Consider the following 57,671-nt stretch of genomic DNA (forward strand, 5'->3'; position numbering starts at 1 on the left):
CCGCTCCTCGTGTTCAGCTAACGACTAGCAGCTGGACTTGTAGACCGCGTCCGCACCGTCACCGTCGATGTTGTCCTTGGTGAGGATGGTGAAGCCGGTCTGGATCTCCGCCTCGGTGGAGTCGCCCTTCAGCGCGGCGATGGCCTGCTCGACGCCGTCCTGGCCGATGGTGGCGGGCTCCTGGGCGACGAGCGCCTGAACCGTGCCGGCCTTCAGCTGCTTGACCTGGGCGGGGCCCGCGTCGAAGCCGACGATGGTCACCGAGTCCTGCTTGCCGGCCTGCTGCACACCGGTGGCGGTGCCCTCGGCGGCGAACAGGTTGGCGGCGAAGATACCCACGATGTCGGGGTCCTTCTGCAGAGCGGCGGTGACGATCTCAGCCGCGGTGGCCGGCTCGTTGTGGCTGTACTGCACGCCCAGGTACTCGAACTTGCTGTCCGCCTCGGCCGCGTTCTGGAAGCCCTCGACGCGGGCGTCGGTGGTCGAGATGCCGGGGTCGACCGAGACCACGAGCACCTTGCCGCCGTCGGGGTGGGCATCCTGGATCGCCTTGAAGGCGGCCTCTCCGCCACCGACGTTGTCGGAGGCGATGGCCGAGACGGCGAACGACGGGTCCTCCACCGTGGTGTCGACGAGGACGACCTTGATTCCGGCGTCCGCCGCTGCCTTCAGGGGGGCCTGCATGGCGGTGACGTCGGTCGGGGCGATGAGCAGAGCATCCGGCTTGGAGGCGATGATCGAGTCGACGAGCGGCTTCTGCAGGGTGGGGTCGAACTTCTCCGGGCCCTGGGTGGTCACCGTGGCGCCGGCGTCCTTGGCCGCGGCCTCGATGCCGCACTGCATGGAGATGTAGAACTCGTCTCCGGCGACGCCCTGCACGAAGGCGATCTTGTAGCCGTCGCTGCTCGCGCCGTCGGTGCTCGTCGCCGAGCCGCCTCCGCTCGAGCAGCCGACGAGGGCGAATCCGGCGGTCGCAGCGATGGCGGCGACTCCCAGAACCTTCTTGTTCCACTTCATTGTGATACCTGTCCTTCTTGCGTATGTGCGTTGTGTGATCGGGGTAGGGATGCTGGTGGTGCTAGGTGTTCTTCCGTCTGAAGAAGTGACTCCAGAGGCTTGTGGAGGCTCCACGGGCCGCGGAGGCCCGGCGGAGCTGGTCGACGTACACCGCGGCGATCAGCACGGCGCCGACCGCGACCTGCTGCCAGAAGGGCTGCACGCCGGTGATGACGAAGCCGTTCTGCAGAACGGCCGGGATGAAGAGGCCGACGACGGTGCCGAAGATCGTGCCGTAGCCGCCGAACAGCGAGGTTCCGCCGATGACGACCGCCGCGATGACGTTCAGGTTGGTCTGCGACTGGCCCGCGATCGCGGTGGTGGAGAACTGCGACAGCGACAGGATGCCGGCGAGACCGGCGAGGGCGCCCGACATCGCGTACACCCGGATGAGGTGCCGGTCGACCTTCACGCCGACCCGGCGGGCGGCCTCCTCGCTCGAGCCCACCGCGTAGGTGTAGAGGCCGAACTTGGTCTTGTGCAGCACGAACGCGCCGATCAGGATGACGACGAGCGCGATCACCGAGATGATCGGGACGCTGCCCAGGATGTTGCCGTAGCCGATCGTGGTGGTGAGCACGGAGGGCACGTCGCGGATGTCGACACCGCCGGTGAGGATCTGGGCCAGACCGAGCGCCATGCCGAGCGAACCCAGGGTCACGATCAGGGGCGGCACCTTGGCCTTGGAGATCAGGATGCCGTTGAACGTTCCCCAGACCAGACCCGAGAGGATCGCGACCGCGAAGCCGACGAGCGCGGTTCCCCAGTCGTCGCCGCCCATGGCCCTCATCACCATCGCCGAGACGACGCCGGAGAACACCAGCACCGAGCCGACCGAGAGGTCGATGCCCGAGGTGATGATGATGAAGGTCATGCCGACGCCGAGCACACCGAGGATGGAGGCGTTCTGCACCACCAGCCGCAGGTTGGAGAACTGCGCGAAGGTGTCGGGCGCCAGGATGCTGAAGATGATCACGATGACGATCAGCACGAGGAAGATCTGGAAGGCCTGCGCCTTGAAGACCTTGGGAACGCGGCTCTTGCTCTCCCGGTCGACCGCCATGTTGATGGAGGTGGTCTCGGGGCCGGCCTCGGGACCGAACTCGGCCTTCTTGATGTCGGTGTCCCGGATGTCGTCGCTCATGCTGCACCCCTCGTGCTCGCGCCGGTCATCAGACCGACGAGTTCTTCCATGCTCGTGTCCTTCGTCTCGATCGACGCGGCGCGGTGGCCCAGGCGCAGAACCTGCACCCGATCGGAGACCTCGATCACGTGCGGCATCGAGTGGCTGATGAAGACGACGGCGATGCCCTTGTCGCGCACGCGCCGGATGGTCTCCAGCACGTTCTTGGTCTGCCGCACGCCGAGAGCCGCGGTGGGCTCGTCGAGGAAGACGACCTTGTTGGCCCAGTGCACGGCGCGGGCGATCGCGATCGCCTGGCGCTGACCGCCCGACATCGAGCCGACCGGCGAGGTGAGCGAGCGCACCGTGGCGCCCAGCTCGTCGAACGCCCGGCGCGACTCCTTGGCCATGGCCTTGGTGTTCATGGTTCCGAAGAAGCCGGCGATACCGGTGTTCATGATCTCGCGGCCGAGGTACACGTTCTGCACCGGGTCCAGGTGCGGGGCGAGGGCGAGGTCCTGGTGGACCGTCTCGATGCCGAGCGCGCTGGCCTGCTGCGGGTTGGTGAGCTGGATCGGCTGACCCTCGAACTTGATGGTGCCCTCGTCCACGGCGAGGTTGCCGGAGAGCGCCTTCACGAGGGTGGACTTGCCGGCGCCGTTGTCGCCGATCAGGGCGGTCACCTCGCCGGGGTAGACCTCGAAGTCCACGTCGTCGAGTGCTCGGACGTGTCCGAACGAGCGGGAGAGGCCTCGGGCCTCCAATACGGGGGTGCTCATGTCAGTTCACTCTCTTCCGGCCTGTGGGGGCCTGCGGGTGGTTCCGGATGCGGTCATCATCTGCTCCTGGTTCGTCGGGTTCGAAGGGGGGCGTCACACGATTCCCCCTTCGGCGAGGGTGCGGGGCCAGCCGACCCCGGGGGTGGCGACGAGCACACTGCCCGTGCCGCGCACCTCCCAGGGTCCGAACCCGGCGGGGACCGCGAAGACCTGGCCTGCGCGGTAGTCGATCTGCTCGGAGCCGGTGCCGGTTCCGTCGCCCGCGCCGGCCAGCACGCCTTCACCCTCGAGCACGAGGGCCACGGCGAAGCCGGCGCCCACGGCGACACCGGATGCCCCGGCCGCGGCCTCGGTCGACGCCGGAGCGGCGTGCAGCACGCGGAAGTACGGGTCGGCCGCCTCGGGGAGCGCACTCACCGCGCGGTCGTCGCGCGCCGCGAGGTCGATCCGGCTGATCAGCTTCTCGAGCTCGGCGGCGGGGAGCGCCTCGGCCGACACGGCCGGCATCACGGTCTCGAAGCCGAGGCCGAGGTGCGACTCCTCGCGGGTGGAGGTGGTCACCGACCACTCCAGCACGATCGAGAAGTCGGTCGGCTCCTGAACCTCGGCGAGGAAGATGCCCTCGTCGATGGCGTGCACCTGTCCCGCCGGAACGAGCACGCCCATGCCGCGCGACACCTCGATGCGGTTCATCCGCGAGAGCATCCATTCGGAGTCCTGCGCGTCGCGGCGGCGGTCGAGCTCGTCGCGGTCGACGTCTTCTTTCCAGCCGACGTGCACGGCCGAACCGGGCTCGGCGTCGAGGATGAACCAGGCCTCGGTCTTGCCGTACGGGCAGTCGAGGTGGCTGGCGGCGAAGGCGCGCGAGGGGTGCACGTGCACGGGGAGGCGCTGACGGGCATCCAGCAGCTTGACCAGGATGCCGGTGTCGCTCGCGCTCGCTGCGGAGGCGAAGTCGGGGCCCACCCACGCGGCGGGGTCGGCGACCACGAGGTCGCGCAGGATGTCGCCGGCCTCGGTGCGGGCCAGGCCGATGTCGCCCTGGTCGGCGCGCGAGACGGTGGCGGCGAGCCACTCCTCGGGCTGACGCTCGGAGGTCTGCTCGATGCCGCGCAGCGCCGCGATGCGGTCGCCGCCACGGTAGAAGTGGTCGATCAGATTGGGGGCCAGTGCGGCGGGGATCATGCGAGCTGTCCTTGCGTGGTGGAGACGGTGTCGGATGCGCGGGAGAGGCCGCCGGCACCGGGTGCGGCGGAGCCGGGTGCGGCGGAGTTGGGAGCGGCGATGCCGGGTGCGGCGGAGTTGGGAGCGGCGATGCCGGGTGCGGCGATCTCGCCCGAACCGCGCAGCAGCAGCGCGGTGGGCACGATCCACTCGCGGGGGTCGTTGCCCGGCTCCTCGCGGAGGGCGAGCAGGCGCTCGATGGCCGCGTTGCCGATCAGGAACGGGTCCTGGTCGATGCAGCTCACCCCGGGGCGCAGCACGTCGGCGAACGCGAAGTCGCCGAACGCGATCATCGCCGTGTCCTGGCGGTGGATGCGGTGCAGGGCCGTGGTGAGGCCGATCGCGGCCTTCGCGTTCGAAGCGAAGAAGGCGGTGGCGGGCCGGTCGAGGCCGAGCAGCCGCTGCGCCTCGCCGAGGTAGTCGAGGCTGCCGTCGACGGTCGAGGAGACGAGCTCGGAGTCGTAGGGCAGGCCCGCGTCGCGCAGCACGTCGAGGTAGCCGTCGAGGCGGCGGTGGATGGTGGAGAAGCGCTCGTCGCGGTCGAAGAAGGCGATGCGCTCGTGGCCGAGCTCGACGAGCTGCTGCACGGCCAGGGCGGTGGCCCCGCGGTCGTCGACGACGACGCAGTCGAAGCCGGCCCGCGAGCGGTCGACGGCCACCACGGGCGTGGTGGTGCGGTAGGGCTCGAGGTAGGGGTGCTCGTCGGCGACCGGGGCGAAGATCACTCCGGCGACCTGGTGGCCCGCCACGAGGCTGAGCAGCTGCTCGCGCTCCTGGTCGACGTCGAGGTTCGAGGAGGCCACCAGCACGCTGAGGCCCTCCGCGAGGGCGCGGGTCTCGATCGCACTGACCAGGGCGGCGAAGAACGGGTCGGCCAGCGAGTCGATGACGATGCCGATGGATCCGTTGGTGCCCGACTTGAGCGAGCGGGCGGCGGTGTTCGGAACGTAGCCGAGGGTCTGGATGGCCTGGATGACGCGAGCGCGGGTCTCCGGGTGCACGGCCTCTTCGGCGTTCACGACGCGCGAGACGGTCTTGATGCTGACGCCGGCGCGGGCAGCGACGTCTTTGATGCCGGGGCGGCGGTTGGGGTTCGTGCCGGCCATCTTCGCCACCTCCTTTGACAGCGTTGTCATCCTTGGGTGAGGCCGGAATCCCGAACCTCTTCGTTCTCGTGTCGCCTATACTGAACCCGCGACGACAACGTTGTCAAGTCGTTGCGATGTCTCGATTCGATAACCCTCGGGAGCAGCATGATCATCGTGGTCGCCGGAGCCGCCGGAAGCGGCAAGAGCACGCTCAGCCTCGAGCTCGCGCGGGCCGTCGATGCGGCACTGCTCGATCTCGACACTCTGACCAACCCCTTGCTCGAGGGCCTCGGCGACGCGCTCGCCGAGGGCGCGCACTGGAACGATCCGGCCCTGCGGCCGATCGTGCGGCCGGCCCGCTACGCGGTCTTGCGGGCCGCGCTGGCCGACCAGGTGAGCGCCGGCCGCCCGGTGGTGCTGGTCGCTCCGTTCACCGCCGAGCTGCAGGGCGGCGAGGAGTGGCGACTGCTCGTCGAGGCCGCAGGCGAGGCCCCGCACGTCGTCTGGCTGCGCGCATCCGCCGCCCTCCTGGCCGAGCGCCGACTCCGGCGCGGCGCCGACCGCGATGTGCACGTGGTCGACCCTCCCGCTTCAGCGGTGCCGGCGGTGCCCCATCTCGAGGTGGACGCCTCGCAGTCCACTCCGCAGCAGGTCGCCTCGGTGCGCCGGCGCTTGGGCGGGGGCCGCGAACTGCCGGCCGACTCCCCCGTCTTCGGCCGCACCTTCGACGCCGCGCTGTTCGACCTCGACGGAACCCTGATCGACTCGACGCCCTCGGTGATCCGGTCCTGGGCCCGGATGGCGCGGGAGTACGGCCTCGAGGGCGACCCGCTGGCGGGCGGCCACGGACGGCCCGCCGCGCAGGTGATCGCCTCGCTCTTCCCCGAGCACCGGGCCGCCGAAGCGCTGGCCCGGGTCACCGCCTTGGAGGTCGCCGATCTCGACGACGTGATCGCGCTCGACGGCGCGGCGGCACTGCTCGACTCCCTCCCCGACTCGGAGCGCGCCATCGTCACCAGCGGCACGCACGTGATCGCGACGAGCCGCCTCGCTGCCGCGGGGCTCACCGAGCCGGCCGTGCTGGTGACGTTCGACGACGTCACGCACGGCAAGCCGCATCCGGAGCCCTTCCTGCTCGCTGCCGAGCGCCTCGGCGTCGACCCGGCGCGCTGCGTGGTCTTCGAAGACGCCCCCGCGGGCCTCGCCGCCGCCAAGGCGGCCGGCTGCGCCACCGTCGCGATCGCCGGCACGCACGCCTCCCACGAGCTCGACGCCGACCTCACGGTCGACGGCCTCTTCCAGCTCCGTGTCGAGCCCGCCCCCGGCGGCGGCTTCCGGCTCGTGCCGACGGCGCGCGCGTGACAAGGCCTGCAGCACTCAGTCAGTTCAGTCGGTCGTTCCTCAGCGCGGCTGCCAGGGTCGCCTCCGATGGAAGCGCGGCTCGGACTCCGGGCGGGAGCGTGTCGTAGCTGGCCACCCCGATCGGCGTCTGCTGAGCCCCGAGCGAGTAGCGGACGACGGCGTCGTTCTTGTTCGTCACCAGGAGCAGGCCCACGGTCTCCGCGTGTTGCGGGCGGCGAAGCCTGTCGTCGACGAGAGCGACGTAGAAGCCGAGCTGGCCGAGGTGTTCGGGCTTGAACTTCCCTGTCTTGAGCTCGATCACGATGTACCGGAGCTGATCGACATGGAAGAACAGCAGGTCGACGAAGAACTCCTCGCCGTCGACGTCGAAGCGCACCTGCTTGCCGACGAAAGCGAAGCCCTCGCCGAGTTCACGGAGCGTGTCGATGATCCGATCCACGAGAGCCTGCTCGAGCTCGCGCTCCTGCACCCCGGCGTCGAGGGCGAGGAAGTCCAGGACGTACGGATCCTTGAGGATCTGCCGGGCGAGACCAGATCCGGCCCGGTCCAGGACCCGGTCGAAGTTCGACGGGGCCGCCTCGGATCGCGAGCGTGCGTTCGTCTTGATGTGGTGCTCGAGGACGCCCCGGGACCACCCGTACAGCCGTGCTTGATCGCAATACCAGACACGCGATGGTTGGTCGCTGAGGCGATCCAGCAAGACGGTCACGTGACCCCACGGCAATTGCGCAACAGTCTGTTGCGCAATTGCGAGGTCCGGCCACGCCGCCGCAAAGGTTCGCATGTAGGTGAGGTTCCTCGGCGAGAACCCCCTCATCTCCGGGAATGCCGCGCGGAGGTCGTTCGCCAGCCGCGCGACGACCTTCGAACCCCACCCCTCGGATGTCTGCCGCTCCGCGATCGTGGACCCGATTCGCCAGTACAGCGTGACGAGCTCGGTGTTCGCACGCCTCTGAGCGGTGAAGCGCGCGGCGAGCACCTGCTCCTTGAGTGCCACGAGAGTCGCTTCGTACGATTGCGGTGCAGGCGCGTTGTCGGTTGGCACGCCCCAGTGTCCCTTGCCGGACGCGCCGCCTCGGGGTTATCCACAGCCCCCATCGGTGCTACTAGTCGGCAGCCAGGGACTCCAGGGTGGCTCGGGCGCCGTCCGCGGCGAGGCGGGCGCGGGCCTCGATGAAGGCGGTGCGGAGGCGGGCGTCGGCGCCGAGGTCGCCGAAGACGGGGGCGTAGTCGAGGAACGAGCCCGGAGCATCCGCTTCACCGGCGACGGCCGCGCGCAGCTCGTCGAGGCGCTTGTCGACCGGATGCAGCGCACCGCCGTCATCGGCGACACCCTCGAGGAAGCGGCTCCAGGCCGCGAGCACGAGCACCGAGCGCTCGATCTCGCCGCCCGTGCGCAGCTGCTCGCGCAGCACGGGGAGCAGGAACTTCGGGATGCGCTCCGAGCCGTCGACGATCTGGCGCATCAGCGTGTCCTTGATGGCCTCGCTGCCGAAGCGGCGCATCAGCTCGGCGCTGTACTCGTCGAGGTCGACACCCGGGACGGGGGCGAGCGTCGGCCGCGCCTCCTCGGTCATGTAGCCGAGCAGGAAGTCCGCGAACAGCCGGTCGCGGCAGACCTCGTGCACGTACTCCGCGCCGGAGAGCAGACCCAGGTAGCTCATCGCCTGGTGCGAGGCGTTCAGCAGGCGCAGCTTCATCAGCTCGTAGGGCTCGACGTCGGCGACCAGCTGCACGCCCACCTCCTCGAAAGCAGGGCGGCCGGCCGTGAAGTCGTCCTCCAGCACCCACTGCACGAACGACTCCGAGAGCACCGGCCAGCGGTCGTCGACGCCGAACTCGCGCGACACCCGCTCCCGCGACTCGTCGGTGGTGACCGGCGTGATGCGGTCGACCATCGAGTTCGGAAAACTGACCGAGGCCTCGATCCACTCCGCCAGCGCGGGGTCGATGCGGCCCGCGAAAGCCAGCACCGCGGCGCGCGCCACGTGGCCGTTGCCCTGGATGTTGTCGCACGACATCACCGTGAACGGCACCTGACCGGCGTCGCGGCGCTCGCGCAGACCGACGGTCACGAAGCCGAGAGCGCTCGAGGGAGCCGCACCGGCGGGCAGGCCCTCGAGGTCGGCGAGCGTGGCCGGGTCACGCGGTTCGAAGGCGCCCGTGGCGTCGTTGATGCCGTAACCGCCCTCGGTGATGGTGAGCGAGACGATGCGGGTGGCGGGATCGCGCAGGGCGGCGAGCACGGCATCCGGATGCCCCGGAGCGAAGAGGTAGTCGACGATCGAGCCGATCACCCGGGCCTCGACCTCGCCGTCGGGGGCGGTGGTGACCAGGGTGTAGAGCCCGTCCTGCGCGCCGAGGGCGTCGCGCATGGCGGCGTCGCCGTCGAGGGTGCCGACACCCGCGATGCCCCAGTCGGAGGCGCCGGCCGCGAGCAGCCGGTCGACGAACATGGCCTCGTGCGAGCGGTGGAACGCACCCACCCCGAAGTGCACGATGCCGGGGCGCACGGCCGAGCGGTCGTAGGCGGGGACGGCCACGGCGGGGGCGAGTTCGCCGAGGGTGCCGGCGTTCAGTTCAGTCATCGGTTCGGGTCTCCAGGTCTCACAGCACCGTGGTGAGGTGCATCAGCAGGTCGGCGTTCGTGCGGGCGGTCTCGACGATCTCGGCGTTCTTCTCGTCGACCTCGCGCACCCAGTCGGCGGAGTCGCCGGCCGAATGACCGTAGGAGACGCGGCGGCGCACGAGACGTTCGTGGCGCACATCCGGCGCCACGTCGATGAACCACGACTCGTGCAGGTGCTCGCGCACCCGGTGCCAGCCGTGGTCGTCGTTCAGCAGGTAGTTGCCCTCGGTGATCACGAGGGGAACGGATGCGGGCACGGGCACCGCGCTGCCGATCGACTCCTCGAGAGCGCGATCGAAGATCGGGGCGTAGATGGGCGGAGCATCCGTAGCCGTCGGGCTCGCGAGCCGGCCGAGGAGGGCCACGTAGCCGTCGACGTCGAAGGTGTCGGGGGCGCCTTTGCGGCCGCGGCGGCCCAGGCGCTCGAGCTCTTGGTTGGCGAAGTGGAAGCCGTCCTGCCCCACCAGCACGGCATCCGGGCCCAGCTCGGCGATCAGGGCGGAGGAGAGCGTCGACTTGCCGGCGCCGGGCGTGCCGGCGATGCCGAGGATGCGGCGCTCGCCCGTGGCGATGAGGGCGCGGCAGCGGGCGAGGAGTTCGTCGAGCGTGACCGGGCGGGCCTCGACGGGGGCGGGTGCGGTGGGTGAGGCGGGTGCGGCGGCAGCCGGGGCGGCAGCCGGGGCGGCGGGGGCGGGTGCGGCTGTCGTGTCGTCGCTCACTCGGTCCTCCTGGTCGTCGTCGACGGGCGCAGGGAGTCGTCGGCCGACGCTCCGCCGGGCCTACGGTACGCATCGCGGGGGCGGACTGTCAACCTCGATGACACCGGTGTCACCAAATTCCATGACACGGGTGTCATCCGCGCGATTCCGTGGCTATGATGGTGCCCGCCCGGCAGAGCCCGGGCCACACCCTCACTCGATCGGAACAACCATGACTGACTTCACCGGCCGCACCGTCCTCGTCACCGGGGCCAGCGGCGGAATCGGCGGCGCGACGGTGCGCCACCTCGTGGCCGCGAACGCCACCGTGCTGGCCGCGGGCCGCAACGTCGAGCAGCTCGAGGCCATCGCGGCCGAGACCGGCGCCACGCCCCTGCCCTTCGACCTCACCGAGGAGGAGAGCATCCGCGAGGCCATCGAGGGCCGCGACATCTGGGGCGTCGTGAACTCGGGCGGCTGGGGCGGCGAGATCGCCAGCCCGCAGGAGACCGACATCGACGTGTTCGACAAGGTGATGCGCATCAACGCCCGTGGCTCGCTGCTGGTCACCAAGTACGCCTCGCGCGAGATGATCCGCCAGGGCAACGGCGGCGCCATCGTGAACGTCTCCAGCCAGGCCTCGCTCGTGGCCCTCGGCGGCCACATCTCCTACGGCTCGTCCAAGGCGGCGCTCGACAACATCACCCGCGTCTCGGCGCTCGAGCTCGGCGGCTTCGGCATCCGCGTGAACGCCGTGAACCCCACCGTCGTGATGACGCCGATGTCGGCCTGGTACTGGGGCCGCCCCGAGATCGAGGGGCCCTTCCTCGAGGCCATGCCGCTCGGCAAATGGGCCACCGAAGACGACATCGCGGGCCCGATCGTGTTCCTGCTGAGCGACGCCGCCGGCATGATCTCGGGCGTCTCGCTCCCCATCGACGGCGGCTACACCGCCCGCTGACCACGGGGCACGGATGCTCGCCCCGCCTCGTGCGGGCGGGCATCCGGCCGCCCGGAGTCGCGCCGCATCTTCATCCACCGCCCGAGGAGGGCCCATGGCCACCATGCGCGAGGTCGCGGCGCACGCCGGCGTGAGCCCGAAGACGGTGTCGCGCGTGCTGAACGACGACCCGCACGTGCTGCCGGCCACCCGGGCGCACGTCGAGCGATCGATGCGCGAGCTCGACTACGTTCCGAACGCGATGGCCACCACGTTCCGTTCGGGGCGGTCGCCGGTGGTGGGGGTCGCGGTGCCCGACCTCGTCGACCCCTTCTTCGCCGCGATCGTGAACGCGGTGGAGGAGCGGGCGCTGGCCGAAGACCTCTCCACCCTGGTGACGAGCCTCGGCCACGACCCCGCCCGTGAGCAGCCGGTGCTCGAGTCGATGCTGCGGCGCCAGCTCAGCGGACTCGTCGTGGCGCCCACCACGAACGACCACGCCTACCTCGAGGCCTGGGCCGCGCGCATCCCGATCGCCTTCGTCGACCGCGCGCCCGGGAACCTCACCGCCGACGCGTTCACCCAGGACGACCGCGGCGGCGCCCGCGAGGCCACCGCGCACCTGATCGGGCACGGACACCGGCGGATCGGGTTCCTCGGCGACGCGCTCTCCGCCCCCACCATCGCCGAGCGCCTCGAGGGCTACCGCGAGGCGCTGGCCGCGGCGGGGCTGCCGTACGACCCGGCGCTGGTGGCGCTCGGCGCGGCCACGCGACCGGGTGCGGCCTCGGCACTCGCCCGCCTGCGCGCGCCGGCGGCAGGATCGGAAGCACTCGCGGATGCGAGACCAGGTGACGGACCGGGAGCAGGTGCCACCGCCGTGTTCTCCTCGGATGCTCGCTGCACGATGGCCGTGGCGCCCGCCGTCACGGCGCATCCGATCGCCCTGACGGCCTTCGGCGACTTCCCGCTCGCCGACACCCTCACGCCCTCGATCACGGTGATGGCCCAGGATCCGGCAGCCCTCGGCCGCCTGGCCGCGGCCCGCCTCTTCGAGCGCGCCGCGCATCCGCACCGCCGCCTCCCCCGCCGCACGGTGCTCCCGGTCACCCTCGTCGAGCGCGACTCCTGCCGCATCCCCGCCCCGCACCCCGCCTGACCCCCACAGCCGACCGCCGCACTCGCGGCATCCGCTGCAGTCGCCGCACCCCGCGGCACCCGCGGCACCCTCCCCGTCCCACGCGCCCACTCCCATCGAGCGCCATTGCACGGAACGGATGGAGAAAACGCGTTTCCGCAGCCAACGACGGAGTCTCAGCCCGTATCGCGGCGCCGACCCCGTCGTTGCGCACGGGCAGGCGGCAGGCTGCACCCCCCACCCTCACGTGCCGACGCGCGATGACGCCCGCGGCGAATGAATGGAGGAACCTCGCATCTGAGCGCAACGACGGAGTCTCAGCCCGTATCGCGGCGCCGACCCCGTCGTTGCGCACGGGCAGGCGGCAGGCTGCACCCCCCACCCCCACGTGCCGACGCGCGATGACGCCCGCGCCGAATGGATGGAGGAACCTCGCATCTGAGCGCAACGACGGAGTCTCAGCCCGTATCGCGGCGCAGACTCCGTCGTTGCGCACGGGCAGGCGGCAGGCTGCACCCCCCACCCTCACGTGCCGACGCGCGATGACGCCCGCGCCGAATGGATGGAGGAACCTCGCGTCTGAGCGCAACGACGGAGTCTCAGCCCGTATCGCGGCGCGAACTCCGTCGTTGCGCACGGGCAGGCGGCAGGCCGCACCCCCCACCCCCCCCCACGTGCCGACGTCCGAGGACGCCCGTGGCCAACGGATGGAGGGACCTCGCGTCTGAGCGCAACGACGGAGGATGCGCCGGTCCGAAGGCAACGACGGAGCCTCAGCCCGGAGGTGGGCCGAGACTCCGTCGGTGGTGCCGGGCGGGGGTGGTGCCGGACGCCGGGCGTGCGTACGGGCGTGGGCTACAGGGTGACCGCGCGGGCCTCCGCGTGGGAGACCGCGGCCGCGCGGTAGATCGCGTGGGTGAGCGCCGCCTCCTCGGGGCGGGCCGCACCGAAGCGGTCGCCGAGCGAGCCGTGGCGCTCGGCCAGGAACGCCGCCCACATCTGCAGGATCGAGTCGGAGAAGCCCGACTCGAAGATGCCGCCGGTGACCGTCGGCCACACCGACTGGCTGCCCACGTCGATCTGCTGCCAGACCTGCTCGCGGGAGCCCCCGGGCACATCCACCACCGAGAACACCTGCACCGACTTCGGGTTCTTCGTGCTGAAGCGCACCCCGCCGTCGAGCCCGATGGCCTCGAACTCCCAGGTGTTCTTCTGCCCGGGATCGATGCGCTTCGTCTCGGTCGTGAGCGGGAAGCGCACCCCCTCGTGCCGCGACCAGCTGTGCAGGGTCGCGTTGTCCCAGGTGTCGCACGGCACCGGCGTGCCATCCGGCCCCGGCCGCGTCGGAACGATGTCCTGCAGCACCGCGTACACCGACTCCGGCGCCCAGCCGAGCCGCAGCGGCACGTGCCAGGTGTGCATGCCGAGGTCGTTCATCACGCCGGCCTCGCCGCAGAACTGCGTCTGCCGCTTCCAGTTGATCGGCTTGGTCACGTCGAGGTCGCTGGAGTGCAGGAAGCTGTTGCGCGCCGAGATGATGGTGCCGAGCGCGCCGGAGCGAACGTAGTCGATCGCCAGCTGCGCCCCCGGGAAGAACGGCATCTCACTCGAGCAGCGCACGAAGCTCTCCGGATGCTCCGCCATCACCGCGAGCACGGCCTGCGCCGCCGCCCCGTCGATACCGAAGGGCTTCTCGGCCAGCAGGCTCTTGCCGCTCGCGATCACGTCGCTGTAGATCTTCTCGTGCAGGTCGTGCCGCACGGCCACGTACACCACGTCGATGCTGTCGTCGGCGAGGATGTCGGCGTAGTCGGTGGTCTTGGTGACCACGGTGTCGATCTCGTCGAACCACTCCAGCGCCGCCGGGTTGATGTCGCACACGGCGGTCAGCCGCGGGCGCACGGGATGGTCGATCAGCGCGGGCCAGCGCTGGATGGCGGCCGCGATCTCGCGCCCCATCAGGCCGCCGCCGACGATGGCCACGTTCACGCGCTGGGCGGTCATGCGGTCACCTCGCCCGAGGCGGTGCGGGCGGCGGAGCCGGTTCCGGATGCGGCGCGCGCGGCATCCGACTCGGCCAGGATGGCGAGCCCCTGCTCCACGTCCGCTCCGTCGTGCAGCACGGCGAGCAGTGCCGCCGTGATGCCGGCCGGGTTCTCGTGCTGCACGATGTTGCGCCCGTACACGATGCCCTGGGCACCGGCCTCGAGAACGGCCACCGTGCGCTCGAGGAGCGTGCGGTCATCCACTCGCCCGCCGCCGCGCACGAGCACCGGGATGTCGCCGGCGACCTCGATCACGCGGCCGTACTGGCTGATGTCGTCGCTCGGGTCGGCCTTGATCAGATCGGCGCCGAGCTCGACGCCCTGGCGCACCAGGGTGACGATCTTCTCGATGTCGCCGTCGACCATGTAGCCGCCGGCCTTCGAGTTGTCCTGCATCACGAGCGGCTCCACCATCAGGGGCATGCCGTAGCGGGTGGCCTCGCGGCGCAGCGCCATGATCGAGTCGATGTTCTTCTCGCGCACCTCCGGGTGCCCGGGCAGCTCCATCAGGTTCACGCAGACGGCCACGGCATCCAGCCGCACGGCCTCTTCGATGGCGTTCGGAACGTGCTTGCTGTAGAGCACCGAGTCGAGCGGGTTGCCGTAGACGTTCGCGATGTCGGTGCGCAGCACCAGGCCCGGCTTGTTCTTGCCCGGGTAGCTCTGCAGGCGGCGCGCCTGGCCGATGGTGAGCTGCACGGCGTCGGGGCCGGCGTCGACCAGGGTGCGCACCACGGCATCCATGTTCTCGATGCCGGTGATGAACGAGCGCTCGCCGAAGAAGCCGTGGTCGACCGCGACGTCGAGGGCGCGGCCCGAGCGCGGATTGAAGAGGCGGTTGAGGCGATACAGCGTCATTGCGGTGCTCCTGATCGTGAGGGAGGTCGTGGGGTTCATCGAGCGGGGCTTTCGCACAGCCCCTCGATGTGTCAGAGTAGTGCCGTGAGACAACGTTGTCTAGCCGGAATGTCCGGCCCCGTCTTCCATCCCATCTCGACGCTGAGAGGAGCGCTGTGAGTTCTATCGTTGTGGCCGGCCACATCTGCCTCGACCTCACCCCGGAGCTCGGCGCGAGCGCGCGACTCGATCCGGGCCGCCTGATCGACGTCGGCGCCCTGCGCATGGGCCTCGGCGGCTGCGTGGCCAACACGGGACTCGCGCTCGCCGACCTCGGGGCCGAGGTCTCGCTGCACTCCACCGTGGGCGACGACGAACTCGGCCGCCTCGTCGCCGACACCATCGCCCGCCGCCCCGGCCTGCACGCCGACCTGCAGGTGGTGACCACGCACGCCACCTCGTACAGCCTCGTGCTCGAGCCCGCGGGGCACGACCGCACCTTCTGGCACCACACCGGGGCGAACGCGGTGTTCACCGGGTCGGAGCTCGATGTCGGGCAGGCCCGCCTGCTGCACCTCGGCTATCCCCCGCTCTTGCCGGCGTTGCTGACGGATGGCGGCGCGCCGCTCGAGGCCGTGCTCCGCCGCGCCCGGTCGCGGGGAGCCACCACCTCGCTCGACCTCGCGGTCGTCGACCCGGCGTCGTCGGTGGGGGCGGTCGACTGGGCCGGCATCCTGAAGCGGGCGGTAGCGGTGACGGATGTGCTGACACCGAGCCTGGACGACCTCACCTCGGCACTCGGGCCGGCCCTCGGCATCCCCTCGCAACCGCCGGCCGTGGCGGCGGCCGCGTACGCCGAGCTGCTGCTCGACTGGGGCGCCGCGGTCGTGGCGATCTCGGCGGGCGCCGACGGACTGCTGCTGCGCACGGCGGATGCGGCGCGGCTCACGCGCGGCGGGGCTCTGCTGGCGCCGCTCGCCGCACGGTGGGCGGACGTGTCGCTGCGGGTGCGGCCGATCACGGTCGACCGCGTCGTCACCACGAACGGGGCCGGCGACGCCTCGACGGCGGGCCTGCTCTTCGCGCTCAACCGGGGGGCGTCGCCCACGCTCGCGGCGCACCTCGCGACCGCCACGGCCGCCGCGATCATCGCCGGCGCCCGCCCCACGCCCGAGGTCGTGACGGCGCTGCTGCCCGCCGCCCGTGCGCTCTTCGACGCCGACTCGTCTCCCGCCTCGGACTCTCCCCGCACCACGAGCTCGCCATCCACGGCGAGCTCGCCAGCCGAAACGAGCTCGCCGGCCGAAACGACGGCGGTGCCGGCCGTTGCCGCGCGCGCCGGAGCCGCTCCGGTCGAAGTCGTGCCCGCGGGAGCCGCGCCGGCCGGAGGCGCGCCCGCGGGAGCTGCGCACCCGCCAGAATGAATGCCATGCCCAAGCCGCCCACCATGAACGACGTCGCGGCGGCCGCGGGCGTGAGCCTGAAGACCGTGTCACGCCACGTCAACGGGGCCACCAACATCGACCCCGAGCTGGCGGCCCGCATCGCCGCGGCGATCGTCACGCTCGGCTACCGGCACAACCTGGCGGCGGCGAGCATCCGGCCCGGTCGCTCGGCGAAGGTGATCGGCCTGGTCATCAGCGACCTCGCCAACCCCTACTGGGCGATGCTCGCGCGCGCGGTGGAACGCGAGCTCAGCGCCAGCGGCTACCTCCTGATGACCGTCAGCTCGGAGGAGGACGCCGAACGGCACCGCCTTCTGGTCGACCGCCTGGTGGCCCAGCGCGTCGACGGCCTCATCGTCTCCCCACCCCGCCACGACACCACCGGCTGGGCCGCCGCCGCCGGCCTGGTGCCGCTGGTGGCGATCGACCGCCCGCTCGCGGAGGGCTCCGCGACCTCCTCCGGGGCCGAAACGGACTCCGGCACCACCGGCACCGACGCCCCGCAAACCGACCCCAGCGGAGCGGCCGCCACCGGAACGACGCTCGCCGGAACGGCGCTCGCCGGGACCGTGCTCGCCGGGACCGTGCTCGCCGACAACCGCGGCGGCGCGGAGGCCGCCACCCGCGAACTGCTGCGGCACGGCGCCCGCCGCGTGCTCTTCCTCGGCGATTCGCTCGAGCTGCACACCATGCGCGAGCGCCTCGACGGCTACCGCCTGGCACTCGAGTCCGCCGCATCCGGAGCCGGCCCCGACGCCCCCACACCCGCCATCGGCGACGAGCTCGTCGTCACGTCGGCGCACTCCGCCGCGGAGGCCTCCGAGATCGTCGACGACCTCCTCGGCACCGGCCGCGTCGACGCGGTGTTCGCGGCGAACAACCGTTCCTCGATCGGCGCCCTGGACGCCTTCACGCGCTCCGGCTCCCGGCTGCCGCTGATCGGCTTCGACGACTTCGAGTCGGCCACGCTCATGCGCCCGGGCGTCTCGGTGGTGGCGCAAGACGTCGCCTTGATGGGCGAGACCGCCGCCCGCGCGCTGCTCGCCCGGCTCGAGAACCCCGGCGCCGGCGCGACCCCCTCCGCCCCCACGGTGCTGCCGACCCGGCTGATCCTCCGCGGCTCCGAGCGCCCCTGAGCGCTCCCGAGCGCCCCTGAGCGCTCCCGAGCGCCGCTGAGAACCCCTCGGAGCCCCCGAGCAGAGCCGGGGCACCCGCCCACCGCTCCACGGCATCGATCGCCCGCGGCGCCGCAGCTCAGCCGAGCGACCTCACGAACGCGGCCACCGCATCCGCCGCCGCAGCCAGGTGCTGCTCGTGCGTGTGCCCCGAGATCGTCACCCGCGGCTTGAACTCGTGCTCCCCGTCGTCGAGCAAGAGCACGCGGATGCCCGGCGCGAGCGGGTAGGCCGCAACCTCGCTCACCGTGCCGAACGGGTCACGCGTGCCCTGCACGATCAGCGCCGGGGTCTGCAGCCCCTCGAGGTGCGCCGTGCGCAGCTTCCCGGGCGACCCCGGCGGATGGAACGGGTACCCGAGGCACACCAGAGCACTCACCTCGCCCGCGGCGTGCAGCTCGTCGGCCACCATGCTGGCCACCCGGCCGCCCATCGACTTTCCCCCGATCGCCACCGGCGCACCCGTCTCGGCCACGACCTGCGCCACCACCGCGCGGTACTCGTCGAGCACCTTCTCGGCTCGGGGCGGCGGCTTGCGCGAGCCCGGGCCGTCGGTCGTCGGCCGTCTGGCCGCCATGTACGCGAACTCGAAGCGGGCCGTGCGGATGCCGCGCTCGGCCAGCAGCGTCGCCATCCGATTCATCCACGCCGAGTCCATGGCCGCGCCCGCTCCGTGTGCGAGCACGAGCACCGGCCCCTCGGCGGGCCCGTCCCACAGCAGTTCGGCGGCCATGCCCCCACGCTACCGTCGCAGTACATCCGCCCGCGGCCCCGCACCCGTCAGGCGTGACCCAAGCGGCCAGACCCGCGCGTCAGTTGTTGCCGACGGAGCAGGTGTAGTCGGCGGCCGTCTGGCCCTTCACGTTCGAGGGCAGCACGGTGGAACCGTCGGCGTTCACCGAGCCGGGCTCGGGCTCGGTCGTCGCCGGCGCCTCGGGGTCGACCGGCGCCTCGGGGTCCACAGGCGCATCCGGGTCCACAGGAACCGCCGGATCGACCGGCACCGCCGTCGCCGCCGGATCCGACGTCACCGGAGCGTTCGGGTCGAGCTCCGAGGCGATGCCGCCCGGCGTCGCCACGGCCACCGACTGGTCGGCCTGGATCGCCGCGAACAGGATGTCGGCCGCATCCGTGTCGGGCGCCACCTTGCCCACCGGCACCCAGTCCGCCGAGAAGCTCGGGTAGGCCACGAAGGTCACCTTCGAGAGGTCCATGTCCTTCAGCGAGAGCGCGATCGACACCATCGTGTCGGGCGAGGCGAGCCGCTGTGAGAGCGTCATGTTGCTCGCCGCCGCCTTCGCGAGACCGTACAGCTTGCCGAAGTCGGTGAGGGTCGAGTCGCTCTTGATGGTGCGCACGAGCGACGACAGGAACACCTGCTGCGACGAGATCCGCCCCAGGTCGCTGCCGTCGCCGACGCCGTGCCGGGTGCGCAGGAAGCCGAGCGCATCCGCCCCGCTCAGGTTCGAGGTGCCGGGCTCGAGGTAGACGCCGGTGTACGGATCGTCGATCAGTTCGGCCACGCACACGGGCACGCCGCCCACCGCGTTCGACATCTCGATCACGCCGTTGAACTGGATCTCGGCGGCGAACGGGATGCTGAGCCCCGACAGGCTCTCCACCGTCAGCACCGTGCAGGCCAGGCCGCCCTGCGAGAGCGACTCGTTGATCGGCGCGGTGTAGCCGCCGCCCTCGGGGCACTCCGGGATGTCGACCACGAGGTCGCGCGGGAAGCTCACCACCGTGGCGTTGGTGTGGTCTTGCGAGATGTGCATCAGCATCGTCACGTCGTTGAGCTCGGCGCCCTCGTCGTCGCCGTAGGCGTCGCCCTGGCCGGTACGGCTGTCGCTGCCCACCAGCAGCAGGTTGACGCCGCCGTCGATCGCCGAGATCTCGGGCGGGGCTGCGGCGCCGGGCTCGGCGGCGGCCTCGTCGGAGAGCAGGGTGACGGTGGTGATGGAGCTCGTCACGTCCCAGGCGGCGTAGGCCGCGAGGGAGGCGCCGCTCACGAGGGCGACGGCGAGCGAGGCGGTGAGCACGGTGACGATCGCACGCACCGGATGCGGCGACGTCTGCCGGCCGTGGCGTGCCACCGGCACCTGCTTCGTACGTGCGCTAATAGTCGTTCCCCTTCGAGCAGGTGTACTCCGCTGCCGTCTGCCCCGTGATCGATTGTGGCAGGGCGGTGGCCGCGGCGGCGGCATTCGCGCCGTCGGCCGTGTCGGCGGCCGCATCCGGTGCCGTGCTGGTGGGCTGCGACCCGTCGGTCGCGGCGCCGCTCGCCGCCGGCTCGCCCGCCGCGGCATCCGTCGCCGCGTTCGGGTCGACCACGGCCCCCACGCCGGTGTTCGCCGGATCGGCCGTCACCACGGCCCGGTCTTCGGCGATCGCCTGGAACAGCACCTCGGCGTCGTCGTAGAGCGGCTCGACCTTGCCGGCGTAGACGCCAGCGCCGTCGGTGCTGCCGGGATACGCCACGAAGGTCACCTTCTCGAGCGGGATGTCCTTCAACGCCAGCCCGATCGACACCATCGTGTCGGCCGAGGCGAGGCTCTGCGAGAGCATCATGTTGCCGGATGCGGCCCGCGCGAGCCCGTACACCTTGCCGAAGTCGCTCAGCGTGGAGCCGCTCTTGATCGTGCGCACCAGGGAGGAGAGGAAGACCTGCTGCGAGGAGATGCGCCCGAGGTCGCTGCCGTCGCCGACCCCGTGCCGGGTGCGCAGGAAGCCGAGCGCATCCGCCCCCTGCAGCGTGTGCGTTCCGGTGTCGAGCACCACGCCGGTGTACTCGTCGTCGATCGGGTCGACCACACACACGGGCACGCCGCCCACCGCGTTCGACATCTCGATCACGCCGTTGAACTGGATCTCGGCGGCGAAGGGGATGCGGAGCCCGGTGAGCGCCTCCACCGTCAGCACCGTGCACGGCAGGCCGCCGTAGGAGAGGGTGACGTTGATGGGCTGCGCGCTCATGGCGTCGAAGCTGCCGCCGGCGGGGTCGGGGCAGGAGGGGACGGGCACCACCAGGTCGCGGGGAAAGCTCACGACGGTGGCGCTTGAGTGGTCTTGCGCGATGTGCATCAGCATCGTCACGTCGTTGAGGTTGCCCTCGGTGTCGCCGTACGCGTCGCCCTGACCGGCGCGACTGTCGCTGCCGACGAGCAGCAGGTTCACGCCGCCGTCGATCGCCGAGATCTGCGGCGGCGGGCCGGCGTCGTCGCCGGCGAGCGCGACGGTCTGCACCTCGCTCGAGACGCTCCAGGTGGCGTAGCCGGCGAACGCCGCTCCGCTGACCGCGACCACGGTGGCGGCGACGGCGGCGAGACGGGCGACGAAGGCGAGACGGTTCGGGGTCTTCAGCCGGCCGTGTCGGGCGATCGGATGGCTCATGCTCGGGTGGGTTCTCGGGGCTGCGGGTGGACGAACGGGATCTTTCATGATGACGCATGAAACTGTGAGTCCTATTGAGAGCGCTCTCACGGACCGCTCGCGGCGCCGGTCAGCCGGCGGGGAGGTGCAGCGTCGCGCGGGTGCCGGTGGGCGTCGAGGTGAGGTCGAGCGTGGCACGGTTCGCCACCGCGAGCTTGTGCGCGATCGTGAGGCCGAGACCGAGGCCCGGAACGGCCTGCTTCTCGGCGTAGGGAGTGCGGTAGAAGGCATCCGTCGCCTGGCGCAGCTCGTCGGCGGTCATGCCCACGCCGGTGTCGGCCACCTCGATGACGACCTCCGGGTCTCCCGCCGGAACGTCGAGCGGGGCGCGGGCTCCGGATGCCACGGTGCCCGCTTGGGGTGCGGATGCGGCCGCCCGCCCCAGCGTCACCGTCACCGAACCACCCGGCGGCGTGAACGCCACCGCGTTCGACACCAGGGCCTCCACGATCTGCGCGAGGTCGCGGGCGTCGGCACGGGCGGCGCCCGCACCGTCGTCGACCACGAACAGGTCGACGCCCGCCTCCCGCGCCCGCTCGTCGACGCGCGAGCGGATGCCCTCCACCAGCGGCGCCACCGCCACGAGCGAGGGTGCGGCCTCGGCGATGTCGCTGCGGCCGGCCGCGAGCAGCTGGTTCACCGCGGTGAGCAGCCGCTCCCCCGCGGCCTCGATGATCGCAGCCGACCGCCGGCTCGCCTCGTCGCCGGCCTCCAGCAGGGCCGCATGCCCGAGGATCGCCGTGAGCGGCGTCTTCAGCTCGTGCCCGACGGTGTCGAGGAAGCGATCGCGCACCTCCACGGCCTCGATCAGCGAGGTCACGTCGTGCCCCACGATCACGGCCCCGAGCAGCTCGCCGGCGGCGCCCGTCACGGGTCTCGCCACGAACGAGATGGCGCGCTGGGTGCCCGGCGGTCCGACCCAGATCAGCGTGGCTCCCGAATAGGCACCGGCCAGGGCCCGCCGCACGAGCTCGGGCCCCACGCTCAACCGCGTCACCCGATCGGCGGCGTACACCTCGGCGTGCACCTCGGCCCGTCCCGCATCGTCGCGCAGGTCGGCCGGGATGCCCGCCCGGATCGCCACCTCGCGCGCGAAGGAATTGATCAGCAGCGGCGCACCGGCCGGATCGAACAGCGCCACCGCATCGGCGGTGGTGTCGGTGATGGCCTGCATGGTGGAGGTCTGTTCGGCGGTGGAGCGCAGCGCGTCGCGCATCCGATGCGCCGCGCCCGAGCGCCGCCGTTCCGAACGCCGCAGCTCCTGGGCGACGGCGAAAGTCCCCACGGCGAGCAACCCCACCAGGATCGGGAGCGTCCACACCCGGGCCCACTCGGCGAAGGTGAGCGGCCACTCGTCGGCCTCGAGCATCGGGTACAGCGTCACGCCCACCGTGGCGAGCACGCCGAGCCCGGCGAGATACCACGGGAAGGAGAACGCCAGCCAGACGACGGGGAAGACGACGATCATGCCCACCGACGGCAGCATCCCGATCAGCTCGGCCCGGATGAGCGCACAGGCCAGGATCCCGGCCAGCGGCACCAGGGCCATCCAGGGGCTGACCCGGGCCGCCTCGTTCCGGCCGAGCACCAGAGTGACGACGGTCAGCGCGGCGATCAGGGCGACGCCGGCCAGGAGCCCCGGGGTGAGCGAGGCCGGATCGGCCAGAGCCCCGAAGAGCACCACCACCACGACGGCGCAGACGAGCAGCAGTTGGGCGGAGGCGGCTCCGCGGGTGCGGGCCAGCGGATCCGCAGCGGCCATCCCGATCCCCCGATCAACCACGGCGGCGGATGAGCACCCGGATGCCCCGGGCCGTTGCCGCACCGCGGAGGGCTAGGGATTCGAACCCTAGAAGGCTTTCACACCTCACCAGTTTTCAAGACTGGCTCCATCGGCCGCTCGGACAGCCCTCCCGACCGCGCTCCGCCCGAGAGCGTCACACGACCAGCCCCGATCCTACCGCGGGCGCCGGATGCGCGGCGGATGCGGCACGGACGCGGCCCGCGCGGGCGCGCGTCAGAGGGTGGCGAGCGCCCGGGCCACGCCGTCCTCGTCCAGCGAGCCGGTGACCTCGGTGGCCGCCTCGATCACGTCGGCGGGAGCCTGCGCCATGGCGACGGCACGGCCCTCGGCGCCCGCCCAGCGGAACATGTCGACGTCGTTGCGGCCGTCGCCGATCGCCATCACGCGGTCGCGCGGGATGCCGAGCAGCGCGCGCACGCGCTCCAGCCCGGTGGCCTTGTTCACGCCGTCGGGTGCGATGTCCAGCCACGCCGTCCAGCCGATGGAGTAGCTCACCCGGTGCAGCCCCATCCGCTCGACCACGGCCAGGAAGTCCTCCATGTCGTGGTCGGGCGAGATCACCACCACGCGGGTGGCCTCCACCTGCCGCAGCTCGTCGAAGCCGACCTGCTCGTGGCCGGCGCCGAGCACCGACTCGGGGAACGCCTCGGTGTGGAAGAAGCGGCCGTCGTCGTCCTCCACCGCGAACAGCGCGTCGGCCAGGTGGGAGCGGATGGTGGTGAGCACGGGGCCCGGGTCGAAGGTCTCGATGTGGTCGGGGCTGTAGCCGAGCGGAGCATCCGGATCCCGCTTCAACGTGACCGCGCCGTTGGCGCAGACCACGTACTGCGGGGTGATGCCGAGCAGGCCCAGCACGGGCAGCGTCGAGGCCACCGAACGGCCGGTGGCGAGCATCACCTCGCTGCCGTCGGCCACCACGCGGCGCACCTCGGCGCCGACGATATCGCTCAGCGAGCCGTCTTCGTGCAGCACCGTTCCGTCGATGTCCAGGGCGACCAGCCAGCGCTCGTGACCGGCCACTGCGCCCACAGTCTCCGCGCTCACGGCGCCGGCGCTTCGATCAGCTCGAGCCCGCCGAGGTAGGGCCGGAGCACCTCGGGGATCACGACCGATCCGTCGGCCTGCTGGTGCGTCTCGAGCAGGGCGACGATCCAGCGCGTGGTGGCGAGCGTGCCGTTCAGCGTGGCGACCGGGGCCGTCTTTCCCGACTCGGTGCGGTACCGGGTGTCGAGGCGGCGCGCCTGGTACGTGGTGCAGTTCGAGGTGGAGGTGAGCTCGCGGTAGGTCTGCTGTGAGGGCACCCAGGCCTCGGTGTCGAACTTGCGGGCGGCGCTGGAGCCCAGGTCGCCCGCGGCCACGTCGATCACGCGGTAGGCGAGGCCGAGGTCGGTGAGCATCCCCTCCTGGTAGCTCAGCAGGGCCTCGTGCTCGGTCTCGGCGTTCTCGGGCAGCACGTAGCTGAACATCTCCAGCTTGTTGAACTGGTGCACGCGCAGGATGCCACGGGTGTCTTTTCCGTGCGACCCGGCCTCGCGCCGGTAGCAGGTCGACCAGCCGGCATAGCGCTTCGAGCCTTTGGAGAGGTCGAGGATCTCGCCCATGTGGAAGCCGGCCAGCGCCACCTCGCTGGTGCCCGTGAGGTAGAGGTCGTCGGCCGGCAGGTAGTACACCTCGTCGCCGTGCTCGCCGAGGAAGCCGGTGCCGTCCATCGTCTCGGGGCGCACCAGGGTGGGGGTGATCAGCGGCGTGAAGCCTGCGGCGAGCGCCCGGTCGAGGGCGAGATTCATCAGCGCGATCTCGAGGCGGGCGCCGATGCCGGTGAGGAAGTAGAAGCGCGCACCCGACACCTTCGCACCGCGGGCGAGGTCGAACAGCTCGAGCGATTCGCCGAGCTCCACGTGGTCGCGCGGCGGGAAGTCGAAGGCGGGCTTCGTGCCCACCTCGCGCAGGGTGACGAAGTTCTCCTCGCCGCCCTCGGGAACTCCGTCGATGACGATGTTCTGGATGGCGCGCGCCGTGGTGGTGAACGCGGCCTCGGCATCCGTCGCCCGCGTGCCGGCCGCCTTCACGTCGGCGGAGAGCTGCTGCGCCTGGGCGACCAGGGCCTTCTTCTCGTCTTTGGGCGCGGCCGCGACCTGCTTGCCGAAGGCGTTCTGCTCGGCGCGCAGGTTCTCGAACTCGAGGATGGCGGCCCGGCGCTCGGTGTCGGCGGCGAGCGCCTGGTCGACGAGTTCGACGGAGGAGCCCCGGGCCCGCTGCGATTCTCGGACGAGGTCGGGCTGTTCGCGCAGGAGCACTGGATCGATCACGGGTCCCATCCTACTTTGCGGCCACGACAGGGATTCGGCGCGGGCCTGGCGGCCTGGCACAGGGCAGGGCGGGTACGGTGAGTCCGTGGGCGAGACTATGGGGGACGCGGGGGCGCCGGGGGCCGGCGCGCGGCGTGCGGCCGTGGTTCTCAACCCCGTGAAGGTGGATGCGAGCCGCCTGCGCACCATGGTCGCGGCCGCCGAGGCCGCCGCCGGCTGGGGCGAGACGCTGTGGTTCGAGACCACGGTGGAAGACCCGGGGCAGGGCGTGACGCGCGAGGCCGTGGCATCCGGAGCCGCCGTGGTGATGGCCGCAGGCGGAGACGGAACCGTGCGCGCCGTGGCCGAGGGCCTGCGGGGCAGCGGAGTGGCGCTGGGACTGCTGCCGGTCGGCACCGGCAACCTGCTCGCCCGCAACCTCGACATGAACCTCACCAACGTCGAGCTCGCCGTGAAGAACGTGTTCACCGGCATCAGCAAGCCGATCGACCTGGGGCTCACCCGCATCACGCGGGCCGACGGATCGGCCTCGGAGCACGTGTTCCTCGTGATGGCCGGTCTCGGCATCGACGCGAAGATGATCGCGAAGACCAACACCACCCTGAAGCGGAAGGTGGGCTGGCTGGCCTACGTCGACGGCATCGGGCGCGCGCTGCCGGAACTGCGGCCGGTGAAGCTGCGGTACTCGCTCGACGGCTCGCCGTGGCGCACCACCTCGGCGCACTCGGTGATGGTGGGCAACTGCGGGCTGCTGCCGGGCGGGCTGCTGCTGATTCCGGATGCCCGTCCCGACGACGGCCACCTCGACATCGTGACCCTGCGGCCGGAGGGCCCCTTCGGCTGGCTGAAGGTGTGGAACAAGCTCGCGTTCCAGAACGGGGTGCTGCGGAAGTCGGCCGCGGGCCGCAAGATCATCGACCTCTCGCGCGACGTGCGCTCGGTGCGCTACGCGACCGGCAAGGACTTCGAGCTGACGCTGGAGACGGCGCAGGAGATCCAGCTCGACGGCGACGAGTTCGGTGTGGCCACCGCCGTGCACACCTGGGTGCACGCCGAGGGACTCATGGTGCGCGTGCCGGCGCCGGCCGCCCCCGCGGTCGCCGCCTCCGGCGCGGCAATGGACGGGGTTCGTGCGGAAATAGCGGGCACCGAGCCCGTATAGAGCTCGACGGTGCGCATTCGCGCAGGAACCCCGCGGTCACCGCCTCCGAAAGCGTGCGGGTGCTGCTAGCGCGAGCCGCGGCGGCGGCCGGGGGCTCGCGTGCGGCCGGCGATGGGCTTCGCGACGGCCTTCTTCTTCTGCGGGTTCTTGCGGGCCTCCGCGGCGCGGGCCTCGGCCGCACGCGCCTTCGCCTTGGCCGTGGGCTTCTGGGCGCGCAGCTCGGCCGTCTCGGCCGCGGTCATGCGCGAGCTGTTGGCGGTGCGGCCGCGCACCACGCCCACGAACTCCTGCACGCGTGCGTCGCGCTCCTCGTCCAGACCCGCGGGCCAGGCCAGCGCCACGCGCGTCTCCTCGGCCCCCTCGACCGGCCGCGCCACCACGTCCTTCCGGGCGAACAGCCGGGCGACCGCCTGCGGAACGACCAGCAGCCCGGCTCCCGCGGCGACGAGTTCCATCGCATCCGCTCCCCCCGTCGGCCCCGGGGCGATCGACAGCATCCGGAGGCCCGGGCGCCCGGCCTCCTCGTCGATGCGCCCGAGCTCGGCCAGTTCGGTGAGGGAGGTCGCCTCCACGGCGCCCACCTCGTGGTCTTTGGGCACCACCACGACGGGCTGCTCGGTGTAGAGCGGGATGGCGTGCACGCCGTCGCCCGGCACCGGCAGGCGCACGAAGGCGGCGTCGGCGCGGTCTTCGGCCAGCATCCGCAGGGCTTCGTCGGAGCCGGTGGGCACCGACTCCACGGGGAGCACCTCGATCGGGTCGTCGGGGAACCGCTCGTTCCACACCCGGAACCACTTGGCCGGGGTCACCCCCGCCACGAACGCCACACGGAAGGCCATGCCGGCTCCCTCCGCCGCTCGATGCCGCCCCTCCGGCGGCGCACCCGACAAGCGGGCAGGCCCAGGATACGCTGTGCAGATGAGCCCCGAGAAGACGCCGCAGACCATGAAGCCCACCACGGCCGCGAAGAAGCTCGGCATCTACCTGCCGGCGGCGCCCGCCGAGTTCCAGGAGGGGCCGGTCACCCGCTCGACCCTGAACGAGCTGCTGGAGTCGCCGCCGGAGTGGCTCGTCGAGCTGCGGCTGAACGGGCCGCACCCGCGCGACATCGTGGCCCGCAAACTCGGCGTCTCGATCTCGGGCCTCGCCCGCGCCGAGGTCACCGAGGCGCTCACCACCGCGCAGATCTCCGAGCTGCTGCAGGCCCCGCCCGCGTGGCTGGTCGCCGAGCGCGCGACGCAGGCCGAGGTGCGTGCCGAGAACCGCCGCATCAAAGACGAGAAGGCCGGCAAGGCGGCGCTCGCCGCCGAGCGCGCCGACGACTGAGCTCCGGATCCCCCGCCGAAGCCTGGCGGGTCGGTGCGGCTCGGCGTAGTGTCCGATCCATGAGCGTCTCCTCGGTGAGCATCCCCCGTACTCGCGAAGTCCGGCCGGCGCTAGCCGAATGGATGACGCACCAGCGCTGGTACGCGTCCGCCGGCGTCGAAGCCGGATCGCTGCCCGAGCTGTCCCTCGTGGGCGTCTGGTCGCTCGTCGACCACCGCCATCAGGTGGCGCTGCAGACGCACCTCATCCTCGACGAATCGGCCGCGGATCCGGTGCTCTACCAGGTGCCGCTGACCTTCCGCTCCTCCAGCTTGCTGGGCGGCGACAAGGCGCTGATCGAGCGCGCCACCATCGACGGATCGCCGCTGTTCATCTACGACGCCCCGCACGACCCGGCGTTCACGCGCGCGCTGCTCGGCCTCATGCTCGACGACGAGCACGAGCGCGGCGAGCACTCCGACGGCGTCGAGGTGGCCGGGCACCACGCCCTCACCAGCGGCGAGGTGCGGGTCACCGACTCGCACGTGCTGCGCGGCGAGCAGTCGAACACCTCGATCATCTACGACCTCGTGCACCTGAACGGCAAGCCGGCCACGCCGGTGATCTGCAAGCTGTTCCGGGCGCTGTCCGACGGGCAGAATCCGGATGCCGTGGTGCAGTCGGCGCTGTCGGATGCCGGCTCCCGCCTGGTTCCGCGCTCGATCGGCTCGGTCACCGGCAGCTGGAACGACCCGCGGCAGCCGGGCGGGCGGGCATCCGGACACCTGGCCTTCGCGCAGGAGTTCATCCCCGAGGTGGAGGACGCCTGGCGGGTCGCGCTTCGCTCGGCCGAGGCCGGGGAGTCGTTCGGCGCTCTCGCGTTCGCGCTCGGCGAGGCCACGGCACAGGTGCACAGCGAGCTGGCCCGGTTGTTCCCGGCGCGGGAGGCGACCGCCTCGGATGTCGGCGGCATCCTGAACAGCATGCGCGATCGGGCGACCCAGGCGTTCGCCGATGTGCCGTCGCTCGCATCGGAGGCCGAGGCGATCGAAAGGGTGTTCCGGATGGCGGAGGCGGCCTCGTGGCCGGCATTCCAGCGCATCCATGGCGACTACCACCTGGGGCAGGTGCTGGCCGTGCCCGGGCGGGGCTGGGTGCTGCTCGACTTCGAGGGCGAGCCGTTGCGGCCGCTGGCCGAGCGCAGCGAACCGGATGTGACGCTGCGCGACGTGGCCGGCATGCTGCGCTCGTTCGACTACGTGGCGGGAACGCTGGCGTCGACACCGCACGCCTCGGCGGCGGCGGCGTGGGCGCACGAGGCGCGGGACGCGTTCATCGACGGGTACAGCGCGCGGTCGGGGCTGCCGCTGCGGGAGCAGCGCGAACTCCTCGACGCCTTCGAGCTCGACAAGGCGCTCTACGAAGTGGGCTACGAGGCCCGCAACCGGCCCGAATGGGTGGCCATCCCGGCGGGTGCCATCCGTCACCTCGCGAACCGCGCCCGATAAGTTCTGCACAGGCCGGAGTCGGCCGGGAGTTCTCCACAATCGGGCCGCGTTTCGGCGCCTGGGCCGCGGGCAAATAGGATCGACACCATGTCCAAGGTTCTCAGCTCCCTTCCCGTCGGCGAACGCGTCGGCATCGCCTTCTCCGGCGGCCTCGACACCTCCTGCGCCGTGGCGTGGATGCGCGAGAAGGGCGCGGTGCCCTGCACCTACACCGCCGACATCGGTCAGTACGACGAGCCCGACATCGACGCGGTGCCCGGCCGTGCCCTCGAGTACGGTGCCGAGATCGCGCGGCTGGTCGACGCGAAGGCCGCGCTGGTCGAGGAGGGGCTGGTCGCGCTCGCCTGCGGTGCGTTCCACATCCGCTCGGGCGGCAAGACCTACTTCAACACCACGCCGCTCGGCCGCGCCGTCACCGGCACCCTGCTGGTGCGGGCCATGAAGGAAGACGGCGTCGACATCTGGGGCGACGGCAGCACCTACAAGGGCAACGACATCGAGCGGTTCTACCGCTACGGCCTGCTGGCCAACCCGCGCCTGCGCGTGTACAAGCCGTGGCTCGACTCCTCGTTCGTGAACGAGCTCGGCGGCCGCACCGAGATGAGCGAGTGGCTGGTCGCGCGCGGCTTCCCCTACCGCGACTCCACCGAGAAGGCCTATTCGACGGATGCCAACATCTGGGGCGCCACGCACGAGGCCAAGCGCCTCGAAGAGTTGAGCACGGGCCTGGAGATCGTGGAGCCGATCATGGGCGTCGCCGCCTGGCGCGACGACGTCGAGATCGCCACCGAGGTCGTCACCGTGCGCTTCGAGGCGGGCCGTCCGGTCGCGCTGAACGGTCAGGAGTTCCCGGATGCCGTGGCGCTCGTGCTCGAGGCGAACGCCATCGGCGGCCGTCACGGCCTGGGCGCCTCCGACCAGATCGAGAACCGCATCATCGAGGCCAAGAGCCGCGGCATCTATGAGGCGCCCGGCATGGCGCTGCTGCACATCGCCTACGAGCGCCTGCTGAACGCCATCCACAACGAAGACACCCTGGCCAACTACCACGCCGAGGGCCGCAAGCTCGGCCGCCTGATGTACGAGGGCCGTTGGCTCGACCCGCAGTCGCTGATGCTGCGCGAGTCGCTGCAGCGCTGGGTGGGCTCGGCGGTCACCGGCGAGGTCACGCTCAAGCTCCGTCGAGGCGACGACTACACGATCCTCGACACCACGGGCCCGAGTCTCAGCTACCACCCCGGCAAGCTCTCGATGGAGCGCGTGGGCGACGCCGCCTTCGGCCCTGACGACCGCATCGGCCAGCTCACCATGCGCAACCTCGACATCGCCGACTCCCGCGCGCGGCTCGAGCAGTACGCCGCGCTCGGCATCGTGGCGGGCGCCACGGCCGACCTGGTCGGCCGCCTCGAGCCGGGTGAGTCCGAGGGCATCCTCGCGGGCGACCCCGGCGCGTCGTCGGCCGAGTCCGACGCGCTCGACCGCGCCACCGACCTGGCCTCCGAGGGCGCCGCCTTCGACTCCGGCACCGACTAGCGACCCCAGTTCCGCCGACCCGTCACTCAGTACCGTTCTGGACACCCCTGAGCGGGACGAAGTGACGGGTCGGCATCATCTCGAGGTCCCGCGTCCGCCACCCACCTCCGCCGAACCGTCACCCAGTACCGTTCTGGGCACCCCTGAGCGGGACTGAGTGACGGGTCGGCGAAGGGGGTGGGGCGCTCAGGCCCCGGGCTCGCCCGTGAGGAGGCCGCGGAGCCAGTCGCGGGCCTCCACGAAGACCTCGTCGTCGTAACGGGGCACGTATTCCACGGGGGCCTTGTCGGCGCGGGGGTACGAGCCCAAGAAGATGATGTTCGGGCTGAAGCGCCGCACCCCGAGCAGCGCGTCGGCCACCCGCTCATCCGTGATGTGCCCGTCGGCGTCGATCACGAAGCGGTACCGGCCGAGGGCGTCGCCGATCGGCCGAGACTCCAGCAGCGAGAGGTTCACGCCGCGGGTCGAGAACTGCTCGAGCAGTTCCAGCAGCGCGCCGGCCCGGTCCTCGGGCAGTTCGGCGATGATGCTCGTCTTGTCGGCGCCGGTCGCCGGCGGGATCGCCGCATCCCGCGACACGAGCACGAAGCGCGTGACGGCGTTCGCGTTGTCGGCGATGTTCTCGGCCAGCACCTCGAAGTCGTGGTGCTGCACGATCTGCGGGGGCGCGACGGCCGCGTCCGCCAGGTCGTTCTCGAACAGATTGAGCGCCGAGGCCACGTTCGAGGTGGCCGGGATGTGCCCGTGCGTCGGCACATTCGCGTCGAGCCAGTTGCGGGTCTGGGCATAGGCCACCGGATGCGCGTTGACGACCTTCACGTCTTCGAGCCGGGTTCCGGGCCGGGCCACCAGCACGAACTGCACGTGCACGAGGTACTCGCCCACGATCCGCAGGTTCGGGATGCTCGCCAGCGCGTCCTGCGTGGCGGAGACGCCGCCCTCGATCGAGTTCTCGATCGCGATCATCGCGGCCACGCTGCGCCCCGACACGACGTCTTCGAGCGCCTCGCCCACGTTGTTGACCGAGCGCCAGGTCTTGCCCTGCGCCTCCGGCACCTGGGCGAGTGCGGCCTCCGTGAACGTCCCCGATGGCCCCAAGTAGCTGTACGTCTCCGACATGCCTCCGAGCCTACCGACCGCATCCCGCACCGGATGCGGCCGGCAGGCCCTGCGGCGTCACTTCGCCAGGTAGGTCTTCAGCCCGTCCTCCACCTGCTGCGAGATCGTGTTGAGCCCGCCGAGCACCACGATGCGCGTGGGGTGGAGGCGGGTCAGCTCCGCCGCCGTCGCCGCCGGTATCTGGCTCTTGCCGACGAGCAGCACCGGCGAGTGCTGCGAGATCGCGGCGGGCGACCCCGAGAGGGCGTCGGGATACACCTCACCGGAGGCGATGTAGATCACGTGGGTGATCATCGGGTTGAAGACCGCCGCCGAGGCTCCCGCTGCCACCGCGTACCGGTCGGCGCCCGCCGTGCGCGTGGTGGGAGCGATCTTCTGGAGCGCTTCGATGACGTCGTCGGAGATGGTGCTCGTGCCGCCCAGCACCTCGATCCTGGTGGGCTTGAGCCGGGCGAGCTCGGCACCGATCGCATCGGGCACGGCGTTCTTCTGCACGAGCAGGACGGGGGCTCCGAAGGCACCCGCCGCGGCGGAGGCGGAGAGCGCGTCGGGGAACACCTCGCCCGACGCCACGTACACCGGGCGAACGGGCGGGAAGGTGAACTGCGACACGGCCGCGGAGACCGCGAAGCGGTCGGCTCCGCCGAGCCGGACCACCGATCCGGAGTAGACGCTCAGCGCCTGTTCGACCCCCGAACTCAGCGTGTTGTAGCCGCCCAGCACGATGATCTTCTTCGGCCGGAGCTGAGTGAGAGCGGCCTGGGTGGCGTCGGGAATGGAGTCTCGGGTCGCCAGCAGAATGGGCGATCCCAGTGATCCCGCCGAGAGGGCGTCGGCGAAGACGGAACCCGATGCCAGGTACAGGGATGCGACGTCGGGAGCGAAACGCGAGGTCGCGATGGCGGCCGCCTCGGCGAAACGATCGGCCGCACCGATCCGCTCGAGATGCGGCTTCACCGTCAGCGACACCGTCGCGGGGCCGGCGGTGCAAGAGTTCGGAGAGGCGGGCACCTTCACGCAGTACACGAACGTATCGGTGCCGAAGAACCCCGGGGCCGGCGTGTAGGTGAAGTTGCCGGCATCGTCGACCTTGCTCAGCGTGCCGTGCTGAGGCGGGGTCTCGATGTGCAGGTAGGCGCCGGGGAAGCTCACCTCCTCGTCGTTGGCGAGCATTCCACCGGGCGGCGCGGTGAATGCTCCCTCCGCCCCGAGCTCGTAGGCGTCGTCGACCGCCAGTGTGAAGGCGTTCGCCGGCACGGCACCGGACAGAGCCACTCCGGCGACGACCGCGGCCGCCAAGACGACTCCCGCCACCCGGCCGGACCGGGATGGGCGTGGAAGGGAATGCGATCCGATCTGGAACATGATGGACTACCTCTCGTAGGTGAGCTTTCGTCGCCTAATGATGACAGAGTTTCATTCTTTTTCATAGAGAGTCCGGCGCGACATTCCACGGCCGCGCCGCAGCAGTGCCAGACTTGGGGCATGCATGAGCGCGCAGGCACAGTCGCCCTTCCCGAAGACCTGATCGACGTCGACGCCCTCGTGGCGGCCTACTACGACGGGCATCCGGATGTCACCGACCCCGAGCAGAAGGTGATCTTCGGCACCAGCGGGCACCGCGGCTCGAGCTTCAACACGGCGTTCAACGATGACCACATCGCCGCCATCACGCAGGCGATCGTGGAATACCGCGCCGGCCAGGGCATCACCGGTCCGCTGTTCATCGGGCGCGACACGCACGGGCTGTCCAAGCCCGCCGAAGACACCGCGCTCGAGGTGCTGATCGCCAACGGCGTGACCGTGTGGACCGACTCGCGCGACAGCTGGACCCCGACCCCGGCCGTGAGCCACGCCATCCTCGCCTACAACAAGGCGGGCAACGCCGACCAGGCCGACGGCATCGTCGTGACCCCGAGCCACAACCCGCCCGGCGACGGCGGCTTCAAGTACAACCCCCCGCACGGCGGACCGGCCGACTCGGATGCGACCGGCTGGATCGCCGACCGGGCGAACGAACTGATCGCCGGCGGCCTGCGCGACGTCAAGCGCGTGAGCCGCGACGAGGCGACCCCTTCGGGGACGTACGACTTCCGCGAGCACTACGTGGCCGACCTGGTGAACGTCATCGACCTCGACGCCATCCAGAAGTCCGGCATCCGCATCGGCGCCGACCCGCTCGGCGGCGCCTCCGTCGAGTACTGGGAACTCATCCGCGACCGCTACGGCCTCAACATGCAGGTCGTGAACGAGACCGTCGACCCGCGCTGGGCCTTCATGACGCTGGACTGGGACGGCAAGATCCGAATGGACTGCTCGAGCCCCTACGCCATGGCCTCGCTCGTGGCGAGAAGGCACGACTACGACATCTCGACGGGCAACGACGCCGACGCCGACCGCCACGGCGTGGTGACCCCGGATGCCGGCATCATGAACCCCAACCACTATCTGGCGGTCGCCATCCAGTACCTGTACTCGCGGCGCGAGGGCTGGCAGCCGGATGCGGCGATCGGCAAGACCCTCGTCTCCAGCTCGATGATCGACCGCGTGGCGTCATCGCTCGGCCGCACCCTCTGGGAGGTGCCGGTGGGCTTCAAGTGGTTCGTGCCCGGGCTCGTCGACGGCACCGTCGGCTTCGGTGGCGAGGAGTCGGCGGGAGCCTCCTTCCTGCGCTTCGACGGCACCGTCTGGACCACCGACAAAGACGGCATCCTGCTCGCCCTGCTGGCCTCGGAGATCCTCGCCGTCACCGGCAAGACCCCCTCGCAGCTCTACGCGGAGCTCACCGAGGAGTTCGGCGACCCGGTCTACGAGCGGATCGACGCCCCCGCGAGCAAGGCGCAGAAGGCCGAGCTCGCCAAGCTCGACGGCGACGCCATCCCGGCCACGACCCTGGCCGGCGATCCGATCGTCGCCAAGCTCTCGCACGCCCCCGGCAACGGGGCGGCGGTGGGCGGCGTGAAGGTCGTGACCGAGAAGGCCTGGTTCGCGGCGCGTCCCTCCGGAACCGAGGACGTGTACAAGATCTACGCCGAGAGCTTCGTAGGCCCCGACCACCTCAAGGCCGTGCAGGCCGAGGCCAAGCAGATCGTCGACGCGGCCCTCGGCGCGTAGCCCGAAGGCTGCTCTCGCCCGGCGGCAGGCGGGCAGCGGCCGGCGGCAGGCGGCTCAGTCGGAGAAGTGGTGGCCGTCGGTGCCGAAGTGCATCGTCACCGATCCGCCGCCCTGCTCCGACAACCGCTTGGCGATGTCGCGCGGGTGCGCGAAGCCGTGCCGCCCCACCACCGTCCACACCGACACGCAGTCGACCCCGTAGGGGTTGTGGATGCGATGGGGCACGGCCGCCTCGAAGGTGAGGCTGTCACCCTCCTGCACGGTGTCGCGGTCGAAGCCGATCTGGATGTCCATCTGACCGCTGACCACGTGCATGTACTCCAGTCCCGTGTGCCGCATCATGTTGTCGGCCGGGCTGGACTCGCTTCCCGGCGAGTAGGTGACCCGCACGAACTCGACCAGCGGGTCGTCGCCGGGCGTCAGCCGCTCCCAGCGCACTCCGCCGATCCGGATGTCGGGCGAGGTACCGGCACGCTGCAGGCCCGGGATGCCCACGCCCGTGAGCCGCTCGGGCGCCGGGATGCGGCCCGCCGCCGCGGAGGCGGTGCCCGCCGGGCCGCCGGTGTCGGTGCCGAGCAGCGCGTCGAAGGACAGGTCGAGCGCCGACACGATCGTCCAGAGCGTGCCCATCGACGGCATGGCCCGCCCCAGCTCCACCTGGGAGAGGAAGCTCGCCGAGACGCCCACCCGGCTGCCGAACTCGCGCAGCGAGATGCCCGCCGCCTGCCGCGCCTCCCGGATGCGCTCGCCCACACCCGCCGTGGCCTCCCGGCGCACGGCGGTGGGCTCGTCCTCCGGGGGTGTGCTGCTCGGCATGGGTCGCTCCTCGATGATCCTTCCCCAGGTTAGACCGTGGGCCCGCCCGCGGCCCCCGGATGCGAGCACCTATCCCGGGATCGAGCGACGCCGGCGCAGCCTCACCGCCATCGGCAGCACCGCGGCCACCAGCACGAACAGGCCCTGGAGCCAGTACTGCCAGGAGAGGTTCACGCCGAGGAACGGCAGCGCGCTCGTGATCGTCTGCAGCAGCAGCGCCGCCGCCCCCACCGCGAGGGCCGAGCCCGAGCCGCCGAAGATGCTGACGCCCGCGATCACGATGGCCGTGACCGAGGTGAGGGTGAAGGCCTGCGCCGCCCCCGCGTCCCCGATGCCGGTCTTCGTGAACAGCACGATGCCCGCGATCGAGGCGAGCACACCCGAGGCGACCGTGGCCGTGAGGCGCATCCGGTTCACGTCCACGCCCATGCGGTTGGCCTTCACCGCATCCGACCCCGCCGCGCGGAAGCCGCGGCCGAGACCGGTGTTGTTGAGACCCAGCCAGAGCAGCACGGCCACCACGACGGCGACGACGAGCACCAGCGGGACCCCCGCGATGGCCGTGCCGAGGGCGGTCATGAGGTCGGCGCTCGCCTGGCCGCCGGGCTGCGGCCGCAGCAGCTGGGCGCTGCCGAGCACGGCGATCGAGGAGACGAGCGTGGCGATGACGGGCGGCATGCCCAGCCGGGTCACCAGCAGACCGTTCACCACGCCCACCACGGCGCCCGCGGCGATCGCCAGCACGAAGCCGAGCAGCAGGAACCCGGGGCCGGCCTCGCCGAAGAACGAGACGATGACCGCCGCCAGGGCCACCACCGAGCCGATCGACAGGTCGATGCCGCCCGTGATCACCACCGCCAGCTGCGCCAGGCCGACCAGGATGAGGATGGCGGCCGAGGCGAGCAGCTGCCCGAGGCTCAACGGGCTGAGGAACGAGGGCGCGACGCCGGCGGTGACGAGGCCGAGCAGCATCGCGATCACGACGAGCGAGACCGTCTGCACCTCACCGCGCTGGTAGAACGGCAGGCCCTTCTTCGAGGTGAGCTCGGCGGCATCCGCGTCGTCGTTGATCGAGGTCTCGGTGGCGAGCACGGCGGCGCCGGTGATGGCGCGCTCGGTGAGGCCGGCTCCCTCGAACTCGGCCTGCACCCGCCCGCGCGAGAACACCACCACGCGGTCGCAGAGCCCTTCGAGCTCGACGGCGTCGGTGGAGAGGATGACCACGGCCACGCCGTCGTCGGCCATCGCCCGCAGGAAGGAGTAGATCTCCACCCGGGCACCGGCATCCACCCCCTGCGTCGGGTCTTCCACCAGCAGCACCGCGGGGCTGCCGAGCCGGGCCCGGGCGAGCAGCACCTTCTGCTGGCTGCCGCCGGAGAGCGAGGTGATGGGCGTCTCGAGGGTGGGTGTCTTCACCGCGAGGCCGCCGATGGCCTCGTGCACGAGGCGGTCCTCGGTGCGGGGCGCCACGACTCCGGCCGGCATGGCCTGCGCGAGGTTCGGGGCGATCACGTTCTCGCGCACGCTCAGCTGGCCGAACATCGCCTCGCCGAGACGGTCGCCCGGCAGCCAGACGATGCCTGCGGCGGTGGCGCGCTTGGTGTTCAGACCGCGCAGCTCGCGACCGTTCAGCCGCAGCTCGCCCGCGCCGCGGACGGCCCCGGCGAGCGCCTTCATGAACTCGCGCTGGCCGTTGCCCTCCACGCCGGCGAGGCCGACGATCTCGCCGCCCCGGGCCGTGAAGGCCACGTCCCGGAAGGCCCGGCCGGTGAGGCCCGAGGTGGTGAGCACCTCGGTTCCCGCGCCGGCCACCGCCTTGTCGGGGAACGTGGTCTCCAGCGATCGGCCCACGATCAGTTCCACGATCTCGTCGGCCGTGTACGAGGCCACGTCGCCTCGGCCCACCACCTTGCCGTCGCGGAGCACCGTCATGCGGTCGGCGATCTCCAGCACCTCGGGGATGCGGTGCGTGATGTACACGACCCCCGCCCCCTTGGCGAGCAGGTCGTGCACCTGGGCGAACAGCCAGGCCGTCTCGTCGGCTCCGAGCGCCTCGGTGGGCTCGTCGAGCACGAGCACCTTCGGATCGGAGGCGAGGGCGGCCGCGATCTCCACCAGATGCGCCTCGCGCTGCGAGATCGCCGACACCCGCCGGCGCACGTCGATCTCGAGACCGAGCCGCGCGAAGAGCTGCGCGGTCCAGGCGGTCGCCGTGCGGCGGGACGGCCGCACCGACTCCGGCAGCAGCAGGAGCATGGCGTCGACCACGGTGAGCGAGGGCGCGAGCGCGGGGATCTGGTAGACGATCGCCAGCCCGCGCTCGCGCGCCTCGCGCGGCACCATGCGGGAGCGGGTGACCCCGCCGAGGTCGATCGTTCCCTCATCGGGGACGACCGACCCGGCGGCGACGCCCACGAGCGTCGACTTGCCCGCGCCGTTCTCGCCGAGCACGGCGTGCACCTCGCCCGGCAGGACGGTGACGCTGACGTCGTCGAGCGCACGCACGCCGGGGTAGCGCTTGCCGATGCCCGCCAGGGTGAGCAGCGGTGCGGGTGGGGTCACTGTCTGCTCCATCAGTTCGAGAAGGTCTTCTCGACCTCGGCGGCGGTCAGCAGCGAGGAGGGCGAGCCGTCGGCGGGGGCGCCGGCCGCACAGACCTCGGACGGCGTCTTCGCTCCGTCGGTCGATCCGGTCGAGTCCTCGGAGAGCGACAGGTCGTAGATCGAGGGCTCGGTGTCGGAGGTGCCGGAGAGGGAGGCGATCGCCTTGCGCAGGGCGACCCGGCCCACCCAGGTGCGCGAGGACACGGTGGCGAGCTCGTACGACGGGTTCGAGGCCTTCAGTGCGTCGAAGCCGCAGCTCAGGCTGTTCTGATCGGTCGTGGCGATGGGCGGGAGCGAGATGCCGGCGGCCTGGTAGGCCCGGATGACACCGTCGGTGGATGCGCCGTAGTCGGAGATGACCGCGTCGATCTGCGGGTACTGCGAGAGCAGTCCGCTCATCGCCTGCTGGGCCTGGGCCGGGTCCCAGTTGGTGGTGACGGGCTGATCGGTCAGGAGGGTGATCTGGGGGTTGTCGGCGAAGACCGACTTGATGCCCTCGAGCTCCTGCGAGGAGACGGCGCTGCCGGCGGGACCGCCGAGGAAGGCCACGTTGCCGCCGGCGTCGCCCAGCTGGTCGACCACCCACTGCGCCCAGCTGCGCCCGCTGAACTCGGGCGACCAGTCGGTGTAGTCGAGGTAGTCGCTGCCCGCCGTACCCTCGGGGTCGGAGGCGAAGGCCACGACCGTCGAGCCGGACTGCACCGCACTGCGCAGCGCCGAGAGGTGCGCCTCGCCGGGGCCGGCATCCGGGATCACGAGCACGACGTCGGTGCCCTTGGCCGCCATGCTCGTGATGGCGGCGGTGGTGGCCTGCAGGTCGCCGCGGCCCGCGGCGAACTCCACGTTCGAGATGGCAGGGCACTTCGCGGCCTCGGCCTCGATCTCGGCCAGGACGGTCTTCGACCACGAGTTGGTGCCGAAGCCGTCGACCACGCCGACCGTGATGTCGCCCTCGGACGGACAGATGCTGGAGAAGTCGGCGAACTGGTCCATGGTGCCGGTCGAACCGACGGCGATGTCGGCGGCCGATCCGGTGGAGGTGGTGCCGCTGGAGTTGGTGGACGAACAGCCGCCCAGCAGCACGGCCAAGGCCGTGACGGTGAGGGCGCTGCCGACGGCGAGCGCCGCCCGGTGACGTGGTGCGGTGGTGATCATGATGACTCCTCTTCGAGTGCTGTGGACTTTCGGGATGGTGTTCGGGAGAACAGACCACGCAGTCGGGCGGTGTTGCCCCCGAGCTTGATCTGCACGACGATCCCGACGGCGATGATGACCGCCTGGATGATGTTCTGAGCGGCGGTGGTCTGCGTGAAGGTCTGCACCAGCTGGCCGAGCTGACCGAGGAACAGGGCTCCCAGCGCCGTGCCGATCACGCTGCCCTTGCCGCCCGTGAGCGCCGTGCCGCCGAGCACGACCGCCGCGATGGACGGCAGCAGGTACGCGTCGCCCGCGGTGAGGGTGGGCGAGCGGAGCAGGCCGGCCAGCAGCACACCGCAGGTGGCGGCGAGCAGGGCCGAGAGCGTGTAGGCGCCCACGACGTACCCGGTGGGCGAGAGGCCGATGCTGCGGGCGGCCCGCGGGTTGGCCCCGACGAGTTCGAAGCGCCGGCCCACCCGCACCGCCTTCAGCAGCGTGTGCACCACCAGCACGATGATGGTGGCGATCACCGCCAGCACCGGGATGCCGACCCAGCGCGAGAGCGAGAACTCGGAGAGCGCGTCGACCACCTGGCCGCTGTAGCCGCCCGACACCGCCTGCACCGTTCCCACCATCAGCGCGTTGCTGGCGATCGTGACCACGAGCGGCGGCAGCCCGAACAGGGCGATGACGAGGCCGCTGAGCAGGCCGAACAGCGCGGGCACCACGAGGGCCACCACGATGGCGAGACCGATCCCGAGCTGATCGGGCCCGCCGAACTTCGCCACGATGATCGCCCCGAGGGTGATGGCGCCCGCCACCGAGAGGTCGAGTCCGCCCTGCATGATGACGAGCGTCTGGCCCACCGCCACCACCGCGGTGAGGGCGGCGAAGGGCAGCATCGACGACATCGCGGTGGCCGAGACACTGCCCGGCGCGATCAGAGGGCTGATGGCGAACAGCACGGCGACGGCCACGAGTGCCCGGGCCGCAGGCCAGGACGCCACGCGCGCCCAGGGGGTGATCGGCTTGATGCCGGGGCGGCCCGGCGCCGCCGGCGGCGTTCCCGGCGCACCCGCGGCGGCGGCTCGCCGCTCCGATCCGATCGTCATGCGTGGACCACGCCGGGGTGCCAGGCGCCGTCGACCGAGGCCTCCGGCATCTGCGACAGGATGTAGTCGCGGGAATTCGAGGCCTCGTTCCGCAGCCGCGCCACGTCGACGCCCACGAGCGCTCCGTCGCGCTTCTTCACCACGCCGTCGACCACCACGTCGGTGACCAGTCCCGGATGCGCGTTGTAGACGATGCCGCCGAAGGGGTTGTTGAGCGGCGCCATCGCGAGCGAGTTGCCGCTCACCACGATCACGTCGCCCGCCTTGCCCACCTCGAGCGATCCGGTGACCGCGCCGAGCCCGGCGGCGTTCGCGCCGTCGAGGGTGGCGAACTGGATGACGTCGGCGCAGTTCAGGCTGATCCGCTCGATCACCGCGCCCGCGGCCACGAGAGCCTCGTTGTCGGCGGCGCGCTGCAGGCCGATGGCGGTGCGCATGGTGCCGAACATGTCGCCGCCGTTCGAGGAGCACACGTCGATCGAGAAGGAGGGGCGCACACCGGCGGCGAGCAGGCGCCCGGTGGCCGGGTAGCCGTGGCCCATCTGCGCCTCCACGTCGGGGGCGACGGAGGCGGAACCGCCGCTGGCCGCGATGATCCGCAGCTCCTCGTCGCTGAGGGTCGTGCAGTGCACGTAGGTGATGGTGTCCGAGAGCAGGCCGTCCTCCTGCAGCATCAGGATCGGGCGCATCTTGCCCCAGTGCCCGTCGCCCACGTGCACGGTGACGCGCAGGTCGAGGTCGCGGGCGAGCTCGAAGTCGGCCCGGTTGACCTCGCGGGTGGTGAACTGCGGGCCGCGCAGGGCGAGCGCCATGGTGACGAGCCCGTCGTTCGTGGCGAAGCGCTCGGTGCGCAGCCGGGTCGCGTCGTCGCGCGGGTGCTCCACCGGCGAGGGCATCACGCCGCCCCACTGCGCCGCACCGCCGCCGTGCGCGAAGACCGCCCGCATCCCGGTGTCCTCGAGCGCTTTCACGGCGGCGTCGGTGTGATCCGTGGTGCGCAGGTTGTGCGACCAGTCGACGAGGGTGGTGATGCCGGAGTCCAGCGCCTCCAGGCTGCCGAGGTAGTTGCTGACGTAGGTGTCCTCGGGCCGGAAGTGGCGGCTGAGGCCCACGTGCAGCCCCGCCATGTACTCGTCCAGCGACCAGTCGGAGGCGATGTTGCGCACGATCGCCTGCCAGGTGTGCCGGTGCGTGTCCACGAAGCCGGGCATCACGATGCTGCCCGTGGCGTCGATCACCTCGGCACCGGGGGCCTCGATGCCCCGGCCGATCTGCGCGATCCGTCCGTCGCGGATGAGCACATCCGTGTCGGCGAGGGCCGCATCCGTGGCGAGACCCGTGAGCACGGTGCCTCCGGTGATCAGGATGTCTCTCGAGTCGGTCATGTCCGGTGCTCCTTCATTGGTCGCAAGGTGGAGTGGGGTCGCCGCACACCCGGATCGAGGGGCGATCGGCTGCGGCGGAGGGGGAGACGGGCCTGGCGGGGGTCAGGCCCGTTCCCGGTAGAGGGGGATGTCGATCGGCGGTTGCGGGATGAAGCCGCCGTGGCGGTCCATCTGCTCGTAGAGGTAGTCGTGTGAGGCCCGCGTGCGGGCCAGGGCGGCGTCGACGTCGACGTGCACCAGCCGCCCGTGCCGCTTCACCACGCGGCCGTCGATCAGCACGGTGTCGACGTTGCCGGAGTTGGTCTGGGAGATCACCGCACCGGTGGGGTCGCGGCGGTTCCAGCCGGCCTGGCTGATGCCGCCCATGTCCAGCAGCACCACGTCCGCCCGCTTGCCCGGGGTGAGCGAGCCCACCTCGTCGGCGATCCCGGCCGCCACCGCGCCGTTCATGGTGATCCAGCGGAGTGCGTCGCGCGTGCTCCAGCGCATCGCCTGCGGCGCGACCAGCCGCTCGTAGCCGGCGCTGTCGTCGCGCCAGCGCGTGGCCTGCAGCACCAATCGGGCGTGCGAGAGCAGGTCGCCGCTGTCGCCGCTCACGCAGTCGATGCCGAGACCCGGTCCGGGCGTGTGTTCCGTGGCCTCCCGGATGGCCGGGAAGCCCATCCCCATCTGCATCTCGGTCTCGGCGCACACCGAGACCGTGGTACCGGTGCCGCGCAGCAGCTCCCACTCCTCGGGCGTGTTGAAGGTGCAGTGCACGAGCAGCAGGTCGGGGCCGAGCAGCCCGTGATCGGACAGCACCTGCACGTCGCGGAAGAGCTGCCGCACCGCGAGCTGGTTGGCGTGCATCGTCATCCGGGCGCCGAGCTCGCGGGCCAGGGCGAACTCGGCGGCCACGTCGGCCACCGGGGCGATCGGCAGCTCCTGCGGCGCGATGCCGAAGCGCAGCGGCTGCGACTCGTCGCGGAAGTACTGCTCGCGGATCTCCCGCGCCAGCCGGGCCCGCGGCGCGAAGGCGGCGGGGTCGGCGACGCCCTCCCGGCCACCGGCGCCCTCGGACCAGGTGTTCGACGTCACCGGCGTCATCCCGTGCCCGTACAGCCCGCGGATGCCCGCGTCGAGCAGACCGGTCACGGCGCCGTGGGCGCACTCCGGGTCGAGGATGTTGTGGCAGTAGTCGACGATCGACGTCACGCCGCAGTTGATGGCGTCGAGGGCGCCGGCGTAGTTGCCCGCGTACATGTCCTCGGCCCGGTAGCGGATGGCCATCTGCAGCCGCATCCCGCGCAGGTAGTCGGGGATGGTGCCGTCGGCGAGGATGCCGCGCAGCTGGGCCTGCCAGGTGTGCCGGTGGGTGTCGATCAGACCCGGGACGGCGATCATCTCGCCGGCCTCGATCACCTCGGCCGACTCGGCGGCGGTGGAGAGGGAGCTGAGCCCGGTCTCCGGCGACACCGGCTCCACTGCCGCGATCCGCTGCCCCTCGATGAGGATGTCGGCCCGCTCCAGGTCGCCGATCGCGGGATCCACACTCGCGACGGCAGCACCCCTGATGAGTGTGCGGTGCGCCGGCAGGTCAGCCATGGTTCTCCTCGTCGAGCCCGGTAGGTCTCCCCAGTATGTGAAGCAATACCGCCGTTTGTCAACTCTCACTTCACATTGTCATACAGTCCCCATTCACACCTGTCGATCGGCGAGCGCCGCGAGCAGAAGCTCGGCGTTGGCGGGCGTGGCCTCGAGCTCTCCCGCCTCCACCCGGGCTGCCAGCTCGACCACCAGCTGGTTGAATGGCGCGGGCTGATCCACCGCCGCCAGCTCGGCGACGACGCGGCCGTTGATCTCGGCGACCTCGCTGCGGCGACCCTTCAACCAGTCCTGCAGCGAGGTGGTCTTGGTGTCGGGCAGCGAGTACGTGGTGAGCACGATCTCGAACAGCTGCTCGGCGAAGGCGTCGGGATCGCCGACGTTCTCGTCGCCCATCCCGAAGATCGGGCGCACCCGGCTGCCGCTGGCGATGGCGGCGCGCACGGCCTCCTTGCCGCAGGCGAGCATGAACTCGTACATCCCCGGCGCGGCGGCCGCAGTGTTCAGCTCGAGGCCGAGCAGCGCCGACGGCACGAGCTCGGCGGCGTTCACCACGAGCTTCATCCACTTCGACGAGCGGATGTCGTCGGAGACCTCCACGGTCCCCGCGTGCCGCAGCACGGCGGCGACCTCCTCCTCCCGGCCGTGCGTGGCGGGCGAGATGCTGCCCACCGCGAACCACGACTCCTCGGGCGGGTTCTGGCGGTTGGTGACCCCCGGCTCCCACATGTTCGAGGCGAGCTCGATCACGGCGCCGATGGTGCGCTCCCCGCCCACGACATCCGCGATGTCGTCGATCGACATGCCGTTCTGCAGGCCCACGACCAGGCTGTCGGCCTTCAGCAGCGGCTTGATCAGCTCGCAGGCCCAGCGGGTGTCGTAGGCCTTCACCCCGATGAACACGATGTCGAACGTGTCGCGGATGGTCGCCACGTCGCACAGGTGGAACGCCTGCACGGCGGTCACCTCCGTGCGGTCGGGCATGCGCACCTCGATGCCCCGCTCGCGGATGGCCTCCACGTGCGCCGGCCATTGCTCGATGAACGTCACGTCGAGCCCTGCGCGGGCCATGTCGGCCCCGATCCCGGCCCCGTTGGCACCCGTTCCGACCACGGCGATCTTCTTCATCGGTTCCTCGCTCTCCCCGGGCGCGCCCGTGCGTCCGCCTGATTGTGTACTGTATAGGTTCACACGTTGTGAACCAATACCACAATCACGGATGCGATCCGGGTGGCGGAGCGCTCAGGTCATCGCGGCGACGTGCTCGAGGGAGCGCGCCTCGAGGAAGGTGCACAGCTCGGAGGCGATCATCAGCTCGGCGGCCAGCCGGCTCAGCCGGGCGGCGTCGAGGGTGAGGTCGACGTCGCGCCGCGTGAAGGTGACCGTCCACCGCGGGTCGCCGGGCGCCACAGGCTCGAAGTACACGTCGATCGGCACGTGCTCCAGGTGCACCACGACCAGGCCGGTGCCGCCGTCGTCGTCTTCGTGGTCGAGCACGACGACGGTTCCCGCGATGTCATGACCGGATTCTTCGAAGTCCCCCACCCAGCGGCGGAGGGTCTCTGTGGTGCGAAACGGCATGGCGATCCCTTCTTCGCCTGAATTCTGCCAGAACGCGGGGATCTCCCCCGAACGCCTGAACCGGCCGGAATGCGGCGAGCGGCCTCACGACCGGAGACGACCCCGTGATCGCGTCCTCCGGACGGCGTCGTCTCAGCGCGGGACGCCCGGCCCGAACCCCAGTCGCGTCCACGGCCGAGGGGCATCCGGTGCGTACTGGAACAACGCCAGCTCGTGGAACTGGTCGTCTGGGATCATCAGGAGGACGGGACCGATCTCCACGAGGCCGAGCGAGCGGGCACTCGCCTTGGCCACCCTGGCCTCGCCGGCCTCCAGCACCCACAGACCGGTGGGCCCCCCGGCGAGGTAGACCCGATCGCGGAACCGGGCGACCCCGTAGAAGCCGGTGTCGCACACGGTGACGACCGCCAGGTCGTGCGGCGGGCCGGCGACGATCGCGCCGCCGAGGCCGGCGATCACGACGCGTCCCTCTCCTGTCGCTCGCACACCCGTCAGCACGTCACGGCCACCCCTCGGACAGTCGTCGGCCGGATAGGCGATGCTCGCCCACGACCGCCCGTCGAAGCGCAGTACGGTCGAGTCCGCCCCCACGCAGTACACGTCATCGCGCGCACTGCCGTGGAGGGCGTTGAGAGACACACCCGCCTCGTGCACGAGTTCCCAGCTCACTCCGTCCCAGTGGAAGAGTGCTCCCTCGTAGCTGCAGACGTGCACGTCGTCGTCTCCGGTTCCCCAGACACCCTGCAATCCCGGCGGATATCCCCCCGACCAGTCGGGCACCGTGGTGACCGACCAGGACAGGCCGGGATCCAGGGAGTCGTAGTCCAGGGGTGCCCAGCGCTGCGGAGGCCAGTCGACCGGCGCCGTCGTCCAGACGGTGCCGCGCGCACTGATGATCCAGAGGTGAGCCTCCGGCGACACCCACAGCGCCTGCAGAGAGTCGTTGGCGACGAGCACGTTCTGCCCGCGAGGCCTGTCCAGATCCATCATCGAGTGGTCGGGAGTCCAATCCGCCCTGACCACCTGCCCGACGGCGTTCACCGCGTCGCCCTCGTCGTAGAGGGCCTTCACCACGTAGAACGCGTCCGGCGTCGCCCCCACGGAGATCACCTGCCGGATGACCTGCGGAACCGATTCGTCCACCGGACCTCCTCGGCGCTCGCGTCCCCCGGGCGGGATTAGTCGAGCTTAGCTCAGCGGGCGGAGCCGGGGAAGGTGGCGTGCGGTTCTCGGAGCTACCCGATCGAGTAGAAGTGGGCGGTGCCGCCGGGCTTCTCCACGGTGACCGCGTTGTCGAGGTCGCGGTAGGTGGAGTCGAGGGTGTGACCCACCATGGCGATCGAGATCGTGCCGTCGGCGTTGTGCGTGACCTTCGAGATCACCTGAGTATGGTCGACGCCGTTGTCGTTCTGGGGATCCCAGTCGAGCATCACGACATCGCCGATCTTCAGCTGGCTGCGGTCGGTGAACTCGTACCGCGTGGTGTCCGGCCGGGAGTCGTAGTAGGCGTCCATCGGGTTGCCGCGGATCCAGCTGTAGTTGTAGTCGCCGGTGGTGGCGTAGTCGCTGTACCAGTCGGCGTTCTGCGTCCAGCCGCGCGCGAGCATGGTCTGGTTCACGAAGTTGCCGCAGTCGTTGTCGGGGAACTCGCCCCACTCCGCGAGGTTGTAGTCCTGCCAGTAGGTGAACGCGTAGCTCATCTGCGAGTCGACGGGCGTCTGGATCTCGTACGAGAAGGCCGCATCCGCCGCCGTCTGCGACCCGTCGTCCAGCGTGACCGTCACCGGCACCGCCCCCACCACGAAATTGAACGAGGCGGGGGTCACCGCGGTGATCGAGCCGTCGTCGACCACGTCGAACGCGGCGGCCGGCTCGGTGCCGAAGGCGACGGATGCCACGGCCGAGTCGCCCTCGAACCCGCTGCCGGCGATGGTGACGGTGGTGTCGCCGGCCAGAGCACCCGTCGCGGGCGTGACCGATGCGACGCCCACGCGCTCGCCCGCCGAGGCCGAATCGCCGGCGGCGACGTCTTGCGAGGCCGACTCGGCGGTCGAGCCGCCGGCGGCGCATCCGGTCAGGGCGAGCGCCGTGACGGCGATCACTCCGGCGAGAAGGGAGAACGGGCGCGTGCGGCGGGTCGGCATTGGCCCATACGAACACATTTACATTTGTGTCCCCTATGAAGGGGACATCGAGAGCCTCAGTGCGGTGGGCGCAGCGACTCCGGATCGGCGAGGGCCGTCGAGGGCGAACAGCCCAACTCGCCGGGCTGCAGCAGCACCGGGGCGGGCCGCACGTCGAGCACCCGGCCGTTCTCCGACTTCACCAGCACGCAGTCGTCGGCGTCGCCCATGGCCACCCCGATCCGCTCGGCGTCGTCGATCAGCACCCGCGGCGGCGCGGCCCGCTCGAACTCGTCCTCCGGCTGCTCGAGCAGCTGGCCGATCTCGGCCACCACGTCGGACTCCGAGGGCAGCCGCCCGCTCTGGATGGCCGCGAGCAGCACCTCGCGCGCCGACTCCCGGGCGTTCACGGCCACGACGTAGGTGATCGTCTCGTCGGGCTCCGGCGTCACGGGCACCGCATCCGCCGGGCAGTCGATCGACTCGACACCGTCGGTGGTGGCCCATTCGCCGACCTTGCCGTAGTAGTCGAACACCACCCGGAAGCAGTAGGCATCGGGGAGCTCGGCCGAGTCGCCGGGGGTTCCGGATGCCGCCTCCGCGGCTCCGGCGGGCACCCGCAGCTCGAGCGAGCCGAACGGCTCGGCCACGTCGAGCGACTGCTGCTCGTCGATGCCGATCAGCTCGATGGTGTCGGCGTCGACCGACACCTCGGCGACCGCCGCCCGCGCGTACCCCTGGATGTCGTGCGGCCGTTCGCCGCCGATCGCCCGCGCGAGATCGGCCACGCGCTCGCGCGCCGCCTCCCGCTGCGCCGCCACGGCCGTGGCGTCGGCGCCGCCGGAACCGCCCGCACCCTGCCCGGCCGCCGGGCCCTCGCCCGCCCCGCCCCAGGTGCCGGCCCCCACGCATCCGCTCAGCCCCGCCAGCAGGGCGACCGCCGCGATCGCCGCCGCGCCCCGTCGCGCGTGACGTGCTCGCATCGTCGTGGCCCACACCTTCACACGAGCGACCCTACCCACCCATCCTCCGCGCGACCCGTCACTTTCAGCCGTTCCCGCGTCGTTTCAGGGCCAAAAGTGACGGGTCGCGAGGAGGATGCGCGGGGTCAACCGGCATACGTGGGGGCGGCGGGGAGGCCGAAGAACTCTTCGAGGGTCGTGACTCCCGTGGAGTGCATCTCGGTGGCGAGGGGGACGCCGACCCAGCGGTAGTGCCAGGGCTCGAACTCGTAGCCGGTGACGGGGGTGCCGCCGTCGGGGTAGCGCAGGATGAAGCCGAAACGGTAGGCGTTGGCGGCGAGCCATTGTCCCGCGGTCGTGTCGGCGAAGCAGCGGCCGTCGGTCGAGCATCCGGAGATCGTGTCGAGGATGTCCATCGCCATGCCGGTCTGGTGCTCGCTGTAGCCGGGGCGGGCCGAGGTGAGGTCGGCGCCCTCGACACCGAGCGAGTTGACGTAGTAGTCGTAGGCCCGCACCTGCACGCTGTAGGAGCGGTAGCCGCTCTGGGCCACCAGCTGCACGCCGATCTCGTTCAGGGCCGCGTGGAACATCTCCTCCAGCGCCGCCGTCGCATCCGCCCGCAACTGGTAGCCGTTGGGGTTCGGCATGTCGGAGGGCAGATCGACGAGATCGGGCGGGGTGTACTCGCTGCCGTCGGCGAGCGGGCGCAGCTTGTTCACCACCACCCACGGGCTCGTCGGGTCGTCGATGGAGTTCGCGGTCTTGTCGAAGCCGGCGGGCGCGGGCGCGGGCTCGGGGACGGGCGGCGGGGTGGTGGGGGTCACGGGTTCCTCCGTCGGGGGCGCGGTGAAGCTCGGCGCCGGCAGCGTCGGGGTGGCGGATGGGGTCGAGGCGACGGGCACCGCGTTCGGCTCCGCCCCGAGACGGATGACCCCGCCCGCCACGAGCGAACCGAAGGCCACGACCGCGGCCACCAGCAGTGCAGCGGCGGCCAAGACCAGGGCCCGGCGGGTGTTCTGCCGGCGTCGAGCCGCACTCAGCTGCGCGCGCGATCCCCGGGGCCCGTCCGTCTTCGACACCCGCCCAGCCTATCCGGCGCGTCTGGGAGGCCCATTCGGTTGGCGAATGCGCCCGGCCGGCCGTACCCCCGGCCAGGAGGAGTAGAGTCAGTGCACTTCGGTTCGGGCCTGGATTTGGGTTCGCGGCGTCTCATCAGGCGCCATCCCTTTTTCCTTACCCTGGAGTGCGCCCGTGACGTCTTCGACTTCTCTCACCCCGCACGCCGCCCTCGACCGGATCGACGGCGGCGACGCGATCTCGATCGCGACGGCGACCGCCCTGGTCGGCGCCCGCGGCGACGACCTCGAGCGGCTGCTCGCGCACGCCACCCGCCTGCGCGACGAGGGCCTCGAGCGCGCCGGCCGGCCCGGCGTCATCACTTACTCGAAGAAGGTGTTCCTGCCGATCACCCGGCTCTGCCAGGACCGCTGCCACTACTGCATCTTCGTCGACACCCCCGGCGGCCTGGCCAAGCACGGCATCACGACGTTCATGGAGCCGGAGGAGATCCTCCAGATCGCGCAGACCGGCGCGGGCATGGGCTGCAAGGAGGCCCTGTTCACCCTCGGCGACCGGCCGGAGAACCGCTGGCCGGCCGCCCGCCAGTGGCTCACCGAGCACGGCTACAGCTCCACGCTCGACTACGTGCACGCGATGGCGACCATGGTGCTCGAGCAGACCGGACTCATCCCGCACCTCAACCCCGGCGTCATGTCGTGGAACGAGATGCAGCGCCTGCGGCCCGTCGCGGGCTCCATGGGCATGATGCTCGAGACCACCGCAACCCGCCTGTGGTCGCAGCCCGGCGGCGCCCACTTCGGCTCGCCCGACAAAGACCCGGCCCTGCGCCTTCGGGTGATCGAGGATGCCGGCCGCTCCCGCATCCCGTTCACCTCGGGGGTGCTGCTCGGCATCGGCGAAGACCACGGCGAGCGCGCCGACGCCCTCTTCGCCCTGCGCGCGCTGCACGGCCGCTTCGGGCACCTGCAGGAGACGATCGTGCAGAACTTCCGAGCGAAGCCCCGCACGGCCATGCAGAACGACCCCGACCTGGGGCTGGACGAGTACATCGCGGCGGTCGCGACGGCCCGTCTGGTGATGGGTCCGGATGCCACGGTGCAGGCGCCGCCGAACCTCACCGACCTCGACGAGCTCGGCCTGCTGCTGCGCGCCGGCATCAACGACTGGGGCGGCATCAGCCCGCTCACCGCCGATCACGTGAACCCCGAGCGCCCCTGGCCCGACATCGACCTGCTGGCCGGGCTCACCGCGCAGGGCGGCTACACGCTGCGCGAACGGCTCACCGCCTACCCGCAGTACCTCGCCGGCGCCGAGCGCTGGCTCGACCCGAACGTCGTGCCGGCCCTGCACGCGCTGATGGAGCCGGACACCCTGCTCGCCGACGAGTCGGCGCGCGTGCGCCCGCTCGCCGCCGCAGCCGTGGCCCCGGCCGCGACCGACGAGGCCTCCGCCACCATCTCCCGGCCGTCCGGGCGACCGGATGCCGTCACCGCCGACACGGGCACCGCCTCCACCCCGCCGCCGTCGCAGCGCGTGGGTACCGGCTCCCCCGATGACGCGAGAACTCCCGCCCGCGGGTGGTCACCGTCGGGGGCCCGCTCCACCGAGTCCGAACTGAGCGAGGCTCTGGCCACCGCGGCTGGACCGGGTGGGGCCGATTCGATCTCCGACCGGCAGGCCGCGGCACTGCTCGGTGCCCGCGGCACGGCACTCGCCGAACTCGGCGCGATCGCCGATGCAGCCCGCGCGGCCTCGGGGAACACCGCCGTCAGCTACGTCGTGAACCGCAACATCGACACCGCCCGGCTCACCGCCGACCCCAGCGACGATCCCGCCGCGCCCGCCCTCACCCTCGACATGGTCGAGCAGCTCGCAGCCGAGGCCGCCGAGCTCGGCGCCACCGAGATCTGCCTCCAGGGCATGCCCGGTGCGCACCTGCCCGGCAGCATCTACCTCGACGTCGTGCGCGAAGCGCGACGGGCGGCTCCCGAGATCAGCATCCACGGCTTCCGCCCCACCGAACTGCAAGACGGCGCCCGCCGCACCGGCCGCAGCCTGCCGAAGTTCCTCGACGACCTGCGCGAGGCCGGCCTCACCAGCGTGCCGGGCACGGCCGCCTTCGTGCTCGACGACGGCGTGCGTGCCGCGTTCAGCGGCGGGCAGCTGCCTCCGGTGGCGGAGTGGATCGCCACCGTCGAGGCCGCGCACCGCGCCGGCCTGCACTCCACCTCGACCCTGGTCTACGGGCACCTCGAGACCCCGGAGCAGATCGTCGCGCATCTGCGCCTCCTGGCGGCGGTGCAGGAGCGCACCGGCGGCTTCAGCGAGTTCATCCCGATGCCCTTCGTGCCGGGCGACGCCCCCGCGGTGGCGGCTCGGCTCGCCACGAGCGGGAAGACGGCCGCGAACGCGCACCCCCACGGCCCCTCCCCCGAGCAGTCGCTCGCCGTGATCGCGGTCGCACGCCTGCTGCTGGCCGGCCGGATCGACCACGTGCAGGTGGCCTGGACCAAACTCGGCCTCGGCACGGCCGCGCAGGCCCTCCGCGGCGGCGCCGACGACATCGGCGGCGTGCTGCTGGACGGCGCGCTCTGGCCCGAGGCCGGCCCCGAGGCCCGGCTGACGCTGGCGGATGCCGACGTCGAGTCGCTCGCCCGCGCATCCGGCCGCCCGGCCCGCCAGCGCGACACCGCCTACGCCCCGCTGCTCTCGGCCCCCGCATGGCGGTGACGGAGGTCGCCGACACCGTCGTGGTGGGCGCCGGCATCGCCGGCATCGCCGCGGCGGCCCGCCTGCGCCGCTCCGGCCGCACCGACGTGCTCGTGCTCGAGCGCGCCTACGACATCGGCGGCACCTGGCGCGACAACGTCTACCCCGGTGTCGCCTGCGACATCCCCTCGCACCTCTACGCCTACTCCTTCCGCCCCAACCCGCGCTGGAGCCGCCGGTTCGCCCCCGGCGCCGAGATCCATGAGTACCTGAGGAGCGTCGTGCGCGACGAGGGCCTGAGCGGTCAGATCCGGCTCGGCACCGACGTCACCGACATGCGCTGGAACGATGACGACGGGCAATGGCACCTCGAGACCAGCCGCGGCCCGCTGCGTTGCCGCGTGCTCGTGCTCGCCGCCGGCCGCCTGGCCGAGCCGCAACAGCCCGAGCTGCCCGGCCGCGAGGGCTTCACCGGCCCCGTGACCCACAGCAGCACGTGGCGGCCCGAGCTGGAGCGGGAACTGCGCGGCAAGCGCGTCGCGGTCGTGGGCACCGGGGCATCCGCGGTCCAGCTGGTGCCGAGGCTCGCCGGGATCGCCGCCGAGGTCGTGGTCTTCCAGCGCACGGCCCCCTACGTGGTCCCCCGGGACGACGCCCCCATCGACGAGCGCACGAAGACCGGTTTCGAACAGCATCCGGATGCGCTGGGCCGGCACCGCGACTCCCTCTTCGCCGAGTTCGAGGCCGGCCATACCGCTCGTGTCACCGCAGGCCCCGAGCGCGAAGCCCTGCGGCGAGCGGCCCGCGCCCACCTCGAGGCGCAGATCGCCGACCCCGGGCTGCGAGCGCACCTCACCCCCGACTACGAGATCGGCTGCAAGCGCATCCTGCTCTCCGACGACTACTACCCGGCCCTCGCCGGTGGTCGGGTGCACCTCGAACCCTCCGCCCTCGTCGCCTTCGACGGCGAGCGGGCGATCGCCGCGTCCGGCCGGAGCCACGCGGTCGACGCCGTGGTCTTCGCCACCGGCTTCGCCGCCGCGCAGCCCCCCTTCGCCGACCACGTGCGCGGCCGTGCCGGCCGACTGCTCGCCGATCACTGGGCGCGGGGCATGCGCGCCTACGCCTCGCTGCTGGTCGCCGGCTTCCCGAACCTGATGGTGCTCGACGGCCCCAACGCCGCCCTCGGCCACAACTCCGCGTTCGCCATGATCGAGGCGCAGGCCGAACTGGCCGACGCCCTGATCACCCGGATGCACGACGAGGGCGTCGGCGTGATCGAGGCCTCCGCTCCCGCCGAGACCGCGTGGACCGACCAGGTCGACGCCGCCGCGCGCGACACCGTCTGGCTGAGCGGATGCCGCAGCTGGTACGTCGACGAGCGCAGCGGCCGCCTCACACTGCTCTGGCCCGGCACGGCCACCGCGTTCCGCGACGCGCTGCGCGCCGTCGCGGCCCAGCCGCTCACGGCACTGGCCGCCGACGCAGCGGCATCGGCGGCCTCCTCGACGAGAGGTGTGCGGCTCAGCTCGTGCGGCGACGCTTCAGCGAGGTGACCACCATCGTGGCGGCCCCAGCGAGCAGCAGCAGTCCTGCGAGGGCGCCGACTGCGGCGGATCCGGTTCCGGTTCCGGTCGCAGCCAGAGCGGCGCCGGCTTCGGGTGCCGGGGTCGCGGCACCCGTGGGTGCCGGGGTCGGCGTGGGTTCCGGGTCCACCGCCGCAGCGTGGTCGAGCTCGGGGGTCGAGGCCGGTGCGACGCGGTGCAGGGTGGCCTGCTCGTAGTCGTACGACATCGCGAGCAGGTCGGCGTCGTGGCTGCGCGGTGCAGCGAGCTCGAGGCCCGCCGCCTCACCCGTCGAGGTGAAGCCGGCGGGAAGGGAGACGGTCGGGATGCCGGTGTTGGCACCCACGTCGCAGAAGGTCGTCCCCGCCCAGTCGGGTGTCGCGGATCCGGCGCTGGTGGGCATGGCGAGGGCATCCAGGTCGTGGTCGACGAAGTACTGGTCCATGGCCAGCTTGCCCGCCTCCTGCTCGGCGACCGCGGCGTCGTACGCCGGGTTGGGGATGTCGGCCCCCGCCAGGAAGTAGTCGATGTCGCCCTGCGTCATCGAGGAGGCGCCGTCGGCGATCACGTCTTCGAAGGTCAGCGCATCCGTCGGCTCGGCGAGGCTCGCGAGGCCCTCCGGCCAGGTCGCCTCGGTCGTGGCGAAGAAGGTGTTGATGCTCGAGCGCATGTCGGTCCAGCCGCCGCTCTTCAGCGTGCCCGAGACGAACTCGTGGGTGAAGTCGGGCACCGCGACGATCTCGGCGCCCTGGGCCTCCAGATCCGCGACGGCCTGGTCGAACAGGGCGATCTGCTCGGCGAAGCCGGGGCGCGCCTGCTCGTCGGCGGTGTAGTCGTACTGCACGTAGCCGATCCGCTTGCCTTCCAGGGCGGTGTCGCTGAGGCCGGCGACGTAGTCGGTCCCCTCCTGCACCTTCGCGATCTCGGTCTGCGGGTCGGCGGGGTCGTACCCGGCGATCGCGTTCAGCAGCAGCGCCGCATCCGTGACCGTCTTCGTCATCGGGCCCGACACGTCCTGGCGGATGCTGAGCGGCACGATGCCCGTGACGCTGGTCAGGCCCATGGTCGGACGGTAGCCGACGAGGCTCTCGTGCGCGCTCGGGCCCACGATGGAGCCGCAGGAGTCGGTGCCGAGTCCGGCCGGCCCGAAGCTCGCGGCGACGGCCGCGCCGGTGCCGCCGCTGGATCCGCTGGCGCTGTTGGCCTGGTTGTAGGCGTTGTTGGTGCGGCCGCGCTCGGAGCTGAGGGTGTAGGTGCCGTGCCAGGCGAACTCGGACATGTTGGTCTTGGCGAGGATGATCGCGCCGGCGTCGCGCAGCCGCTGCACCGCGGTCGAGTCGAGCTTGGTCTGGTAGGTCTTGAGGGAGGAGCTGCCGGCCGTGGTCGGCATGTCGAACGTCGCGTAGTTGTCCTTCACCAGGATCGGCACGCCGTGCAGCGGGCCGCGGATCTGGCCCGCCGCTCGCTCGGCATCCATCGTCGCCGCGGTCGCCAGCGCATCCGGATTGGCCAGGATGATCGCGGCCAGTCCAGGCTGGTCGCCGTAGGGGTCGTCGTACGCGGCCATGCGGTCGAGGTACTCCTGCACGAGCGCGGTGGAGGTGGTCTGCCCCGATTCGAGCAGGGCGAGCAGGTCGGTGACGCCGAGGTCGACGACATCGGGGGCGACGGTGGATGCGCCGGCCGCCGGAGCGGCGAACGCCGCCGGTGCGAGGGCGGAGGAGCCGAGCACGAGACCGGCGCACACGGCGGTGACGGCTGCGGCGCGGGTGAACGATCGGGCGGGAGGGCGAGGGGTCAACGCAGATCCTTTTCGAGGAGTGTTGTCAGGAACCTCCCACTGTGGCGGAGACGCGTTTCTTCGACGTTTCCTCCCGATTACGGTCTGCGGCTTCCGCCCACACCCCGAACGGCACCCCGCGGCGTCGAGACGCCTACATCGGGCTCGGCGGCAATGGGGAGTTCTCCCCCTGCTCTCGTTTTGGCGCCGTCACCCGGGCGTGCTTGAATTGCCCTCGTACGGGGCACATCCCACCCGAAGGGATGCGCCAGCGGTCTGAGGATCACCCAGTCCTCGCGACCCCGTGCCGTCTTACCCTCGCACGCACACTGCATCACGCATGAAGAACGACGATTCGGGGACCCTGTGAGGCTGTTCGAGGCCATCCGCCGACGCAAGGCGACGAGCGCATCCGTCGCCGGGATCGTGGCGCTCGCCGTGGCGGTGACCACCATGGCGTTCGTGTACGAGGGCGTGAAGACCGCCGACGTCGAGCTGAACGACGGCGGCGTGTGGGTCACGAAGCCCACCGGCCTCCTGCTCGGCCACCTCAACTACCCCGCCCAGGTGATCGACGGGGGCCTGCGCACCGGCTCCACCGGCTTCGACGTGCTGCAGAACGGCGACACCGTGCTGTTGCTGGACCAGTCCGGCAGCACCCTCACCCCGGTCAACCCCATGACGGTCGCGCTCGAGACCCCCGTGCAGCTCCCGCCGGAGTCCTCCGTGTCGCTCGGCGGCAAGTCGGTGTCGCTGCTGGACCGCGAGACGGGCCAGCTCTTCGCCACCCCCTCCGACCGCGCCGGCTCGTTCGTGATCAACCCCGACGAGCCCCTGGCCGAGCTCGGCACCGGATCGGCGGCGGTCGCCGACGTCGACGGCACCGTGCACGCCCTCTCCCCCTCGCAGCTGCAGGTGCAGACCTTCACCCCCGACGAGACCGGCACCTTCCCCGAGGAGCCCACCTCCACCGAGGGCTTCCCCGAGCCCGAAGAGGGCGCACAACTGACCATCACCACGGTCGGCGACGCCTCCGTCGTCTTCGACGCCCTGACCGGAACGGTCACCCTGCCGGGCGGCGGCCAGAGCGTGATCGACGAGGCCAAGGGCGGCGTCGTGCAGCCCACCGGCCCCGCGGCCGACGACGTGCTGATCTCCACGAAGGACTCGCTCATCCGGCAGCCGCTCGGGGGCGGCGACCCCACGATCATCCCCGTGCAGGGCGAACCGGGCACCCCCGCGGCGCCGGTGTACCTGAACGGATGCGCCTACGCGGCCTGGGCCGGATCCGGCGCCTACCTGCGCGACTGCGCGGGCGAGGACAACGACGTGCAGACCACGATCGAGAACCTCGCCGCGAACGCCGAGCTGCGCTTCCGAGTGAACCGCGACGTGGTGGTGCTGAACGACCTGTCGACCGGCGTGGTGTACCTGGTGAACCAGGACATGAAGAAGGTCGACAACTGGGACGACATCGCCCCGCCGCCCGAGCAGAGCGACTCCGACGAGGAAGAGGACTCGACCGAGGAGGAGCTGCAGGTGCTGCTCCCCGACCGCACCGAGGAGAACAACCCGCCCACGGCCGCCGACGACACCTTCGGCGTGCGGGCCGGCCGCACCGTCATCCTGCCGGTGCTGAACAACGACACCGATCCCGACGGCGACGTGCTGGTGGCGAGCCTCAAGGGCGGCCAGCCCTCGATCGGCACGGTGCAGCAGATCCTGAACGGCGCCGCCCTGCAGGTCATCGTGAACCCGGATGCCGAGGGCTCGGCGAACTTCACCTACCAGGTGGACGACGGCCGCGGCGGCACCGACGACGCCACGGTGCGCCTGAACGTGAGCGCCGAGGGCCAGAACAGCCCGCCGAAGGAGTGGAAGGTCTCCGAGGTGCTCGTGGCGCCCGGGCAGACCGTCTCGCAGAACGTGCTGATCGACTTCGAAGACCCCGACGGCGACGACCTGTACGTGGTCGGCGCGGCGACCGGCACGGCCGACCAGGTGCAGTTCCGCCCCGACGGCCAGATCACCTTCACCAGCATCGACCCGAACACCGGGCCGAAGGACGTGACGGTGACGGTCTCCGACGGACAGTCCGAGACCGAGGCCACCATGCGCTTCCTGGTGCGCGACACCGTCGCCCCGGTCACCAACAACGACCGGGTGGTGGCCCTCGCCGGCGAGCGCGTCACCGTCGCCCCGCTGGACAACGACCTCAGCCCCTCGGGTGCGCCGCTGCGCCTCGCGAAGGTGAACGAGACCCCGGGCGCCACCATCGAGCCCGACTACACCACCGGCACCTTCGCCTTCACGGCGCCCACCGCCGGCAAGTACTACGTGCAGTACCTGGCATCCGACGGCCCGAAGACCGCCGAAGGCCTCGTGTTCGTCGACGTGAAAGACCTCACCGAC

The 57,671-nt window shown here is 71.4% G+C and carries 45 protein-coding genes and 1 tRNA gene (1 of these 46 cut by a window edge); 13 read left to right on the forward strand and 33 right to left on the reverse strand.

Annotated features, from left to right (window positions below; all coding sequences use genetic code 11):
* Positions 1-24: 24 nt before the first annotated feature.
* The 5 genes from ACN4JJ_RS05990 to ACN4JJ_RS06010 form a co-directional block, all read right to left on the reverse strand.
* The gene (locus ACN4JJ_RS05990) at positions 25-1,017 is read right to left on the reverse strand and encodes an ABC transporter substrate-binding protein (RefSeq protein WP_440709004.1); all 993 of its coding nucleotides are present in this window, start codon (positions 1,015-1,017) and stop codon (positions 25-27) included.
* A gap of 61 nt (positions 1,018-1,078) precedes the next feature.
* Positions 1,079-2,200 (reverse strand): ABC transporter permease, encoded by a 1,122-nt coding sequence (locus ACN4JJ_RS05995; protein WP_440709005.1) that lies wholly within the window; start codon positions 2,198-2,200, stop codon positions 1,079-1,081.
* The gene (locus ACN4JJ_RS06000; protein ID WP_440709006.1) at positions 2,197-2,958 is read right to left on the reverse strand and encodes an ATP-binding cassette domain-containing protein; all 762 of its coding nucleotides are present in this window, start codon (positions 2,956-2,958) and stop codon (positions 2,197-2,199) included. Before ACN4JJ_RS06000 ends, ACN4JJ_RS05995 begins: the two co-directional genes overlap by 4 nt.
* 93 nt (positions 2,959-3,051) lie before the next feature.
* Positions 3,052-4,143: a class I mannose-6-phosphate isomerase gene (locus ACN4JJ_RS06005; protein WP_440709007.1), complete on the reverse strand. Its 1,092-nt coding sequence runs from the start codon at positions 4,141-4,143 to the stop codon at positions 3,052-3,054.
* Complete coding sequence (locus ACN4JJ_RS06010; protein ID WP_440709008.1) at positions 4,140-5,288, reverse strand: LacI family DNA-binding transcriptional regulator; 1,149 nt, start codon at positions 5,286-5,288, stop codon at positions 4,140-4,142. The genes ACN4JJ_RS06005 and ACN4JJ_RS06010 overlap by 4 nt, the downstream gene beginning before the upstream one ends.
* A 147-nt stretch (positions 5,289-5,435) precedes the next feature.
* On the opposite strand from ACN4JJ_RS06010, the gene ACN4JJ_RS06015 reads away from it, so the two are divergent.
* Complete coding sequence (locus tag ACN4JJ_RS06015; RefSeq protein WP_440709009.1) at positions 5,436-6,632, forward strand: HAD-IA family hydrolase; 1,197 nt, start codon at positions 5,436-5,438, stop codon at positions 6,630-6,632.
* A gap of 19 nt (positions 6,633-6,651) precedes the next feature.
* Here the strand turns inward: ACN4JJ_RS06015 and ACN4JJ_RS06020 are convergent, their stop codons facing one another.
* From ACN4JJ_RS06020 to ACN4JJ_RS06030, 3 genes are all read right to left on the reverse strand, one after another.
* Positions 6,652-7,629 carry a PDDEXK nuclease domain-containing protein gene (locus ACN4JJ_RS06020; RefSeq protein WP_440709010.1) on the reverse strand — a complete coding sequence of 326 codons (978 nt, stop codon included), beginning with the start codon at positions 7,627-7,629 and terminating at the stop codon, positions 6,652-6,654.
* Positions 7,630-7,738: 109 nt separating this feature from the next.
* Positions 7,739-9,220, reverse strand: coding sequence for a mannitol dehydrogenase family protein (locus ACN4JJ_RS06025; protein ID WP_440709011.1), 1,482 nt, complete (start codon positions 9,218-9,220; stop codon positions 7,739-7,741).
* A 19-nt stretch (positions 9,221-9,239) separates the two neighbouring features.
* Positions 9,240-9,980, reverse strand: coding sequence for a nucleoside/nucleotide kinase family protein (locus tag ACN4JJ_RS06030; protein WP_440709012.1), 741 nt, complete (start codon positions 9,978-9,980; stop codon positions 9,240-9,242).
* Between the two features lie 211 nt (positions 9,981-10,191).
* Here ACN4JJ_RS06030 and ACN4JJ_RS06035 point away from each other — a divergent pair, with 211 nt between their 5' ends.
* Together ACN4JJ_RS06035 and ACN4JJ_RS06040 are read left to right on the forward strand one after the other, a co-directional pair.
* Positions 10,192-10,920: an SDR family oxidoreductase gene (locus ACN4JJ_RS06035; protein WP_440709013.1), complete on the forward strand. Its 729-nt coding sequence runs from the start codon at positions 10,192-10,194 to the stop codon at positions 10,918-10,920.
* A gap of 94 nt (positions 10,921-11,014) precedes the next feature.
* A complete protein-coding gene (locus ACN4JJ_RS06040) occupies positions 11,015-12,058 on the forward strand; it encodes a LacI family DNA-binding transcriptional regulator (RefSeq protein ID WP_440709014.1) in 1,044 nt (347 codons plus the stop codon).
* Between the two features lie 834 nt (positions 12,059-12,892).
* Here the strand turns inward: ACN4JJ_RS06040 and ACN4JJ_RS06045 are convergent.
* Both ACN4JJ_RS06045 and ACN4JJ_RS06050 read right to left on the reverse strand, forming a co-directional pair.
* Positions 12,893-14,041 (reverse strand): Gfo/Idh/MocA family protein, encoded by a 1,149-nt coding sequence (locus ACN4JJ_RS06045; RefSeq protein ID WP_440709015.1) that lies wholly within the window; start codon positions 14,039-14,041, stop codon positions 12,893-12,895.
* Entirely contained in the window at positions 14,038-14,940 is a 903-nt protein-coding gene (locus tag ACN4JJ_RS06050; protein ID WP_440709016.1) for a class I fructose-bisphosphate aldolase, read from the reverse strand. The genes ACN4JJ_RS06045 and ACN4JJ_RS06050 overlap by 4 nt, the downstream gene beginning before the upstream one ends.
* 155 nt (positions 14,941-15,095) lie before the next feature.
* On the opposite strand from ACN4JJ_RS06050, the gene ACN4JJ_RS06055 reads away from it, so the two are divergent.
* Positions 15,096-16,343 carry a carbohydrate kinase family protein gene (locus ACN4JJ_RS06055; protein WP_440709017.1) on the forward strand — a complete coding sequence of 416 codons (1,248 nt, stop codon included), beginning with the start codon at positions 15,096-15,098 and terminating at the stop codon, positions 16,341-16,343.
* 5 nt (positions 16,344-16,348) lie between these two features.
* Positions 16,349-17,500, forward strand: a complete 1,152-nt coding sequence (locus ACN4JJ_RS06060) for a LacI family DNA-binding transcriptional regulator (RefSeq protein WP_440709018.1) — start codon at positions 16,349-16,351, stop codon at positions 17,498-17,500.
* A gap of 118 nt (positions 17,501-17,618) precedes the next feature.
* On the opposite strand, the gene ACN4JJ_RS06065 is transcribed toward ACN4JJ_RS06060, so the two are convergent.
* The 7 genes from ACN4JJ_RS06065 to serS all read right to left on the reverse strand — a co-directional run bounded on the left by ACN4JJ_RS06065 (position 17,619) and on the right by serS (position 25,081).
* The gene (locus tag ACN4JJ_RS06065) at positions 17,619-18,272 is read right to left on the reverse strand and encodes an alpha/beta fold hydrolase (RefSeq protein ID WP_440709019.1); all 654 of its coding nucleotides are present in this window, start codon (positions 18,270-18,272) and stop codon (positions 17,619-17,621) included.
* Positions 18,273-18,351: 79 nt separating this feature from the next.
* Positions 18,352-19,632 (reverse strand): LCP family protein, encoded by a 1,281-nt coding sequence (locus tag ACN4JJ_RS06070; RefSeq protein ID WP_440709020.1) that lies wholly within the window; start codon positions 19,630-19,632, stop codon positions 18,352-18,354.
* 22 nt (positions 19,633-19,654) lie between these two features.
* Positions 19,655-20,929, reverse strand: coding sequence for an LCP family protein (locus ACN4JJ_RS06075; RefSeq protein ID WP_440709021.1), 1,275 nt, complete (start codon positions 20,927-20,929; stop codon positions 19,655-19,657).
* Positions 20,930-21,038: 109 nt separating this feature from the next.
* Entirely contained in the window at positions 21,039-22,730 is a 1,692-nt protein-coding gene (locus ACN4JJ_RS06080; RefSeq protein ID WP_440709022.1) for a sensor histidine kinase, read from the reverse strand.
* 65 nt (positions 22,731-22,795) lie between these two features.
* Positions 22,796-22,882, reverse strand: a tRNA-Ser gene (locus ACN4JJ_RS06085).
* 103 nt (positions 22,883-22,985) lie between these two features.
* On the reverse strand, positions 22,986-23,816 hold the full coding sequence (locus tag ACN4JJ_RS06090; RefSeq protein WP_440709023.1) for an HAD family hydrolase: 831 nt from the start codon (positions 23,814-23,816) through the stop codon (positions 22,986-22,988).
* Positions 23,813-25,081, reverse strand: coding sequence for a serine--tRNA ligase (serS, locus tag ACN4JJ_RS06095; protein WP_440709024.1), 1,269 nt, complete (start codon positions 25,079-25,081; stop codon positions 23,813-23,815). The genes ACN4JJ_RS06090 and serS overlap by 4 nt, the downstream gene beginning before the upstream one ends.
* An 85-nt stretch (positions 25,082-25,166) precedes the next feature.
* Here serS and ACN4JJ_RS06100 point away from each other — a divergent pair, with 85 nt between their 5' ends.
* Positions 25,167-26,243: a diacylglycerol/lipid kinase family protein gene (locus ACN4JJ_RS06100; protein WP_440709025.1), complete on the forward strand. Its 1,077-nt coding sequence runs from the start codon at positions 25,167-25,169 to the stop codon at positions 26,241-26,243.
* 65 nt (positions 26,244-26,308) lie between these two features.
* On the opposite strand, the gene ACN4JJ_RS06105 is transcribed toward ACN4JJ_RS06100, so the two are convergent.
* On the reverse strand, positions 26,309-27,082 hold the full coding sequence (locus tag ACN4JJ_RS06105) for a LysR family transcriptional regulator substrate-binding protein (RefSeq protein ID WP_440709026.1): 774 nt from the start codon (positions 27,080-27,082) through the stop codon (positions 26,309-26,311).
* Positions 27,083-27,161: 79 nt separating this feature from the next.
* On the opposite strand from ACN4JJ_RS06105, the gene ACN4JJ_RS06110 reads away from it, so the two are divergent.
* The 3 genes from ACN4JJ_RS06110 to argG all read left to right on the forward strand — a co-directional run bounded on the left by ACN4JJ_RS06110 (position 27,162) and on the right by argG (position 30,589).
* Positions 27,162-27,569 carry a DUF5997 family protein gene (locus ACN4JJ_RS06110; protein WP_440709027.1) on the forward strand — a complete coding sequence of 136 codons (408 nt, stop codon included), beginning with the start codon at positions 27,162-27,164 and terminating at the stop codon, positions 27,567-27,569.
* Positions 27,570-27,628: 59 nt separating this feature from the next.
* Positions 27,629-29,056: a maltokinase N-terminal cap-like domain-containing protein gene (locus tag ACN4JJ_RS06115; RefSeq protein ID WP_440709028.1), complete on the forward strand. Its 1,428-nt coding sequence runs from the start codon at positions 27,629-27,631 to the stop codon at positions 29,054-29,056.
* An 87-nt stretch (positions 29,057-29,143) separates the two neighbouring features.
* The gene (gene argG, locus ACN4JJ_RS06120) at positions 29,144-30,589 is read left to right on the forward strand and encodes an argininosuccinate synthase (protein ID WP_440709029.1); all 1,446 of its coding nucleotides are present in this window, start codon (positions 29,144-29,146) and stop codon (positions 30,587-30,589) included.
* Between the two features lie 186 nt (positions 30,590-30,775).
* Here the strand turns inward: argG and pheA are convergent, their stop codons facing one another.
* Together pheA and ACN4JJ_RS06130 are read right to left on the reverse strand one after the other, a co-directional pair.
* Positions 30,776-31,708, reverse strand: coding sequence for a prephenate dehydratase (pheA, locus tag ACN4JJ_RS06125; protein WP_440709030.1), 933 nt, complete (start codon positions 31,706-31,708; stop codon positions 30,776-30,778).
* Between the two features lie 57 nt (positions 31,709-31,765).
* Positions 31,766-33,007, reverse strand: a complete 1,242-nt coding sequence (locus ACN4JJ_RS06130; protein ID WP_440709031.1) for a cell wall-binding repeat-containing protein — start codon at positions 33,005-33,007, stop codon at positions 31,766-31,768.
* A gap of 186 nt (positions 33,008-33,193) precedes the next feature.
* On the opposite strand from ACN4JJ_RS06130, the gene pgm reads away from it, so the two are divergent.
* A complete protein-coding gene (gene pgm, locus ACN4JJ_RS06135) occupies positions 33,194-34,822 on the forward strand; it encodes a phosphoglucomutase (alpha-D-glucose-1,6-bisphosphate-dependent) (protein ID WP_440709032.1) in 1,629 nt (542 codons plus the stop codon).
* Positions 34,823-34,876: 54 nt separating this feature from the next.
* Here pgm and ACN4JJ_RS06140 read toward each other — a convergent pair whose 3' ends face one another.
* The 12 genes from ACN4JJ_RS06140 to ACN4JJ_RS06195 form a co-directional block, all read right to left on the reverse strand.
* Positions 34,877-35,638 carry a helix-turn-helix domain-containing protein gene (locus tag ACN4JJ_RS06140; RefSeq protein ID WP_440709033.1) on the reverse strand — a complete coding sequence of 254 codons (762 nt, stop codon included), beginning with the start codon at positions 35,636-35,638 and terminating at the stop codon, positions 34,877-34,879.
* Positions 35,639-35,707: 69 nt separating this feature from the next.
* Positions 35,708-38,200, reverse strand: coding sequence for an ATP-binding cassette domain-containing protein (locus ACN4JJ_RS06145; protein WP_440709034.1), 2,493 nt, complete (start codon positions 38,198-38,200; stop codon positions 35,708-35,710).
* Positions 38,201-38,211: 11 nt separating this feature from the next.
* Positions 38,212-39,396, reverse strand: a complete 1,185-nt coding sequence (locus ACN4JJ_RS06150; protein ID WP_440709035.1) for a substrate-binding domain-containing protein — start codon at positions 39,394-39,396, stop codon at positions 38,212-38,214.
* Positions 39,393-40,490 carry an ABC transporter permease gene (locus ACN4JJ_RS06155; RefSeq protein WP_440709036.1) on the reverse strand — a complete coding sequence of 366 codons (1,098 nt, stop codon included), beginning with the start codon at positions 40,488-40,490 and terminating at the stop codon, positions 39,393-39,395. Before ACN4JJ_RS06155 ends, ACN4JJ_RS06150 begins: the two co-directional genes overlap by 4 nt.
* The gene (locus ACN4JJ_RS06160) at positions 40,487-41,875 is read right to left on the reverse strand and encodes an amidohydrolase family protein (protein ID WP_440709037.1); all 1,389 of its coding nucleotides are present in this window, start codon (positions 41,873-41,875) and stop codon (positions 40,487-40,489) included. Before ACN4JJ_RS06160 ends, ACN4JJ_RS06155 begins: the two co-directional genes overlap by 4 nt.
* 102 nt (positions 41,876-41,977) lie before the next feature.
* On the reverse strand, positions 41,978-43,459 hold the full coding sequence (locus ACN4JJ_RS06165) for an amidohydrolase family protein (protein ID WP_440709038.1): 1,482 nt from the start codon (positions 43,457-43,459) through the stop codon (positions 41,978-41,980).
* A 93-nt stretch (positions 43,460-43,552) separates the two neighbouring features.
* Positions 43,553-44,587 (reverse strand): ketopantoate reductase family protein, encoded by a 1,035-nt coding sequence (locus ACN4JJ_RS06170; protein WP_440709039.1) that lies wholly within the window; start codon positions 44,585-44,587, stop codon positions 43,553-43,555.
* Positions 44,588-44,701: 114 nt separating this feature from the next.
* The gene (locus tag ACN4JJ_RS06175) at positions 44,702-45,040 is read right to left on the reverse strand and encodes a hypothetical protein (RefSeq protein ID WP_440709040.1); all 339 of its coding nucleotides are present in this window, start codon (positions 45,038-45,040) and stop codon (positions 44,702-44,704) included.
* Positions 45,041-45,172: 132 nt separating this feature from the next.
* Positions 45,173-46,183, reverse strand: coding sequence for a beta propeller repeat protein (locus tag ACN4JJ_RS06180; protein WP_440709041.1), 1,011 nt, complete (start codon positions 46,181-46,183; stop codon positions 45,173-45,175).
* A 92-nt stretch (positions 46,184-46,275) separates the two neighbouring features.
* On the reverse strand, positions 46,276-47,184 hold the full coding sequence (locus ACN4JJ_RS06185; protein WP_440709042.1) for an amidase domain-containing protein: 909 nt from the start codon (positions 47,182-47,184) through the stop codon (positions 46,276-46,278).
* Between the two features lie 56 nt (positions 47,185-47,240).
* Positions 47,241-48,167 (reverse strand): hypothetical protein, encoded by a 927-nt coding sequence (locus tag ACN4JJ_RS06190; RefSeq protein ID WP_440709043.1) that lies wholly within the window; start codon positions 48,165-48,167, stop codon positions 47,241-47,243.
* Positions 48,168-48,271: 104 nt separating this feature from the next.
* On the reverse strand, positions 48,272-49,204 hold the full coding sequence (locus ACN4JJ_RS06195) for a M15 family metallopeptidase (RefSeq protein WP_440709044.1): 933 nt from the start codon (positions 49,202-49,204) through the stop codon (positions 48,272-48,274).
* A gap of 172 nt (positions 49,205-49,376) precedes the next feature.
* Between ACN4JJ_RS06195 and cofG the strand changes: the two genes are divergently transcribed.
* Together cofG and ACN4JJ_RS06205 are read left to right on the forward strand one after the other, a co-directional pair.
* Complete coding sequence (gene cofG, locus ACN4JJ_RS06200) at positions 49,377-51,935, forward strand: 7,8-didemethyl-8-hydroxy-5-deazariboflavin synthase CofG (RefSeq protein ID WP_440709045.1); 2,559 nt, start codon at positions 49,377-49,379, stop codon at positions 51,933-51,935.
* On the forward strand, positions 51,926-53,470 hold the full coding sequence (locus ACN4JJ_RS06205; protein ID WP_440709046.1) for a flavin-containing monooxygenase: 1,545 nt from the start codon (positions 51,926-51,928) through the stop codon (positions 53,468-53,470). Before cofG ends, ACN4JJ_RS06205 begins: the two co-directional genes overlap by 10 nt.
* Here the strand turns inward: ACN4JJ_RS06205 and ACN4JJ_RS06210 are convergent.
* Complete coding sequence (locus ACN4JJ_RS06210) at positions 53,439-55,280, reverse strand: amidase family protein (RefSeq protein WP_440709047.1); 1,842 nt, start codon at positions 55,278-55,280, stop codon at positions 53,439-53,441. The two genes, ACN4JJ_RS06205 and ACN4JJ_RS06210, sit on opposite strands and share 32 nt — an antisense overlap.
* A 345-nt stretch (positions 55,281-55,625) precedes the next feature.
* On the opposite strand from ACN4JJ_RS06210, the gene ACN4JJ_RS06215 reads away from it, so the two are divergent.
* On the forward strand, positions 55,626-57,671 hold the 5' portion of the coding sequence (locus ACN4JJ_RS06215; RefSeq protein ID WP_440709048.1) for an Ig-like domain-containing protein. It continues 4,029 nt past the right edge of the window; only the first 2,046 of its 6,075 coding nucleotides appear in the window; the start codon lies at positions 55,626-55,628; the stop codon falls past the right edge of the window.

The organism is Herbiconiux dendrobii (assembly GCF_052048175.1).
In the GTDB taxonomy this organism is placed as follows: Bacteria; Actinomycetota; Actinomycetes; order Actinomycetales; family Microbacteriaceae; genus Herbiconiux.

What these genes read in the sequence shown, in the direction of transcription:
- ACN4JJ_RS05990 (WP_440709004.1), bottom strand. Translation starts at nt 1,017, where the DNA reads ATGAAGTGGAACAAGAAGGTTCTGGGAGTCGCCGCCATCGCTGCGACC.
- ACN4JJ_RS05995 (WP_440709005.1), bottom strand. Translation starts at nt 2,200, where the DNA reads ATGAGCGACGACATCCGGGACACCGACATCAAGAAGGCCGAGTTCGGT.
- ACN4JJ_RS06000 (WP_440709006.1), bottom strand. Translation starts at nt 2,958, where the DNA reads ATGAGCACCCCCGTATTGGAGGCCCGAGGCCTCTCCCGCTCGTTCGGA.
- ACN4JJ_RS06005 (WP_440709007.1), bottom strand. Translation starts at nt 4,143, where the DNA reads ATGATCCCCGCCGCACTGGCCCCCAATCTGATCGACCACTTCTACCGT.
- ACN4JJ_RS06010 (WP_440709008.1), bottom strand. Translation starts at nt 5,288, where the DNA reads ATGGCCGGCACGAACCCCAACCGCCGCCCCGGCATCAAAGACGTCGCT.
- ACN4JJ_RS06015 (WP_440709009.1), top strand. Translation starts at nt 5,436, where the DNA reads ATGATCATCGTGGTCGCCGGAGCCGCCGGAAGCGGCAAGAGCACGCTC.
- ACN4JJ_RS06025 (WP_440709011.1), bottom strand. Translation starts at nt 9,220, where the DNA reads ATGACTGAACTGAACGCCGGCACCCTCGGCGAACTCGCCCCCGCCGTG.
- ACN4JJ_RS06035 (WP_440709013.1), top strand. Translation starts at nt 10,192, where the DNA reads ATGACTGACTTCACCGGCCGCACCGTCCTCGTCACCGGGGCCAGCGGC.
- ACN4JJ_RS06040 (WP_440709014.1), top strand. Translation starts at nt 11,015, where the DNA reads ATGGCCACCATGCGCGAGGTCGCGGCGCACGCCGGCGTGAGCCCGAAG.
- ACN4JJ_RS06045 (WP_440709015.1), bottom strand. Translation starts at nt 14,041, where the DNA reads ATGACCGCCCAGCGCGTGAACGTGGCCATCGTCGGCGGCGGCCTGATG.
- ACN4JJ_RS06050 (WP_440709016.1), bottom strand. Translation starts at nt 14,940, where the DNA reads ATGACGCTGTATCGCCTCAACCGCCTCTTCAATCCGCGCTCGGGCCGC.
- ACN4JJ_RS06060 (WP_440709018.1), top strand. Translation starts at nt 16,349, where the DNA reads ATGCCCAAGCCGCCCACCATGAACGACGTCGCGGCGGCCGCGGGCGTG.
- ACN4JJ_RS06065 (WP_440709019.1), bottom strand. Translation starts at nt 18,272, where the DNA reads ATGGCCGCCGAACTGCTGTGGGACGGGCCCGCCGAGGGGCCGGTGCTC.
- ACN4JJ_RS06075 (WP_440709021.1), bottom strand. Translation starts at nt 20,929, where the DNA reads ATGAGCCATCCGATCGCCCGACACGGCCGGCTGAAGACCCCGAACCGT.
- ACN4JJ_RS06080 (WP_440709022.1), bottom strand. Translation starts at nt 22,730, where the DNA reads ATGGCCGCTGCGGATCCGCTGGCCCGCACCCGCGGAGCCGCCTCCGCC.
- ACN4JJ_RS06105 (WP_440709026.1), bottom strand. Translation starts at nt 27,082, where the DNA reads ATGGCCTTCCGTGTGGCGTTCGTGGCGGGGGTGACCCCGGCCAAGTGG.
- ACN4JJ_RS06110 (WP_440709027.1), top strand. Translation starts at nt 27,162, where the DNA reads ATGAGCCCCGAGAAGACGCCGCAGACCATGAAGCCCACCACGGCCGCG.
- ACN4JJ_RS06115 (WP_440709028.1), top strand. Translation starts at nt 27,629, where the DNA reads ATGAGCGTCTCCTCGGTGAGCATCCCCCGTACTCGCGAAGTCCGGCCG.
- argG (WP_440709029.1), top strand. Translation starts at nt 29,144, where the DNA reads ATGTCCAAGGTTCTCAGCTCCCTTCCCGTCGGCGAACGCGTCGGCATC.
- pheA (WP_440709030.1), bottom strand. Translation starts at nt 31,708, where the DNA reads ATGTCGGAGACGTACAGCTACTTGGGGCCATCGGGGACGTTCACGGAG.
- pgm (WP_440709032.1), top strand. Translation starts at nt 33,194, where the DNA reads ATGCATGAGCGCGCAGGCACAGTCGCCCTTCCCGAAGACCTGATCGAC.
- ACN4JJ_RS06140 (WP_440709033.1), bottom strand. Translation starts at nt 35,638, where the DNA reads ATGCCGAGCAGCACACCCCCGGAGGACGAGCCCACCGCCGTGCGCCGG.
- ACN4JJ_RS06150 (WP_440709035.1), bottom strand. Translation starts at nt 39,396, where the DNA reads ATGATCACCACCGCACCACGTCACCGGGCGGCGCTCGCCGTCGGCAGC.
- ACN4JJ_RS06155 (WP_440709036.1), bottom strand. Translation starts at nt 40,490, where the DNA reads ATGACGATCGGATCGGAGCGGCGAGCCGCCGCCGCGGGTGCGCCGGGA.
- ACN4JJ_RS06160 (WP_440709037.1), bottom strand. Translation starts at nt 41,875, where the DNA reads ATGACCGACTCGAGAGACATCCTGATCACCGGAGGCACCGTGCTCACG.
- ACN4JJ_RS06165 (WP_440709038.1), bottom strand. Translation starts at nt 43,459, where the DNA reads ATGGCTGACCTGCCGGCGCACCGCACACTCATCAGGGGTGCTGCCGTC.
- ACN4JJ_RS06170 (WP_440709039.1), bottom strand. Translation starts at nt 44,587, where the DNA reads ATGAAGAAGATCGCCGTGGTCGGAACGGGTGCCAACGGGGCCGGGATC.
- ACN4JJ_RS06175 (WP_440709040.1), bottom strand. Translation starts at nt 45,040, where the DNA reads ATGCCGTTTCGCACCACAGAGACCCTCCGCCGCTGGGTGGGGGACTTC.
- ACN4JJ_RS06185 (WP_440709042.1), bottom strand. Translation starts at nt 47,184, where the DNA reads ATGCCGACCCGCCGCACGCGCCCGTTCTCCCTTCTCGCCGGAGTGATC.
- ACN4JJ_RS06205 (WP_440709046.1), top strand. Translation starts at nt 51,926, where the DNA reads ATGGCGGTGACGGAGGTCGCCGACACCGTCGTGGTGGGCGCCGGCATC.